The sequence below is a fragment of the Amycolatopsis nalaikhensis genome, from assembly GCF_030264295.1.
Taxonomy (GTDB): domain Bacteria; phylum Actinomycetota; class Actinomycetes; order Mycobacteriales; family Pseudonocardiaceae; genus Amycolatopsis; species Amycolatopsis nalaikhensis.
In genome coordinates this window covers 4,593,163-4,648,265 of the sequence record NZ_CP127173.1, presented here as the reverse complement: position 1 = coordinate 4,648,265, position 55,103 = coordinate 4,593,163, and the positions used below count along the sequence as shown (strand labels likewise).

General features: G+C 71.4%; 56 protein-coding genes and 2 pseudogenes (2 of these 58 only partly in view). 31 read left to right on the top strand and 27 right to left on the bottom strand.

The window, feature by feature from the left end; translation table 11 throughout:
- On the top strand, positions 1 to 149 hold the end of the coding sequence (locus tag QP939_RS22960; RefSeq protein WP_285458874.1) for a hypothetical protein. 349 nt of this gene lie to the left of the window's left edge; the window shows 149 of its 498 coding nt (coding positions 350–498); the start codon falls outside the window, past its left edge; its stop codon occupies positions 147 to 149.
- On the opposite strand, the gene QP939_RS22955 is transcribed toward QP939_RS22960, so the two are convergent.
- Positions 146 to 709, bottom strand: a complete 564-nt coding sequence (locus QP939_RS22955; protein ID WP_285458873.1) for a TetR/AcrR family transcriptional regulator — start codon at positions 707 to 709, stop codon at positions 146 to 148. The two genes, QP939_RS22960 and QP939_RS22955, sit on opposite strands and share 4 nt — an antisense overlap.
- A gap of 81 nt (positions 710 to 790) precedes the next feature.
- On the opposite strand from QP939_RS22955, the gene QP939_RS22950 reads away from it, so the two are divergent.
- Positions 791 to 1,528 carry an SDR family oxidoreductase gene (locus QP939_RS22950; RefSeq protein WP_285458872.1) on the top strand — a complete coding sequence of 246 codons (738 nt, stop codon included), beginning with the start codon at positions 791 to 793 and terminating at the stop codon, positions 1,526 to 1,528.
- On the opposite strand, the gene QP939_RS22945 is transcribed toward QP939_RS22950, so the two are convergent.
- Positions 1,525 to 2,154, bottom strand: a complete 630-nt coding sequence (locus QP939_RS22945; RefSeq protein WP_285458871.1) for a TetR/AcrR family transcriptional regulator — start codon at positions 2,152 to 2,154, stop codon at positions 1,525 to 1,527. The genes QP939_RS22950 and QP939_RS22945 overlap by 4 nt on opposite strands.
- A 70-nt stretch (positions 2,155 to 2,224) precedes the next feature.
- Between QP939_RS22945 and QP939_RS22940 the strand changes: the two genes are divergently transcribed.
- Both QP939_RS22940 and QP939_RS22935 read left to right on the top strand, forming a co-directional pair.
- A complete protein-coding gene (locus QP939_RS22940; RefSeq protein WP_285458870.1) occupies positions 2,225 to 3,127 on the top strand; it encodes an AurF N-oxygenase family protein in 903 nt (300 codons plus the stop codon).
- Entirely contained in the window at positions 3,118 to 3,336 is a 219-nt protein-coding gene (locus tag QP939_RS22935) for a hypothetical protein (protein WP_285458869.1), read from the top strand. Before QP939_RS22940 ends, QP939_RS22935 begins: the two co-directional genes overlap by 10 nt.
- Here the strand turns inward: QP939_RS22935 and metX are convergent.
- Entirely contained in the window at positions 3,333 to 4,442 is a 1,110-nt protein-coding gene (gene metX, locus QP939_RS22930) for a homoserine O-acetyltransferase MetX (RefSeq protein WP_285458868.1), read from the bottom strand. The genes QP939_RS22935 and metX overlap by 4 nt on opposite strands.
- Complete coding sequence (locus QP939_RS22925; RefSeq protein WP_285458867.1) at positions 4,439 to 5,746, bottom strand: bifunctional o-acetylhomoserine/o-acetylserine sulfhydrylase; 1,308 nt, start codon at positions 5,744 to 5,746, stop codon at positions 4,439 to 4,441. Before QP939_RS22925 ends, metX begins: the two co-directional genes overlap by 4 nt.
- Positions 5,747 to 5,909: 163 nt before the next feature.
- Here QP939_RS22925 and rdmE point away from each other — a divergent pair, with 163 nt between their 5' ends.
- A complete protein-coding gene (gene rdmE / locus QP939_RS22920; RefSeq protein ID WP_285458866.1) occupies positions 5,910 to 7,448 on the top strand; it encodes an aklavinone 12-hydroxylase RdmE in 1,539 nt (512 codons plus the stop codon).
- Here the strand turns inward: rdmE and QP939_RS22915 are convergent.
- Entirely contained in the window at positions 7,445 to 7,831 is a 387-nt protein-coding gene (locus QP939_RS22915) for a VOC family protein (protein ID WP_285458865.1), read from the bottom strand. The genes rdmE and QP939_RS22915 overlap by 4 nt on opposite strands.
- Positions 7,832 to 7,889: 58 nt before the next feature.
- On the opposite strand from QP939_RS22915, the gene QP939_RS22910 reads away from it, so the two are divergent.
- Together QP939_RS22910 and QP939_RS22905 are read left to right on the top strand one after the other, a co-directional pair.
- A complete protein-coding gene (locus tag QP939_RS22910; RefSeq protein ID WP_285458864.1) occupies positions 7,890 to 8,228 on the top strand; it encodes a PadR family transcriptional regulator in 339 nt (112 codons plus the stop codon).
- Complete coding sequence (locus tag QP939_RS22905; RefSeq protein ID WP_285458863.1) at positions 8,225 to 8,662, top strand: VOC family protein; 438 nt, start codon at positions 8,225 to 8,227, stop codon at positions 8,660 to 8,662. Before QP939_RS22910 ends, QP939_RS22905 begins: the two co-directional genes overlap by 4 nt.
- Positions 8,663 to 8,664: 2 nt before the next feature.
- On the opposite strand, the gene QP939_RS22900 is transcribed toward QP939_RS22905, so the two are convergent.
- Positions 8,665 to 9,078: a hypothetical protein gene (locus QP939_RS22900; protein WP_285458862.1), complete on the bottom strand. Its 414-nt coding sequence runs from the start codon at positions 9,076 to 9,078 to the stop codon at positions 8,665 to 8,667.
- 349 nt (positions 9,079 to 9,427) lie between these two features.
- Positions 9,428 to 9,682, bottom strand: coding sequence for a hypothetical protein (locus QP939_RS22895; protein ID WP_285458861.1), 255 nt, complete (start codon positions 9,680 to 9,682; stop codon positions 9,428 to 9,430).
- A 164-nt stretch (positions 9,683 to 9,846) separates the two neighbouring features.
- Here QP939_RS22895 and QP939_RS51845 point away from each other — a divergent pair.
- From QP939_RS51845 to QP939_RS22885, 3 genes and pseudogenes are all read left to right on the top strand, one after another.
- Positions 9,847 to 10,032 (top strand): annotated as a pseudogene (locus tag QP939_RS51845) (roadblock/LC7 domain-containing protein); the annotation flags it as partial.
- A gap of 333 nt (positions 10,033 to 10,365) precedes the next feature.
- A pseudogene (locus tag QP939_RS22890) lies at positions 10,366 to 11,921 on the top strand (PucR family transcriptional regulator).
- 162 nt (positions 11,922 to 12,083) lie between these two features.
- Positions 12,084 to 12,995, top strand: coding sequence for a zinc metalloprotease (locus QP939_RS22885; protein WP_285458860.1), 912 nt, complete (start codon positions 12,084 to 12,086; stop codon positions 12,993 to 12,995).
- A gap of 61 nt (positions 12,996 to 13,056) precedes the next feature.
- Here the strand turns inward: QP939_RS22885 and QP939_RS22880 are convergent, their stop codons facing one another.
- Positions 13,057 to 13,992 carry a zinc-binding dehydrogenase gene (locus QP939_RS22880; protein ID WP_285458859.1) on the bottom strand — a complete coding sequence of 312 codons (936 nt, stop codon included), beginning with the start codon at positions 13,990 to 13,992 and terminating at the stop codon, positions 13,057 to 13,059.
- Between the two features lie 172 nt (positions 13,993 to 14,164).
- On the opposite strand from QP939_RS22880, the gene ald reads away from it, so the two are divergent.
- Positions 14,165 to 15,280, top strand: a complete 1,116-nt coding sequence (gene ald / locus QP939_RS22875) for an alanine dehydrogenase (protein WP_285458858.1) — start codon at positions 14,165 to 14,167, stop codon at positions 15,278 to 15,280.
- Here ald and QP939_RS22870 read toward each other — a convergent pair.
- From QP939_RS22870 to QP939_RS22860, 3 genes are all read right to left on the bottom strand, one after another.
- Positions 15,192 to 16,394 (bottom strand): acyltransferase family protein, encoded by a 1,203-nt coding sequence (locus QP939_RS22870; RefSeq protein ID WP_285458857.1) that lies wholly within the window; start codon positions 16,392 to 16,394, stop codon positions 15,192 to 15,194. The genes ald and QP939_RS22870 overlap by 89 nt on opposite strands.
- Positions 16,395 to 16,439: 45 nt before the next feature.
- Positions 16,440 to 17,714, bottom strand: coding sequence for an ATP-binding protein (locus QP939_RS22865; RefSeq protein WP_285458856.1), 1,275 nt, complete (start codon positions 17,712 to 17,714; stop codon positions 16,440 to 16,442).
- Between the two features lie 70 nt (positions 17,715 to 17,784).
- Positions 17,785 to 18,462, bottom strand: a complete 678-nt coding sequence (locus QP939_RS22860) for a response regulator transcription factor (protein WP_285458855.1) — start codon at positions 18,460 to 18,462, stop codon at positions 17,785 to 17,787.
- Positions 18,463 to 18,968: 506 nt separating this feature from the next.
- Here QP939_RS22860 and QP939_RS22855 point away from each other — a divergent pair.
- From QP939_RS22855 to QP939_RS22840, 4 genes are all read left to right on the top strand, one after another.
- Positions 18,969 to 20,018, top strand: a complete 1,050-nt coding sequence (locus QP939_RS22855) for an ABC transporter ATP-binding protein (protein ID WP_285458854.1) — start codon at positions 18,969 to 18,971, stop codon at positions 20,016 to 20,018.
- Positions 20,018 to 20,899 (top strand): ABC transporter permease subunit, encoded by an 882-nt coding sequence (locus QP939_RS22850; protein ID WP_285458853.1) that lies wholly within the window; start codon positions 20,018 to 20,020, stop codon positions 20,897 to 20,899. Before QP939_RS22855 ends, QP939_RS22850 begins: the two co-directional genes overlap by 1 nt.
- A gap of 89 nt (positions 20,900 to 20,988) precedes the next feature.
- Entirely contained in the window at positions 20,989 to 24,741 is a 3,753-nt protein-coding gene (locus QP939_RS22845; RefSeq protein ID WP_285459823.1) for an ABC transporter ATP-binding protein, read from the top strand.
- Between the two features lie 449 nt (positions 24,742 to 25,190).
- Positions 25,191 to 25,697, top strand: a complete 507-nt coding sequence (locus QP939_RS22840; RefSeq protein WP_285458852.1) for a DUF4291 family protein — start codon at positions 25,191 to 25,193, stop codon at positions 25,695 to 25,697.
- On the opposite strand, the gene QP939_RS22835 is transcribed toward QP939_RS22840, so the two are convergent.
- Positions 25,694 to 25,966 carry a hypothetical protein gene (locus QP939_RS22835; protein WP_285458851.1) on the bottom strand — a complete coding sequence of 91 codons (273 nt, stop codon included), beginning with the start codon at positions 25,964 to 25,966 and terminating at the stop codon, positions 25,694 to 25,696. The genes QP939_RS22840 and QP939_RS22835 overlap by 4 nt on opposite strands.
- Before the next feature lie 258 nt (positions 25,967 to 26,224).
- Between QP939_RS22835 and QP939_RS22830 the strand changes: the two genes are divergently transcribed.
- Positions 26,225 to 29,923, top strand: a complete 3,699-nt coding sequence (locus QP939_RS22830) for a multifunctional oxoglutarate decarboxylase/oxoglutarate dehydrogenase thiamine pyrophosphate-binding subunit/dihydrolipoyllysine-residue succinyltransferase subunit (RefSeq protein ID WP_285458850.1) — start codon at positions 26,225 to 26,227, stop codon at positions 29,921 to 29,923.
- A 56-nt stretch (positions 29,924 to 29,979) separates the two neighbouring features.
- Here the strand turns inward: QP939_RS22830 and QP939_RS22825 are convergent, their stop codons facing one another.
- Complete coding sequence (locus QP939_RS22825; RefSeq protein ID WP_285458849.1) at positions 29,980 to 30,681, bottom strand: flagellar basal body-associated FliL family protein; 702 nt, start codon at positions 30,679 to 30,681, stop codon at positions 29,980 to 29,982.
- A gap of 55 nt (positions 30,682 to 30,736) precedes the next feature.
- Positions 30,737 to 32,278 (bottom strand): S8 family peptidase, encoded by a 1,542-nt coding sequence (locus tag QP939_RS22820; protein WP_285458848.1) that lies wholly within the window; start codon positions 32,276 to 32,278, stop codon positions 30,737 to 30,739.
- A gap of 230 nt (positions 32,279 to 32,508) precedes the next feature.
- On the opposite strand from QP939_RS22820, the gene QP939_RS22815 reads away from it, so the two are divergent.
- Together QP939_RS22815 and QP939_RS22810 are read left to right on the top strand one after the other, a co-directional pair.
- Complete coding sequence (locus QP939_RS22815; protein ID WP_285458847.1) at positions 32,509 to 33,027, top strand: GNAT family N-acetyltransferase; 519 nt, start codon at positions 32,509 to 32,511, stop codon at positions 33,025 to 33,027.
- A gap of 12 nt (positions 33,028 to 33,039) precedes the next feature.
- Positions 33,040 to 34,008 (top strand): LLM class flavin-dependent oxidoreductase, encoded by a 969-nt coding sequence (locus QP939_RS22810; RefSeq protein WP_285458846.1) that lies wholly within the window; start codon positions 33,040 to 33,042, stop codon positions 34,006 to 34,008.
- Positions 34,009 to 34,184: 176 nt separating this feature from the next.
- On the opposite strand, the gene QP939_RS22805 is transcribed toward QP939_RS22810, so the two are convergent.
- The 4 genes from QP939_RS22805 to QP939_RS22790 are packed head-to-tail and all read right to left on the bottom strand — an operon-like array spanning position 34,185 to position 37,484.
- Positions 34,185 to 35,057 (bottom strand): ABC transporter substrate-binding protein, encoded by an 873-nt coding sequence (locus QP939_RS22805; RefSeq protein WP_285458845.1) that lies wholly within the window; start codon positions 35,055 to 35,057, stop codon positions 34,185 to 34,187.
- Entirely contained in the window at positions 35,054 to 35,737 is a 684-nt protein-coding gene (locus QP939_RS22800; protein WP_285458844.1) for an ABC transporter permease, read from the bottom strand. Before QP939_RS22800 ends, QP939_RS22805 begins: the two co-directional genes overlap by 4 nt.
- Positions 35,734 to 36,402 carry an ABC transporter permease gene (locus QP939_RS22795; protein WP_285458843.1) on the bottom strand — a complete coding sequence of 223 codons (669 nt, stop codon included), beginning with the start codon at positions 36,400 to 36,402 and terminating at the stop codon, positions 35,734 to 35,736. The genes QP939_RS22800 and QP939_RS22795 overlap by 4 nt, the downstream gene beginning before the upstream one ends.
- Complete coding sequence (locus QP939_RS22790; RefSeq protein WP_285458842.1) at positions 36,399 to 37,484, bottom strand: ABC transporter ATP-binding protein; 1,086 nt, start codon at positions 37,482 to 37,484, stop codon at positions 36,399 to 36,401. The genes QP939_RS22795 and QP939_RS22790 overlap by 4 nt, the downstream gene beginning before the upstream one ends.
- A 92-nt stretch (positions 37,485 to 37,576) precedes the next feature.
- Here QP939_RS22790 and QP939_RS22785 point away from each other — a divergent pair, with 92 nt between their 5' ends.
- Positions 37,577 to 38,989 carry a bis-aminopropyl spermidine synthase family protein gene (locus tag QP939_RS22785; RefSeq protein ID WP_285458841.1) on the top strand — a complete coding sequence of 471 codons (1,413 nt, stop codon included), beginning with the start codon at positions 37,577 to 37,579 and terminating at the stop codon, positions 38,987 to 38,989.
- An 85-nt stretch (positions 38,990 to 39,074) separates the two neighbouring features.
- Here QP939_RS22785 and QP939_RS22780 read toward each other — a convergent pair whose 3' ends face one another.
- The gene (locus tag QP939_RS22780) at positions 39,075 to 40,256 is read right to left on the bottom strand and encodes an NAD(P)-dependent malic enzyme (RefSeq protein ID WP_285458840.1); all 1,182 of its coding nucleotides are present in this window, start codon (positions 40,254 to 40,256) and stop codon (positions 39,075 to 39,077) included.
- 360 nt (positions 40,257 to 40,616) lie between these two features.
- Between QP939_RS22780 and QP939_RS22775 the strand changes: the two genes are divergently transcribed.
- The 3 genes from QP939_RS22775 to QP939_RS22765 are packed head-to-tail and all read left to right on the top strand — an operon-like array spanning position 40,617 to position 42,125.
- Positions 40,617 to 41,222 (top strand): dTDP-4-dehydrorhamnose 3,5-epimerase family protein, encoded by a 606-nt coding sequence (locus tag QP939_RS22775; RefSeq protein WP_285458839.1) that lies wholly within the window; start codon positions 40,617 to 40,619, stop codon positions 41,220 to 41,222.
- A 58-nt stretch (positions 41,223 to 41,280) separates the two neighbouring features.
- Positions 41,281 to 41,694: an SRPBCC family protein gene (locus QP939_RS22770; RefSeq protein ID WP_285458838.1), complete on the top strand. Its 414-nt coding sequence runs from the start codon at positions 41,281 to 41,283 to the stop codon at positions 41,692 to 41,694.
- Positions 41,691 to 42,125 carry a MarR family winged helix-turn-helix transcriptional regulator gene (locus QP939_RS22765; protein ID WP_285458837.1) on the top strand — a complete coding sequence of 145 codons (435 nt, stop codon included), beginning with the start codon at positions 41,691 to 41,693 and terminating at the stop codon, positions 42,123 to 42,125. The genes QP939_RS22770 and QP939_RS22765 overlap by 4 nt, the downstream gene beginning before the upstream one ends.
- Here the strand turns inward: QP939_RS22765 and QP939_RS22760 are convergent.
- Positions 42,115 to 43,725 (bottom strand): GMC oxidoreductase, encoded by a 1,611-nt coding sequence (locus tag QP939_RS22760; protein ID WP_285458836.1) that lies wholly within the window; start codon positions 43,723 to 43,725, stop codon positions 42,115 to 42,117. The genes QP939_RS22765 and QP939_RS22760 overlap by 11 nt on opposite strands.
- 136 nt (positions 43,726 to 43,861) lie before the next feature.
- Here QP939_RS22760 and QP939_RS22755 point away from each other — a divergent pair, with 136 nt between their 5' ends.
- Complete coding sequence (locus tag QP939_RS22755; RefSeq protein WP_285458835.1) at positions 43,862 to 44,518, top strand: hypothetical protein; 657 nt, start codon at positions 43,862 to 43,864, stop codon at positions 44,516 to 44,518.
- On the opposite strand, the gene QP939_RS22750 is transcribed toward QP939_RS22755, so the two are convergent.
- Positions 44,515 to 44,988: a hotdog fold domain-containing protein gene (locus tag QP939_RS22750; RefSeq protein WP_285458834.1), complete on the bottom strand. Its 474-nt coding sequence runs from the start codon at positions 44,986 to 44,988 to the stop codon at positions 44,515 to 44,517. The two genes, QP939_RS22755 and QP939_RS22750, sit on opposite strands and share 4 nt — an antisense overlap.
- Positions 44,989 to 45,070: 82 nt before the next feature.
- On the opposite strand from QP939_RS22750, the gene QP939_RS22745 reads away from it, so the two are divergent.
- Together QP939_RS22745 and QP939_RS22740 are read left to right on the top strand one after the other, a co-directional pair.
- Positions 45,071 to 45,661 (top strand): acid phosphatase, encoded by a 591-nt coding sequence (locus QP939_RS22745; protein ID WP_285458833.1) that lies wholly within the window; start codon positions 45,071 to 45,073, stop codon positions 45,659 to 45,661.
- 1 nt (position 45,662) lies between these two features.
- Positions 45,663 to 46,145, top strand: a complete 483-nt coding sequence (locus tag QP939_RS22740; RefSeq protein ID WP_285458832.1) for a GNAT family N-acetyltransferase — start codon at positions 45,663 to 45,665, stop codon at positions 46,143 to 46,145.
- Between the two features lie 13 nt (positions 46,146 to 46,158).
- On the opposite strand, the gene QP939_RS22735 is transcribed toward QP939_RS22740, so the two are convergent.
- Positions 46,159 to 46,629, bottom strand: coding sequence for a hypothetical protein (locus tag QP939_RS22735; RefSeq protein ID WP_285458831.1), 471 nt, complete (start codon positions 46,627 to 46,629; stop codon positions 46,159 to 46,161).
- A gap of 311 nt (positions 46,630 to 46,940) precedes the next feature.
- Between QP939_RS22735 and QP939_RS22730 the strand changes: the two genes are divergently transcribed.
- Both QP939_RS22730 and QP939_RS22725 read left to right on the top strand, forming a co-directional pair.
- On the top strand, positions 46,941 to 47,924 hold the full coding sequence (locus tag QP939_RS22730; protein ID WP_285458830.1) for a diacylglycerol/lipid kinase family protein: 984 nt from the start codon (positions 46,941 to 46,943) through the stop codon (positions 47,922 to 47,924).
- 274 nt (positions 47,925 to 48,198) lie between these two features.
- Positions 48,199 to 48,453, top strand: a complete 255-nt coding sequence (locus QP939_RS22725) for a WhiB family transcriptional regulator (RefSeq protein ID WP_072481920.1) — start codon at positions 48,199 to 48,201, stop codon at positions 48,451 to 48,453.
- Positions 48,454 to 48,899: 446 nt separating this feature from the next.
- Here the strand turns inward: QP939_RS22725 and QP939_RS22720 are convergent, their stop codons facing one another.
- The gene (locus QP939_RS22720; RefSeq protein WP_285458829.1) at positions 48,900 to 50,420 is read right to left on the bottom strand and encodes a sensor histidine kinase; all 1,521 of its coding nucleotides are present in this window, start codon (positions 50,418 to 50,420) and stop codon (positions 48,900 to 48,902) included.
- A 74-nt stretch (positions 50,421 to 50,494) separates the two neighbouring features.
- On the opposite strand from QP939_RS22720, the gene QP939_RS52230 reads away from it, so the two are divergent.
- Entirely contained in the window at positions 50,495 to 50,569 is a 75-nt protein-coding gene (locus QP939_RS52230; protein WP_098515123.1) for a 50S ribosomal protein bL37, read from the top strand.
- 60 nt (positions 50,570 to 50,629) lie between these two features.
- On the opposite strand, the gene rsrA is transcribed toward QP939_RS52230, so the two are convergent.
- Positions 50,630 to 50,950: a mycothiol system anti-sigma-R factor gene (gene rsrA, locus QP939_RS22715; RefSeq protein WP_086842729.1), complete on the bottom strand. Its 321-nt coding sequence runs from the start codon at positions 50,948 to 50,950 to the stop codon at positions 50,630 to 50,632.
- Positions 50,947 to 51,573 (bottom strand): sigma-70 family RNA polymerase sigma factor, encoded by a 627-nt coding sequence (locus QP939_RS22710; protein ID WP_285458828.1) that lies wholly within the window; start codon positions 51,571 to 51,573, stop codon positions 50,947 to 50,949. The genes rsrA and QP939_RS22710 overlap by 4 nt, the downstream gene beginning before the upstream one ends.
- 193 nt (positions 51,574 to 51,766) lie before the next feature.
- Here QP939_RS22710 and ybaK point away from each other — a divergent pair, with 193 nt between their 5' ends.
- Entirely contained in the window at positions 51,767 to 52,243 is a 477-nt protein-coding gene (ybaK, locus tag QP939_RS22705; protein ID WP_285458827.1) for a Cys-tRNA(Pro) deacylase, read from the top strand.
- Here the strand turns inward: ybaK and QP939_RS22700 are convergent.
- Both QP939_RS22700 and QP939_RS22695 read right to left on the bottom strand, forming a co-directional pair.
- Positions 52,240 to 52,848, bottom strand: coding sequence for an alpha/beta hydrolase family protein (locus QP939_RS22700; protein ID WP_285458826.1), 609 nt, complete (start codon positions 52,846 to 52,848; stop codon positions 52,240 to 52,242). The two genes, ybaK and QP939_RS22700, sit on opposite strands and share 4 nt — an antisense overlap.
- Complete coding sequence (locus QP939_RS22695; RefSeq protein ID WP_285458825.1) at positions 52,845 to 53,603, bottom strand: SOS response-associated peptidase; 759 nt, start codon at positions 53,601 to 53,603, stop codon at positions 52,845 to 52,847. The genes QP939_RS22700 and QP939_RS22695 overlap by 4 nt, the downstream gene beginning before the upstream one ends.
- Before the next feature lie 114 nt (positions 53,604 to 53,717).
- Here QP939_RS22695 and rsgA point away from each other — a divergent pair, with 114 nt between their 5' ends.
- The gene (rsgA, locus tag QP939_RS22690) at positions 53,718 to 54,740 is read left to right on the top strand and encodes a ribosome small subunit-dependent GTPase A (protein ID WP_285458824.1); all 1,023 of its coding nucleotides are present in this window, start codon (positions 53,718 to 53,720) and stop codon (positions 54,738 to 54,740) included.
- Between the two features lie 102 nt (positions 54,741 to 54,842).
- A protein-coding gene (locus QP939_RS22685) for an SCO4651 family lipoprotein (RefSeq protein WP_285458823.1) crosses the window boundary here: on the top strand, positions 54,843 to 55,103 show its 5' end (the start). Its footprint extends 624 nt past the window's final position; 261 of the gene's 885 nt are visible here — the first part of the coding sequence; the start codon lies at positions 54,843 to 54,845; its stop codon lies beyond the right edge, outside the window.

The following is a 55,103-nucleotide window of genomic DNA, read 5'->3' as shown; positions in this document are numbered from 1 at the left end:
AGGTCGAGATCGCGCTGGCCAACGCGGCGCCGGACGAGGTCGACAGCCTGGTGCTGCAGGCGCTGCGCTGGACGATCCGGCTTTCGGTGGAGTGCCTGGACCGCGACCTGCCGGTGGCGGCCTGGATCTCGGAAGCGGTCTCGGACTAGGCCGGGCGGCGGAGGCCGTCCACGATCACGGCCACGATCCGCGGCGCCCGCGCGTTCCACTCGGCTCCGGGGATCCGCGACAACGCGCCCAGCAGCAGGATGACGTCGGCCGCGTCGACGCCGTCACGCACCTCGCCGACGGCTTTTCCGCGGTCCAGCAGCGTTTCCAGGGCTTCGTCGAGCCGGTGGTGCTGGCCGTCGTAGAGGTCGCGCCACGCGGGGACCTCGATCGCCGCCATCACCCCGCGCTTGACGCGCGCGTACTCGATCAGCCGGTGCAGCCAGCGGGTCAGCGCCTCGAGCGGCGAGTGCTCGGCGAGCAGCGGCGCGACCGTGTCGACCAACTGCGTCAGCTCGGCCCGGTACACCTCCGCCAGCAGGTGCTCGCGGGTCGGGAAGTGCCGGTAGAGGGTGCCCTGCCCGACCCCGGCGGCCTTGGCGACCCGGTGCAGTTTCAGGTCGTCGGCGTCGCCGTTGGACTCGCTCAGCTCGGCCCGCGCGGCCGCGACGATCCGGTCGCGGTTGGCGACCGCGTCCGCCCGGCGTTCTCGCTCCGCCACGGGTGCTCCCCTCTAAGTGGACAACTGTCCGGTACGGTGGAGGTGAACCGGACAGTTGTCACCTTAGAGCGGGAGCAGCTCATGAACACACTGGACAAGGTTGTCGCCATCACCGGGGCGAGCAGCGGGATCGGCGAGGCGACCGCGCTCGAGCTGGCCGGGCGCGGCGCGGCCGTGGTGCTCGGCGCCCGGCGCACCGACCGGCTCGACGCGCTGGTCAAGAAGATCCGCGGTGACGGCGGCCGCGCCGAGCTGCTCGAGGTGGACGTCACGCGGCGCGCCGACCTCCAGCGGCTGGTCGAGCTGGCCGTCGAGCGCTTCGGGCGCCTCGACGTCCTGGTGAGCAACGCCGGGATCGCCCGGATCGCCCCGGTGGGCGACCTCGACGTCGACGACTGGGACGCGATGATCGACGTCAACCTGCGCGGCGTGCTGCACGGCATCGCCGCCGCGCTGCCGGTGTTCCGGCGGCAGGGGCGCGGGCACTTCGTCACGACCGTGTCGACCTCGGGCCTCAAGATCGTGCCGACGCAGGCCGTTTACGCGGGGACGAAGAACGCCGTACGCACGCTGCTGGAGGCGTTGCGCCAGGAGTCGACCGACGGCGTCCTGCGCACGACGTCGATCTCGCCGGGGTTCGTGCGCACCGAGCTGGTCGACCACGTCGACGACCCCGCGCAGCGCGAGCAGGCCCAGCAGGCCATGGCGACCCTCGGCATCAGCCCCGAAGCCGTGGCGCGCGCCATCGCGTTCGCCGTCGAGCAGCCCGACGACGTCGAGATCGGCGACCTCACCATCCGGCCCACCCGGCAGGGCTAAGCCGGGCGCAGCGAGCGGACGATCGGCGTCAGGTACAGCTCGGCGAGGCGGCGCCGCTCGACGTCGTCGTCGACCGGGAGGACCGTCTCCGGGGTCAGGACCAGGCTCACGACGATGCGGATCAGCAGCTCCGCCATGCCGTCGACGTCCTCGGCGGGCAGGCTGAGCCGCCCGGCCGCGATCTCCGCGTGGAAGTGCGCCGCGATCCGGGCGCGCGCGGCGGTGAACAGGCCGCCGGCCCGGACGGTCAGCTGCGGCAGGATCAGCTCCGGCTCGGTGCGCAGCAGCCGGGTGAGCAGCCGGTGCCCGCGCAGGTACCCCAGGGAGAAGCTCAACCCCTCGATGAGCTTCTCCTCCGGGGTCGCCTGCGCTTCGACGACGGCGTCGACCTTCGTCAGGAACCGCTTCATCTCCCGCAGGACCAGCGCGTTCAGCAGCTGCTCCTTCTTCGGGAAGTACCGGTAGATCGTCACGCGCGACAGGCCGACGCGGCGTGCGACGTCGTCGACGGTGAACCGGCGCAGCCCGAAGTCCTCGGCCTGGTTCAGCGCCGCGCCCATGATCCGTTCCGCGGTCTCGTCACCGGGGAGGTCGGCTTCGAGCGCGTGCTTCAGCAGGTCCCGCATGAGGGCACTTTACAGCTTGACGAAGATTGTTTCATGCGTTCTCCTGTTACGGACACGGAGGAGGCGCGGCATGGGTGATCGCGAGGCCACGGCGGAACGGCTGCTCCGCTCCAGCGCCCGGCTCTCCTACGACCCCGACGTCGACGTCCACTGGGCCGCGCCGCTGAACGAGGACCAGTTCTTCATCCCGGAGAAGCTGGTTTCGCTGTACGGCACGCCGTTGTGGGACACGCTCACGCGCGAGCAGCGGATCGAGCTGTCGCGGCAGGAGCTGGTCAACACCGTCAGCGTCGGGATCTGGTTCGAGCTGATCCTCATGCAGATGCTGCTGCGCGCGTCGTACCGGCAGGACCCGACGACCCGGCACGTGCACTACGCGCTGACCGAGGTCGCCGACGAGTGCCGCCACTCCACGATGTTCGCGACGCTGATCGAGCGCGTCGGCGGGCGGCCCTACCGCAACAACCGCTGGCTGCAGCTGTCCGCGCAGGCGCTCCCGCTGATCCTGCACGGGCCCGCGATGTGGGTGGCGACGCTGATCGGCGAGGAGATCTTCGACGCGCTGCAGCGCGAGCACCTCGACGACGAGTCGGTGCAGCCGGTGGTGCGCGCGGTGATGCGGATCCACGTGACGGAAGAGGCCCGGCACGTGCGGTACGCGCGCGACGACCTGGTCCGGTCGCTGGCGGACGCGCCGTGGTGGCGCAAGGAGTTCGCGCGGGTCGTGGTGGCCGTCGGAGCGCTGCTGATGTCCCGCCTGCTCTCGCGGCCGCGGCAGTACCTGCGCGCGGGCATCGACCCGGGCGCGGCGGTGCGCGCGGCACGGACCAGCCCGCACCGGCGGGAGATGCTGTCCTTCGGCGCGCGCAAGCTGGTGCGGTTCCTGCGGGAGAACGACTTGATCGGCGGACCGAGCGCGGTGCTCTGGCGGCGCGCCGGCATGCTCGAGACGGAAGGGAAGTCATGGCGCTGAAGGACCTGCTCGCGGCGGGCACCGGCAGGCTCGCCGACCGGATCACCACGGTGGGCGACGAGGCGGGTGACCGCGCGGACGACGTCGCCTGGCGGGTGGCGAAGCTGTCCGACCGGGCCGCGGAACGGCTCGGCGACTACGCGGCGGACGCGTCGCGGCGGGTCGCGAACCGCTTGACACGCCTCGGGGAACGTGTCGCGGGTCGTTAGCCCAGCAGCTGCTTCACCAGCGCCGAGATCTGGTCGGTCTCGATGAGGAACGAGTCGTGGCCGTAGGGCGACGAAACCACCGACGGCTCCGGCGCCCCGGGGATCCCGGCCGCGATCTCCGCCGACTGGGAGAACGGGTACAGCCGGTCGCTGTCGACGCCGCCGATCACCGCGCGGGCCGTCACCCGGCCCAACGCCGCCGCCACCCCGCCGCGATCCCGGCCGACGTCGTGGGTGTTCATCGACTCCGTCAGCACCAGGTAGCTGTTCGCGTCGAACCGGCGCGCGAGCTTCTCGGCGTGGTGGTCCAAATAGGACTCGACGGCGAACCGCCCGCCCCGCAACGGGTCTTCGTCGCCCTGGTACGTCCGCCCGAACCGTTGGGCCAGCTCCGGCTCGCTGCGGTAGGTGACGTGCGCGATCCGCCGTGCGATGCCGAGGCCGCGGTGCGGTCCCTCCGCGGCCGAGTAGTAGTCACCACCGTGGAAGAACGGGTCCGACCGGATCGCGTGCAGCTGCGGGGACGCCCACGCGATCTGCTCGGCCGACGCCCGCGCCGTCGAGGCCAGCACCAGCACCGACGCCACCCGCGCGGGCAGCGAAACCGCCCACTCCAGCGCCCGCATCCCGCCCATCGACCCGCCGACGACGGCCGCCCAGCGGTCGATGCCCAACGCGTCGGCCAGCACCGCCTCGGCCGCCACCTGGTCCCGCACCGTCACCACCGGGAACCGGCTGCCCCACGGCGTCCCGTCCGGGTCGGGTGAAGACGGTCCCGTCGAACCCTGGCACCCGCCGAGCACGTTCGGCACCACGACGAAGAACTCGCTGGTGTCCAAGGCTTTCCCGGGCCCGATCAGCCCGTCCCACCAGCCCGCGCTCGGGTGCCCCGGCTCGGCGGGCCCGGCCGCGTGGCTGTCGCCGGTCAGCGCGTGCTCGACGAGGACCGCGTTGGACGCGTCGGAGTTCAGCGTGCCCCACGTTTCGTACGCGAGCGAAAACGCGGGCAGCACGCCACCGGCCTCCAGCGCCAGCGCGCCGGGGCCGGCGACGAACTTCCGGCGGCCCGGCGGGTCGCCGACCCGCCAGGCGCCGGTCACGGTCACAGTTCCGCCTTCGCCGCCCGGAATCCAGCCTCCAGGTCGGCCTTGAGGTCCTCGATCCCCTCCAGCCCGACGGCCAGCCGCACCAGGCCCGGCGTGACGCCGCTGGAGAGCTGCTCCTCGGGCGTCAGCTGGCTGTGCGTGGTGGACGCCGGGTGCACGATCAGGCTGCGGACGTCGCCGATGTTCACCAGCTGGCTGTGCAGCTCGGTGCCGTCGACGAACTTGCGGCCCGCCTCGACGCCGCCGCGCAGGTCGAACGACAGGACCGCGCCCGCGCCGCGCGGCAGGTACTTCTGCGCGTTGCGGTGGTGCGGGCTCGACGGCAGGCCCGCGTAGTACACCTTCTCGACCTCGTCGCGCTGCTCCAGCCACTCGGCCAGCGCCTGCGCGTTCGACACGTGCCGCTCGATGCGCAGCGACAGCGTCTCGATGCCCTGCAGGATCAGGAAGCTGTTCAACGGCGCGATCGCCGCGCCTGTGTCGCGCAGGATCTGGACGCGCGCCTTCGCCGCGTACGCGCCGGGGCCGAGCGCCTCCCAGTACTTCAGGCCGTGGTAGCTCGGGTCGGGCTCGGTGAAGCCCGGGAACCGGCCGCTGGCGCCGAAGTCGAACGTGCCGCCGTCGACCAGCAGCCCGGCCACCGTGGTGCCGTGGCCGCCGAGGTACTTCGTCGCCGAGTGCACGACGACGTCGGCGCCGTGCTCGATCGGGCGCACCAGGTACGGCGTCGGCACGGTGTTGTCGACGACGAGCGGGACCCCGGCCTCGTGCGCGACGTCGGCGACGCCCCGGATGTCGAGGACGTTGCTGCCCGGGTTGGCCAGCGCCTCGGCGAAGAACAGCTTCGTGTTCGGCCGGACGGCGGCGCGCCACTGCTCGAGGTCGTCCTGGTCGTCGATGAACGTGACCTCGACGCCGAGCTTCGGCAGCGTGTAGTGGAAGAGATTGTAGGTGCCGCCGTAGAGCGACGGGCTCGAGACGAAGTGATCGCCCGCGCCCGCGAGGTTGAGGATCGCCGCCGTGGTCGCCGCCGAGCCGGAGGCGAACGCCAGCGCCGCGACGCCGCCTTCGAGCGCGGCGATCCGCTGCTCGAGCACGTCCTGGGTCGGGTTCATGATCCGCGTGTAGATGTTGCCGGGCTCGGCGAGGCTGAACAGGTCGGCGCCGTGCTGGCTGTCGCGGAAGACGTACGAGGTCGTCTGGTAGATCGGCGTCGCGCGGGCCCCGGTGGCCGGGTCCGGCGCGGCGCCCGCGTGGATCTGCCTGGTCTCGAAGGACCACGCCGAGGTGTCGTCCGCGCTCATCGGTTTTCTCCTTGCGGCTCAAGGGGGTTGCCGCCGCCGAACCTACGGCCGTCCGGCCGGGTCCCCAACCGCTCCCACGAGCTGAGACCCGGACCTCTTGCCAATCAAATCTCTCTGCGTCTAAGATATCTACCAAGGGAGATTCACAGGCATGGAGGTAGTCATGACGGAGCGGGTGCGGGTCCTGGTCGTGGGGGCCGGGCTGGGCGGGTTGTCGGCGTCACTGTTCCTGGCGCGGGAAGGAGTGGACGTACTGACGGTCGAGCGGCACGCCGGGACGTCGATCCACTCCCGGGCCGCCGGCCAGAACTGGCGCACGATGGAGCTGTTCCACTGGGCCGGGATCGACGAAGAAGTGCTGGCGGCGAGCCCGCGGGCGGCACAGGGGCTGCGGATCACCGTCGCGACCAGCCTGGCCGGCCGCGTCCTGCACCGGCTCGTCGAGGACGGCAGCGAGTTCGACGTGTCCGCGTCGACGACGCTGCCCGCCGGGATGGCCGGCCAGGACGTCGTCGAGCCGATCCTGCTGGCGCACGCGGAAAAGGCGGGCGCGCGCGTCCGGTTCCGGACCGAGCTGACCGACCTGGTGCAGGACGACGACGGAGTCACCGCGACCGTGCGGCACCGCGACTCCGGCGAGGAGACGGTGGTGCGCGCCGACTACGTCATCGCGGCCGACGGCGGGCGCAGCGGCATCCGGCAGCGGCTCGGCATCGGCACCACCGGGATGGACGCGCTGAGCCACTGCCTCGGCGTCGTGTTCGACGCCGACCTCGGCGACCGCGTCCAGGCGGGCGTGACCGACCTGTTCTACCTGCAGCACCCGGAGTTCACCGCCGGGCTGGTCAACACCGACGTGCCGAACCGGTACGTCTTCGCGCCGGACTACTTCCCGGAGAAGGGCGAAAGCCCGGCCGACTTCGGCCACGACCGGCTGGTCTCGATGATCCGCGCCGCCACCGACCTGCCGGACCTCGAGCCGGAGATCGTCTGGACGGGCTCGTGGGAGATCGCCGCGCGCCTGGCCGACCGGTTCCGCTCCGGGCGGGTCTTCCTGGTCGGCGACGCCGCGAAGGTGACGCCGCCGACGGGCGGCCAGGGCGGCAACACGGCGGTCGGCGACGGCGCGGACATCGCGTGGAAGCTGGCGGCGGTGCTGCGCGGCGACGCGGGTGAGGCGCTGCTGGACACCTACGAAGCGGAGCGGCGGCCGATCGCGCGGATGGTCATCGACACCTCGCTGCACAACATGAAGCAGCGGATGCACCCGGACCTCGACGTCTCCGGGCTCACCGAACCGGTGGACATGCTCGACGGCATCCTCGGGTTCCGCTACCGCTCGACGGCGGTGCTGTCCGAGGAGCCGGACGACGGCGCCCGCGTGGAGGACGTGCACGCGCCGACCGGGCGGCCCGGGTTCCGGGCGCCGGGCCTCGCGTCCACGGTGGACCTGCTCGGCCGCTCGTGGGTGCTGCTGTGCGCGGGCGACGGCACGGCGTGGCAGGCGGCCGCCGCGGAGGCCGACATCCGCGTCGACTGCCACGTCGTCGACGACAGCGCTTTCCCGTCGCGGTACGGCCTTTCGACCGGCGGCGCGTCGCTCGTGCGACCGGACGGCATCGTCGCGTGGCGGGCGAAGGAGCCGGTCGAGGACCCGGTGGGCGAGCTGCGGCGAGTGCTGACGTCGGTCCTTTCGCGCTAGTCGCGTTGCTGCAGGGCGAAGCGGTTCCCCTCGGAGTCGGTGAACATCGACCACCAGCCCCACGGCTGCTTCTCCGGCTTCGCGGGGAACTCCACGCCCTTCGCCGAAAGCTCTTCGTAGGTCTTCTCGACGTCGTCGGCGTAGAAGAAGAAGCTCGACGTCGGCAGCTGGCCGCTGTCGCCGAACCGGCGGCGGTCCTCGGGTGACTCGCTGAGCACGAGGATCGTCCCGTTCGGCGCGGTGACCTCGACCCAGCGCCGGCCCTGGTCGTCGTAGGGCACGTCCGTCGTCACCGTGAACCCGACGGTCTCGGTCCAGAACGCCTTGGCCCGCGCCTGGTCTTCGACGCCGACGACGACCTTGCTGACGCCTTGGACGGCCATGACTCCACCTCTCTATATCCACCATGGATATAACCAGGGCGGAGTGTATGCTCCCGGCATGGCCGACGGCAACCCGCTGACCCCGGCGGCGTTCCAGGTGCTGCTGGCCCTGGCCGCCGGGCCGGACGGACGCGCGCACGGCTACGGGATCATGGGGTTCGTCGCCGAGGTCACCGGCGGCGCCGTCCAGCTCGGCCCCGGCACGCTCTACCGGACGCTGACCCGCCTGGCCGCCGACGGCCTCGCCGAAGAGCTCCCCGGCGAGGACTCCCGCCGCCGCTACTACCGCATCACCCCGGCCGGCCGCGCGGCCGCCGCCCGCGAAGCCGCCTTGCTGCGACGGCTCGTCGCGGCCGCCGACGCGGCGGACCTCGAAGCCCGCCGGGAATCGGCGTGAGCCGCCCGCTCGGGCTGGTGCCGCACCTGTTCGTCCGCGACGCCGACCGCGCGCTTTCCTTCTACACCAAGGCGTTCGGCGCGGTCGAGCTGTTCCGGACGGTGCTGCCGGACGGCCGGGTGCTGTTCGTCGAGCTGGCGGTCGGCGACGCGCGACTGCTGGTCAGCCAGGAGATCCCGGCACTGGACGCGCTGGCACCGGTCACGATCGGCGGCTCGCCGGTGCTGCTCACGCTGGAGACGACCGACCCGGACGACCTCGCCCGCCGCGCGGTCTTCGCGGGCGCGACGGTCGAGGCACCGGTGACGGAGATGTTCTTCGGCGAGCGCTACGGCCGCGTCGTCGATCCCGACGGGCACCGCTGGGCGTTGACGACCAAGCGCGAGCAGTTCACGCCGGAGGACATCGACGCCCGCAAGCCCCACGACGTCTGACGTCACCCGGCGGACCGGCGGCGCCGGCCGGCGTAGTGTTCGTGCAGCTCGCGGACGTGCGCCGCCCAGAACAGCTGCCTGCCCCCGCGCGTGCGTGGCACCAGGAATCCCTTCGCGACCGCCATCCGGCAGAACCACGGGCCGCCGTCCTCGACACCCGGGTGCCGCACCACCGCCCCGAGCAGCCGCTCGCCGGATTCGGCGTACGCGGCTTCGGAAATCCGTTCCAGCAGGTACGCCATCGACGCCCGGCCGTTGCCGGAGGCGAAGTCGAACCGGGCGCACCCCGTGCGCCGGATCAGCGCCGCGGCGAACTCGCCGTAGGACGTGGTGCGGTCCAGCACCGCCCGGGCGACCAGAATCTCCCTCCCGGCGGCGATCATCTTTTCCCATTCCCGCTCGTCACGACCGTGCATCGCATTCACCTCACGTTTTCCAGCGCGCGTGGGCCGAGAGGATGCCACAAGATCCAAATCGGACTGAACCGGCCCGGTCTTCCGGTGCGGCAAGGAAAATTCGCCGCACCGGGTCTGCTCGGCAAGGATTTTCGCCATTGCGAAATTCGGGGGAAAAGGCTGGGGCGGCGGAGCGGGATGCCATAGAGTCGGCGGCCTCCCGAACAGCGAAAGCGATCTTCACCGGGACGCGTACCCATTTCCGGAAACCGCCAGGGAGCACGGTGAACGGTAGCCAGTCGCGGTCTTCGCCGGACTTCCTCGCCTGGGCGCTGGGCACCTGCCGCGCCGACCGGATCACCGGCTCGCTCTACCTCGCCGGCCGTCCCGGCGGAGTGCTCCACCTGCGAGAAGACGCGGTCGACAGCTCGGGTGCGCCCGGGCTCGGCACCCTGCTGCAGCGGTCCGGCCGGATCACCGACGCGGACTGGTCGGCGGTCCTGCGCGCGGACGGCTCGACCCCGGACGGCGAGCTGCTCACCGGGGCCGGGATCGGCGGCACGGAACTGCGGCTGGTCGCGACGATGGCCGCCCAGGACGGCGCGTTCGCCATCGCGGCGGGCACGATCAATCACCGCCGCGGACGACCGCCGCTGAGCACGGGACATCGAGTTCCTGTTGGGGCGCAACGTCTTCCCGGTGACCGTCGAGATGTCGCGCATGGTCGGCGACGGCCTGCTCGCGGTGGTTTCCGGTGCCGCGGGGTGACCGACACCCTGGTGGCCGGGGGTGGACGGCCTGCTCATCGTGGCCGAAGCGCGGATCGACCCCGAGGGCGTCTCCGCGCTCGCGGCCGCGCACCTCGGCCTCGCGCACACCACGGCCGCCGCGGCCGGCCAAGGCGCGTTCCGCCAGGCGGTGGTCCACAGCAGCGGCGGCTACCTGGCCGTCTACTCGGTCGACCGGCCGGCGCTCATGGTCGTCCTCGGCGACGAAGGCCTCAACCTGACCCACCTGTTCATCCGCGACAACCGAAACGCGGAGGTGGTGGCGGTGGTGGTCTGCCCGAAGTCGGTGAACATCGGCATGCTCTCGCGGCGGCCCGCCGAGTGGTCAAGAGCCAGGAGCTCTGACCCCGAGATCGCCTGCCGGGGCGGCGAGTGTCCGCCCGCCGTCGCCCCGGCAGGCCCCTACCGGCGGCCGAGCACCAGGCCGAAGCCGGTGGGCTGGCCAAGCCGGACTCGACGATCCGCGCGTGTCCCCTCACCTCCACGAGCCGCCGACCGGGTTCTCGGCGAGAATGGCCCCGTGGTTTCCGTGCGCAGCGTGGTCGACCGGGTGGGACCGACGCTGCTCCACGCGCTCCAGGTGCCCGACGACTCCCCCGCGGTCGCCGACGTCGTGATCGCCGAACCCGGGGGCGCCGTCACCCTCGCCGCCGGGGATCTCGTGCTCGGGGTCGCCACCACCGGGCCCGAAGACGCCGCCCGGCTGGTCGCGCACAGCGCCGAGCAGGGCGCCGCCGCTGTGCTGCTCAAGCCGCCGCTCGCCGCGAAACCCGCCGTCAAGCGGGCCGCCAAGACCCACGGCATCGCGCTCGTCCAGGTGCACGCCGCGACGTCGTGGGCGCAGCTCGTCTGGCTGCTGCGGACCGTCCTCGACGCGCTCGCCGACGAGTCCGAAGACCTCGATCCCGGCTCCGGCGACCTGTTCCGGCTGGCCGACGCCGTCGCGTCCGTTGTGGACGCTCCGGTGACCATCGAGGACACCAACTCGCGCGTGCTCGCCTACTCCGCGCGCCAGGACCTCACCGACCCCGCGCGCGTCGCCACCATCATGGGCCGCCGGATCCCGGACGACGTGCTCGCGCGCTTCCGGTCGCGCGGGGTGTTCCGCGAGCTCTCGCGCGGGCGGCAGACGATCTTCGTGCCCGCCCAGCGCGACGGCACCCTGCCGCGGCTGATCGTGCCGATCCGGATGGGCGGGGAACTGCTCGGCTCGATGTGGGCGGTCGTCGCCGGGCCCGTCTCCGACGAACGCGCGGCCGCCTTCGCCGACGCCGCTCCCGTCGTCGCGCTGCACTTGCTGAGGCGGCGCGCGCACACCGACGCGCAGCGCCGCGCGTCGGCCGAACTGCTGCGCACCGTGCTCGAAGGCCGGGCCAACCCGCGGAAGGCGATGGCCGAGCTCGACCTCTCCGACGAGCCGCACCGCGTGGTCGTCATCGAGGTCACCGGCGGCGACGGCCGCGACGCCGAGGGCCTGCGGCTCGCGCTGCTCGAACGGATCTCCCAGGGCATCGGCAGCCGTCCGGTGGCGACCGAGCTGGGCGGGCTGCTCTACGCCGTGGTCCCGGACCGGCCCGGTCCCGGCGGCTGGGCCGAGCTGCGGCACGCGATCGCCGCGCAACCGGCGTCCCGGCGCGGCGGCGCCCCGCGAGCGGCGGCCGGCGCGCCCGGCGAGATCGGCGACCTGTCGGCGTCGCGCGCCCAGGCCGACGAAGCGCTCGGCCTGCTGCGCGCCGAGCTCCTCGACGAGCGCGTGATCGCGTTCGACGAAGCCTGGACGGCGTTGACGCTGCACCGCGGCGCGACGGCGGCGATCGCGGCGAAGGTCGCGGAGTCGGCCCGCTCGGCGCCCTGCGCGCGCACGACGAATCGGGCAAGGCCGGCTACGTCGAGACGCTCTACGAGTGGCTGCGGCACCCGGGCGACCCGCGCGCGGCGGCGCGGGAGCTGCGGATCCACCCCAACACCCTGCGCTACCGGATGCGGAAGCTCCTCGAGTTGGTGCCGCTGGACCTCGACGACCCCGACGTCCGGCTGGCCCTGCTCACCCAGCTGGTGGCCTTGCGCTGGAGCTGACTGCTCCGTTCGGCCCAACGTCGGACTTATGCGTTACTCCGCATGGATCGCGCCGATCGTTCGGATTGTCTTTTCCAGCCGAAAGGTGGTGGATTCCGGCGATTCCCTGGCGCAGGTTCTCTGCACCACCCGGAGTGGCCGGGTCGTCGCGGAGGAGTGTCCATGAGCAGTTCCGAGCGGGTTCGCAGAGCCGTCAAGCTGGGTGCGGTGTCCGCGCTCTCCCTGGTCGCCCTGGTCGTGCCCGGCACCACCGCCGGCAGCGCCGTCGCGGCGCCGTCCGGTGACTGCTTCACCCCGACCCAGTCCGCGGACCGCAGCAAGGACGGCCACGCCGACAGCCTGTCGCCCGCCGAAGCCGCCCGCGTCGAGGCGGACATGCAGAGCAAGCTCTCGGGCAAGCCCACGACGTCGGCGCTGAACGCGGTGTCGATCCCGGTCTACTTCCACGTGATCACGAGCGGTTCGGCGGGCAACCTGCCGTCGGCGACGATCAGCAAGCAGATCTCGGTGCTCAACAGCGCGTACGCGTCCAGCGGCTTCAGCTTCACGCTGGTGAGCACGGACTACACGAACAACTCGACCTGGTACAACGGCATCACCGACGGCACCTCGGCCGAGCGCAACATGAAGAACGCGCTGCACAAGGGCGGCGCGAACGCGCTGAACATCTACACGGCCAACCTCGGCGACGACTTGCTGGGCTGGGCGACGTTCCCGTGGAACTACAAGTCCAAGCCGAAGATGGACGGCGTCGTGATCCTCGACGAGTCGCTCCCGGGCCGCTCGGCGACGAACTACAACGAGGGCGACACGGCCACCCACGAAGTCGGCCACTGGATGGGCCTGTACCACACGTTCCAGGGCGGCTGCTCCGGTTCGGGCGACTACGTGTCGGACACCCCCGCCGAAGCGACGGCGACGTCCGGCTGCCCGACGAACAAGGACACCTGCACGTCGACGGGCAAGGACCCGGTGCACAACTTCATGGACTACAGCTACGACAGCTGCATGTACGAGTTCACCCCGGGCCAGGCCACGCGGATGAACAGCTCCTGGTCGGCCTACCGCGCCTGACCTCCGTCCATGAGGGGCCCCTTCACGGCTTTTGAGTCCGTGAAGGGGCCCCTCATGGCGTTCACGCGACCAGCAGGGTTTTGCCGATCGTGGTGCGGGACTCGATCGCCGCGTGGGCGTCCGCCGCCTTCTCCAGCGGGAAGCGCTGCCCGATCACCGGGACCAGGCGGCCCACCGCCGCTTCGGACAACGCCGATTCCGTGAACGCCCGCATCTCCGCCGGACTTCCGATCGACCGCACCAGCGAGACACCGCGGGCCGCCGCGTCCTCTTCGGACACTTCCGTCCACGAACCACCCGCCAGGCCGTACACCGCCATGCGGCCGCCGCGCCGCAGCAGCCCGAACGCCGCCGTGCCGATCTCGCCGCCCACGCCGTCGAAGACCACGTCCACCTCGCCGACCGAAGACGTCCAGTCCGGCTCGCGGTAGTCGACGGCGAGGTCGGCACCGAGCGCGCGGACCCGCTCGAGCTTCCCGCCCGCCGCGCCGACCACTGACGCCCCCGCCGCCTTCGCCAGCTGCACCAGCAGGCTCCCGACACCGCCCGCCGCCGCCTCGACCAGGACCCGCTCGCCCGGCCGGACCGCCGTGGCGTGGATCAGGCCGGTCGCCGTCCGGCCGTCCGCGAGCACGGCCACCGCCGCGTCGAGGGCCAGTCCTTCGGGCACCGGGAACACCGCCGCCGCGTCGACCGCGACGCGCTCGGCGTACCCGCCGGACCCACCGGTCGACGTCACCACCCGCTGCCCGGCCAGTCCCGGGTCCACGCCCGGGCCGACGACGCTGATCACGCCGCCGACGCCGTTGCCGGGGATCAGCGGCGGCGACGCGCGGAACGGCCCCGGCGCGCCCGCCCGGAACTGCGTCTCGACGAAGGTGGTGTTCGCGAACGCCACCTCCACCAGCACCTGACCGGGCCCCGGGACCGGGTCCGGCGCCTCCCCCGGGACCAGCACTTCCGGCCCGCCGAACTCTCTCAACCACACCGCTCGCATGCGCTCACGCTGCAACCTCCAGCAAGATCGAGGTCAAGGCCTTTGTCCGCAGCGAACCACGAATGCCGAAAAGAACTGTCCGCGCAGCACGATGACACCGCCGTCCGGGTGGTTCACCGTGAGTGGCAACACCGCCCCGATTCCGGACGCGGACCGACCCAGGAGGCCGACCGTGCGTATCGCCGTTCCCCGTGAGATCAAGAAGCACGAATACCGGGTCGCGCTGACCCCGGCCGGGGTCCACGAGCTGGTCGGCCGCGGGCACGACGTCTTCGTCGAGACCGGCGCCGGCGTCGGCTCGTCCATCACCGACGAGGAGTACGTCGCCGCCGGCGCGAAGATCCTCGCCACCGCCGACGAGACGTGGGCCGAGGGCGAGCTCGTCCTCAAGGTCAAGGAGCCGATCGCCGAGGAGTACCCCCGGCTGCGGGCCGACCAGGTCCTCTTCACCTACCTGCACATCGCCGCCGACCGGCCGCTGACCGACGCGCTGCTGGCCGCCGGCACCACCGCGATCGCCTACGAGACCGTGCAGACCGCGAACGGCGCGCTGCCGCTGCTCGCCCCGATGTCCGAGGTCGCGGGCCGGCTGGCCCCGCAGGTCGGCGCGTTCTCCCTGATGAAGCCGAGCGGCGGGCGCGGTGTCCTGCCCGGCGGCATCCCCGGCGTCCACCCGGCGCGTGTCGTCGTCATCGGCGGCGGCGTCGCAGGCCTCAACGCCGCCCGCGTCGCGCTGGGCCTCGGCTCGGACGTCGAGATCCTGGACACCAACGTCGACCGCCTCCGCCAGATCGACAACGACTTCGGCGGCCGCATCCGCACGGTGACGTCGAACCGCCTGTCGGTCGAGGAGTCCGTGCTGCAGGCCGACCTCGTCATCGGCGCGGTGCTCGTGCCGGGTGCGAAGGCACCGAAGCTGGTCTCGAACGACCTCGTCGCGCGCATGAAGCCGGGCAGCGTGCTCGTCGACATCGCGATCGACCAGGGCGGCTGCTTCGCCGACTCGCGGCCGACCACGCACGACGAGCCGACCTACACCGTGCACGAGTCCGTCTTCTACTGCGTCGCGAACATGCCGGGCGCGGTGCCGCGGACGTCGACCTACGGCCTCACGAACGTCACGCTGCCGTACGCGGTCCAGCTGGCCGAGCACGGCTGGAAGGCCGCGCTGCAGGCCGACGCCGCGCTGGCGAAGGGCCTCAACACGCACGCGGGCGCCCTGACCAACGGCCCGGTCGCGGTCGCGCACGACCTGCCCCACACGCCGCTGGACACCGTCCTCGCCTGACCTCACTCCACCCGAGCGGGTCCCGGTCGCGTCGCGGCCGGGGCCCGTTCTCTTTGCGCCGGCTCCGGCCGAACGCGATCGCGGGCAGCTCGACCCACCGCCGCAGCGCGCAGGCGAAGAGCAGCGCGACGGCGGACGTCGCGACGGCCTTGCCCAGCCCGGTCGGCAGCAGCAGGCCGGTCACGCCCGCCGCGCCCGTCTGCGCGAGGTAGAGCGCGTAGGACCGGTCGCCGATGAACGTCAGCACGCGGCTCGAAAGCAGCCGCCGCACCGGCCCCGCCGAGATCGCCGCCACGAGCAGCAACGCCGACCCCACGGCGTAGACCGGCACGACGAACTGCCAGTGCCCGCCGAACGCCTGCCCCAATGGCTTCACCGAGAACTGCAGCACGCAGAACCCGAGCGCGACGCCCACCGCGGCGGCCGGGCTGGTCAGCGGGCGCAGCACGGCGAACCCGCGCGGGTGGTGCAGCACGAGCGCGAGCAGGCAGCCGACGACGAGCGAGCCGTAGTGCACGGACAGGCTCGCCCACTGCTGCGAAGGCGCCAGCGGCAGGACGCCCAGCACGACGCCGAGCGCGCCCGCGCCGATCAGCAGGCGCAGCGCGGTCCTGCCGGTCTTCGCGAACGACGTCAGCACGAGCAGTGCCGGCCAAACCAGGTAGAACTTCTCCTCCACGCCCAGCGACCACGACGTCGGGTACGGCGTGTTGTAGTCGACGACTTCGTTGAAGAAGGTCAGGTAGAACGGCATCGCGTCGGCCAGGCGGCTGCTCTCGTAGGCCCCGGCGAGCGTGACCGCCAGCGCCGTCAGGCCGAGCAACAGGAAGTACACCGGCATGATCCGGAAGGTCCGCCGGAGGTAGAAGGCGCGGAGCGAGATCCGGCCGGTGCTTTCCTCTTCGCGCAGCGCCAGCGTCGTGATGAGGAAGCCGGACAGCACGAAGAACAGCTGGACGGCGATCCAGCCCTGCAGCCGGTCCACGACCGGACCGCCGTAGTGGAAGAACACGACGGCCAGCGCGGCGAGCGCGCGCAGGCCGGTCAAGCCGGGGAACCACGAGGACGCCCGGTATTCGGCGTGGCTCAGCGGCCGCCATGGGGAAACGATCATGGCCGGAGCTTCGGGCGCGGTCGCTGAACCGGACCTGAAGCGGGCTTAAGACGTCTTCAGCTCCGGGAGCCGGACGACGAACCGGCTCCCGCGTTCGACCACGGCCGTGCCGCCGTGGGCGCGGGCGATGTCGGCGACGATGGCCAGGCCCAGCCCGGAGCCGCCCTCGTCGCGGGCGCGGGCGTCGTCGAGGCGGACGAACCGGTCGAAGACGCGCTCGCGGTCCGCTTCGGGGATGCCGGGCCCGTCGTCCTCGACCGCCAGCACGGCCCAGCCGTCCACAACGGACACCTCGACGACGACCCTGGACACGGCGTGCCGCCGCGCGTTGTCCACGAGGTTGCGGACGAGCCGTTCGAGCCGCGACCGGTGACCGCGCACGACGGGCGTCCCACCGACCACGACTTCCGCCCGGCCCGCCGCGACGGCCTCGGCCACTTCGGACAGCGGCACGGCTTCGAGGTGGTCCGGTCCGGCGTGGTCCAGCTTGCCGAGCAGCACGAGGTCGGCGACGAGGTCCTGCAGCCGGGTGACGTCGAGCAGGGCGTTTTCGCAGGCGTGGCGCCAGTCGAGCCGGTCGGGATGGGCGAGCAGGACCTCAAGCTGCGTGCGCAGGGAGGCGAGCGGCGTGCGCAGCTCGTGCGAGGCGTCGGAGGTGAACCGGCTCTGCCGCGTGACGGCTTCGTCGAGCCGTTCGAGCATGGTGTTCATGGTCCCGGCGAGGCGCGCGATCTCGTCGCGGCCGCGCGGGTCCGGCACGCGGCGGCTCAGGTCGTGCGCGCCGATCTCGGCGACCTCGGCGCGGATGGCCTCGACCGGGCGCAGCGACCGCCGGACGGCGAGCCACGCGATGACGCTGATGAGCAGCGCGACCACGGGAACGCCCGCGAAGAGGACGGTCCGCGCGGAATCGACCGCCGCCTGGCCTTCGGGGTCGAGCTGCACGCCCGCGAACACGTCGTAGCGGCTGTCGCCGCTGTCGGCGTGCACGACGTGCAGGACGAGGTCGTCGTCGAGCCCGCGCAGCTCCGGCCCACAGCCGACGGACGCCTGCGCGGACCGGTCGTACTGGTAGGGCCGCAACGTGATCTCGGTGTCGTACGCGGCGAGCGTCGCTTCGCGCAGGACCGGGCAAGAGGCGACCGACGTGCCGTTCCGGTCTTTGACCTCGTAGATCGAGTCGCGGACGAGCAGGGCGAGGTCGGCGGGCCGGGCGCCCGTGTTCAGGAGCTGCACGATGGCGTCGGCGTGGGCATCGGCGAGCTGGGCGGCGGTGTTCTCGAGACGGCTCTGCGCCTGGAGCACGAACCAAACGGACACGCAACCGAGCGCCACGGCGGAAGCGGCGAAGGCCGTCACCGCGACGCGAAACCGGGTGGAGCGCCGGAGGTCAGGCACCCGCCGTCACCACGTGGTAGCCCGCGCCGCGGACGGTCCGGATGGTCTCGACGCCGAAGGGGACGTCGATCTTCCGGCGCAACGCGCTGACGTGCACTTCGACCAGGTTGGCGGTCGCGGAGGCGGCGAAGTCCCAGAGGTTGTCGAGCAGCTCGGCCTTGGTGACGACCTGCCCCGGCCGTTGCAGGAGGTAGGCGAGGAGGGCGAACTCCTTGCCGGTGAGGGCGATGTCGGCGGTCCCGCGCCGGCAGGTCCGGGCGGCCAGGTCGAGCTCGAGGTCCCCCAGCTTGAGGACCCCCGGCCGGGTGGCCCCGCCGCGGCGGATGAGCGCGCGCAGCCGAGAGAGGAGGACGCCGTAGGAGAAGGGCTTGGGGAGGAAGTCGTCGGCACCGGTGTCGAGGGCCTCGATCTCGTCGTCCTCGCCGTCCTTGGCGGTGAGCATGAGGATGGGGGTGCGGTCGCCCTGGTCCCGCAGCCGGCGGCAGACGCGGTAGCCGTTCAGCCCGGGCAGCATGATGTCGAGGATGATGGCGGAGTAGGGGTGTTCCCCGGCGTGCCAGAGGGCATCCCGCCCGTTGTGCGCGACGTCGACGGCATAGCCCTCGGCACTGAGCCCGGCTCGCAGGGCTTCGGCCAGCCGCCGTTCATCCTCGACGAGCAAGATCCGCATCGCGCCACGATGCCACAGCCACCCCCGCCGCCACCCGAGCAGCGCCGACCGCGAGCCACGGCCAAGTCGCCCGGAGGCAACGGCGAACCGGACCACGCTGGAAGGGGCACCGGAGGCACCGTGGGGGTCCGGGGGCTCGGCCCCCGGGCAGGACGATGAAGTCGAGCGAGAGGGCGAAGCCCGAGAGCGGAGACGAAAGGGCGACCCGCTCAACCAGCCTGGGGGTCACTGGGAGCGGGTCGCCGAGTACTAGCTTAGAGGCCTTCCGCGGACTTTGCTCCACTGGGGCCACAAGTCACTCGAATTCTTTACCGAGTTGATCGCCGCGCGATGCACCCGCGACCGGCGAACCCCAGGTCAGCGCCCTTTCCCCACCGCCGAGGTCCGCGACGGCCGGTAGCGGAACGTGACGAAAGTCGCTCCCCGCGGGTTCGCGCGTTCCGTGCGCGCGACCGGCGCGGGTAGGGCAGGATGACGCCGCATCAGCGGGAACGTTAGGGGACGGTATGCACGACGGCAGTGGCCGGATTGTGGTGCAGAACCTGAGCAAGCAGTTCGGCGCAGTGAACGCGGTGCAGAACCTCAGCTTCACGGTCGAACCGGGTTCGGTGACGGGCTTCCTGGGCCCGAACGGCGCCGGGAAGACGACGACCTTGCGCATGCTGCTCGGGCTGGTGACGCCGACGTCGGGTTCGGCGACGATCAACGGGCGGCCGCACTCGCAGCTGGGAAACCCGGCGCGGGTGGTCGGCTCGGTGCTGGAGAACGAGGGCTTCCACCCGGGCCGCACGGCCCGCAACCACCTCCGCGTCTACGCGGCGGCCATCGGCGTGCCGGACCGGCGCGCCGACGAGGTGCTCGGCCTGGTCGGCCTGGGCAGCGCCGCGGACCGGAAGGCGGGCGGCTTCTCGCTCGGCATGCGGCAGCGGCTCGCGCTCGCGACGGCGTTGCTCGGTGACCCGCAGGTGCTGGTGCTGGACGAGCCGACGAACGGCCTCGACCCCGAAGGCATCCTGTGGCTGCGGAACTTCCTGCGGTCCTACGCGCGCGAGCAGGGCCGGACGGTGCTCGTGTCGAGCCACCTGCTGAACGAGGTCGAGCAGCTGATCGACCAGGTCGTCATCATCAGCCAGGGCGTCACGCGGTACTACGGCCCGCTGGAGCAGCTGCGCAAGAGCCAGCAGTCGCGGGTGCTGGTGCAGCCGGCGGACCCGTCGGCGCTCGTGAAGGCGTTGCAGGACAACGGCATCACCGGCGTCTCCCCGACCCCGGACGGCCGGGTCGCGGTCGCCGGGTCGACCGTCCAGCAGATCGGCGACATCGCCGCGAAGGCCGGGATCGCCGTCTACGGCATGCAGGAGGACCACGCCGACCTCGAGCGGATGTTCTTCCAGCTCACCCAGGGCCAGTACACCGGCGCGCCGGGTTACCCGGCCCAGGGCTACCCGCCGCAGCCGCAGTACCAAGGGCCGCCGCAGCAGTACCAGCAGCAGTACCAGCAGGGCCCGCCGTCGGGTCCGCAGCAGCACCAGGGCTGGGGAGGTCCGCAGCAGTGATGGGCAACCTGATCAAGGCGGAGTTCCGCAAGACGCTCTCGCTGCACACGTGGTGGGTGCTGCTCATCCCGCTGGTGCTGGTGGCGTTCTGGCTGACGTTCGTCTGGGGCAAGATCACCAACGACTTCGCCGACTTCATCGGCTCGAGCGACGCCCGCGAGGTCGCGGGCGCGGTCGGCCTGGACGCGAGCAAGCTGCCGGTCGGGCTGCTGGCGTTCGCGCACGGGGTCAACATCGCGCAGCTCATCCCCGGCCTGTTCGGGGTGTTCGCGCTGGCCGGTGAATACCGCAGCAAGACGATCACGACGACGTTCCTGACCGCGCCGAACCGGATCACCGCGTTGACCGCGAAGATGCTCACGTACGTGGCGTGGGGCGCGATCTACGGCGTCGTCAGCTTCGGCGTCTCGGCGGTCGCGGTGATGGCGTCGGTCGATTCCGGCCGCTGGCCGAGTGCGGGCCAGTGGCTGGCCGCGCTCGGCGGGACGATCCTGGCCGCGGTGCTGGTCACGCTGTTCGGCATCGGGTTCGGCGCGGTGCTGCGCAGCGTGCCGCTGGCGGTGGTGCTGTTCCTGGTGTGGTTCCTGATCATCGAGAACGTCCTGGTGATCGCCCTCTGGGGCCCCGCCGACGTCCTCGGCGGCATCCTGCCGAACGGCACCGCGAACGGGATCGTCGGCGGCATCGCGGCGGACGCGTTCGGGATCAACACGCTCAACCTGCCCGGCGGCGTCGACCACTGGTCGCAGCTGGGCCTGCAGCTCGCGGCGGGCGCGCCCGGCGTGATCTCGTGGTGGGCGTCGGCGCTGATCTTCTTCGCGTGGACGATGCTGTTCTTCGGCCTCGGCTGGGCGGGCAACCAGAAGCGCGACATCACGTAGTTTCACCCGTCCGTGAAGGCCGCCTCGGGCTCTCCGAGGCGGCCTTCTCGGCGTTCGCGGAAATATTCTGTCGGTGGTGGCGCTTAGTGTTGCAACGTGACCACCGCTCCGCCCCGCCCCCGTCAAGAGCTCCACCCGCCGAGACCGCCGGGTGGGTCCGCAGGCTGTCCGCCGCGGCGTGGGAGCACCGCGCGCTCGTCGTGCTGTCGCTGCTCGCCGCCGTGTTCAGCGTCGGCGTGCAGGCCGCCAGCCCGCTGCTGGTGCGCTCGGCGGTCGACAACGCGGTGGCCGGGCACACCGGCGGGCTGACCGGGATCGCCGTCTTCCTCGTCGCGTTGCAGCTGGTCGCGTTCGGCACCGCGTTCCTGCGGCGGTACCTCGGCGGGAAGCTCGCCCTCGACGTCCAGCACGACCTGCGCCAGCGCGTCTTCAACGCGGTCTCGCGGCTGGACGGCGGCAAGCAGGACGCGCTGCGCACCGGCCAGGTCGTCTCGCGCGCGATCTCCGACCTGCAGCTGGTCGTCGGGATCCTCATGCAGATCCCGCTGTCGTTCGGTTCGGTGATCTTCGCGGTGCTGTCGTTCGCGGCGATGCTGTGGATGTCGCCGGTGCTGACGCTGATCGCGCTGGTCGTCACGCCCGCGGTCGGCATCGTCATCGCCCGCAGCCGCAAGCGCCTCTTCCCGGCGACGTGGTCGGCGCAGCAGCGCGCGGCCGACGTCGCGCAGCAGGTCGAGGAGACCGTCACCGGCGTCCGCGTGGTCAAGGGCTTCGGCCAGGAAGCGCGGGAGGTCTCGAAGCTCGAAGGGACCGCGCGCAAGCTGTTCGCGGAGCGGCTTCGCGCGGCGAAGCTGTCGGCGGTGCCGACGGCGACCACAGCGGCACTGCCCGCCGCGGGCCAGGTCGCGGTGCTCGGCATCGGCGGTGTCCTCGCGCTGAACGGCTCCATCACGCTCGGCACCTTCCTCGCCTTCGCGACGTACCTCGCGACCCTGATCGGCCCGGCCCGCATGCTGTCCGGCCTGGTAGTGCAGGCCCAGCTGACCCGTGCCGGCGCCGAGCGCGTGTACGAGCTGATCGACGCGCAGCCCGAGGTCGTCGACTCCCCCGGCGCGCGGCCGCTGCCGTCCGGGCCGCTGGGCGTCGAACTGGACGGCGTCCGGTTCGGCTACACCCGCAGCGAACCGGTGCTGGACGGGCTTTCGGTCACCGCGAACCCGGGCGAGACCCTCGCGCTGGTCGGTACCGCGGGCTCCGGGAAGTCCACGATCTCCCTGCTGCTACCCCGGTTCTACGACGTGCACGCGGGCGCGGTGCGCGTCGGCGGCCTCGACGTGCGGGACGTGCCGCTGCGGCAGCTGCGCCAGGCGATCGGCGTCGTGTTCGAAGAAGCGTTCTTGTTCTCCTCGTCGATCCGGGACAACATCGCCTACGGGCGCCCGGACGCGAGCGAGGAGGAGATCGTCGCGGCCGCCCGCGCGGCGGAGGCGGACGAGTTCATCCGCGCCCTGCCGGACGGCTACGACACGCTGGTCGGCGAGCGCGGGCTGACGCTGTCGGGCGGCCAGCGGCAGCGGCTCGGCCTGGCCAGGGCCCTGATCACCGACCCGCGGATCCTGATCCTCGACGACGCGACGTCGGCCATCGACACGGTCACCGAGGCGGCGATCCACGAGACGCTGCGCTCGGTCACCGCGAGCCGCACGACGCTGCTGATCGCGCACCGGCGTTCGACGCTGGCGCTGGCCGACCGGATCGCGGTGCTCGACGAAGGCCGAGTCGTCGACGTCGGCACCGAAGCCGAGCTGATGGCGCGGTGTCCCCTGTTCCGCGAGCTGGTCGCGGGCCCGGGTGACGACGTCGAGGAGAAGCACCGCTGCGAAGGCCTCGACTGCGGGCAGGACGGGATCACGCCGTCGCTGTGGCCGCGGGACGAGAGCCGCGACGAGGTCGACGACCTGGCCGACGCCGCGCGCCGCCGCAGCGGCGACGTGAACAGCAGCGGGTTCGTCGGCGGGGGCGGCGGCCTCGACGTGCCGCCGACCCCGGAGCTGATCGAGGGCGTGCGGAAGCTCCCGGCGGCCGTCGACGAGCCACGACTGTCCGATGTGGACGTCACCGCGCCCGAACCGCGGTTCCGGCTGGCGCGGCTGCTGCGCCCGGTCCGCTGGCCGCTCGCGCTGGTGATCGGACTGGTGGCGGCGGACGCGCTGGCGTCGATCGCGCTGCCGGGGCTCTACCAGTTCGGCGTCGACCACGGTGTCCGCGCCGGGGTGGAGTGGATGATCTGGCTCGCCGCCGGGATCGGCGCGGCGGTGATCGCGGCCGACTGGCTGGTGGTGTTCGCGCAGACGCGCCTGACGTCCCGGGTGGGCGAGACGGTGCTGTACGAGCTGCGCGTCCGCAGCTACGCGCACCTGCAGCGGCTCGGGCTGGACTACTACGAGCGCGAGCTGTCCGGGAAGATCATGACCCGGATGACGACGGACGTCGACGCGCTGTCGACGTTCCTGCAGACGGGCCTCGCCACGGCGGTGGTCAGCGCGCTGACACTGGCCGGGATCACGGCGGCGCTGCTGGTCACCGACGCGGGTCTGGCGCTGTTCGCGCTGGCGATGGTGCCGGTGCTGGCGGTGGCGACGGTGATCTTCCGGCGCTCGGCGTCGAAGGCGTACAACGAGGCGCGCGAGCGGGTCAGCGTCGTGAACGCGGACATGCAGGAGAACGTGAGCGGTCTGCGGGTCGCGCAGGCGTACACGCGCGAAGACCGTTCCGCGGAGGCGTTCGCCTCACGCAGCGACGAGTACCGGCGCTCGCGGTTGCGGGCGCAGCGGTACGTCGCGACGTACTTCCCGCTGGTGGCGCTGCTGTCCGACCTGGCGACGACGACGGTCCTGGTGGCGGGCGCGAACCGCGTGTCGGCGGGCACGCTGTCGGCCGGGGTGCTGCTGGCGTTCCTGCTGTACCTGCAGCAGTTCTTCTCGCCGATCCAGCAGCTGTCGTCGGTGTTCGACGGCTACCAGCAGGCCCGCGTCGGCTTGAACCGCATCGGTGACCTGCTGCGGACGCCGACGTCGGTCCCGGCGGCGGAGAACGCGGTCGCGGTGCCTTCGCGGCTGCGCGGCGAGGTCTCGTTCAAGGAGGTCGACTTCTCCTATACGGGCGCCGAGACGCCGGCGCTGGAGCAGTTCTCACTGGACGTCGCGGCCGGGGAGACGATCGCACTGGTGGGCGCGACAGGAGCCGGGAAGTCGACGGCGGTGAAGCTGGTGGCGCGCTACTACGACGTGACGGGCGGCGAGGTCCGCATCGACGGAACGGACGTGCGCGAGTACGAGCTGGCCGGGCTGCGGCGCAGGATGGGTGTGGTGCCACAGGAGGCGCACTTGTTCTCGGGAACGGTGGCGGACAACGTCCGCTACGGCCGCCCATCGGCCTCCGACGCGGAGGTGGAGGCGGCGGTCCGCGCGGTGGGAGCGTTCGACGGAGTGGCGGCGCTGCCGTCGGGCTTCCTGCAACCGGTGGGCGAGCGCGGCCGGTCGCTGTCGGCGGGCCAGCGCCAGCTGGTGGCATTGGCGAGGGCGGAGCTGGTGGACCCGGACGTATTGCTGCTGGACGAGGCAACGGCGGCACTGGACCCGTCAACGGAGGCGGCGGTCCTCCGGGCGACGGAGACGGTGGCCCGCCGCCGAACAACGTTCGTGGTGGCCCACCGCCTGGCAACGGCGGCCCGGGCGGACCGCATCGTGGTCCTGGACCACGGCCGCATAGTGGAGACGGGGACGCACGAGGAGCTGTTGGCGGCGGGCGGTCATTACGCCCGCCTCTGGGCCCTGGGCTGAGGTTCCGGGGCCGGGGCCGGGGCCGGGGCCGGGGCCGGGGCCGGGGCCGGGGCGATGTTGGCCCGCCGCCACCCCGCGGCAAATCGCGTTACCGGCCGCCAGACTGAGCCGAGTGCCGAGGCCGGAGCTTGCCCCGCCCCGCCACAGCCGCGACCCGCACCACCTGCCGCCGGACCGAGCCGAGCGCCGAGGCCGGACCCATCCCCGGCACCGCGGCACCAGCACCACCCGCCGCCGGAGAGGCCGAGTGCCGAGCCTCGCCACCCCGCCCGCCTCAGCCGCACCCGCCAAACCCGCCCCCCCGCGCAGCCACCGCGCGTCCCGCCGGGCCGACCACAGACCATCCCCCACCTCCGCGGAGCCAACCGAACGCCGCACCCCTCCACCCCGCGCGGCTGAACTCCGAAAGTTCGTGGCCCGCCGTCCGCCGCGCTGGGACCATGGCGGGCATGTTCGAAGAGAAGCGGGTCCCCGACCGGCAGGTGCGCGCGGCGCAGACGGAGACGACCGTCCGGGTCTACCAGTCGTGCCCGCCCGCCGTCGCCGACGTCGCGCTCGAGAAGCAGGCCCTCGAGCAAGGCCGGCCACTGGCGCTCGTGCCGTCGTTCCGCCTCGCGGCCCACCTCAGCGGCTACGGCAGTGAGCCCGGCCACGAGCGCATCCTGGCGGTCGACCTCACCCGCGCAGGCTTCGAGGGGGCCCTGGCCCACGCGCACATCGAGTGGGCCCCGGAGCGAGATCTCGACCACACGCCGCTGAACTTCCAGGCGATCCGGCTCTCCCTGCGCGGCGAAGCCGTCGACGAGTGGATCACCGCCATCACCGATGTCACCCCGGTCATGCGGGACATCTCCGGCCTCCTGGCCACCGACCAGCTGCACAAGGCGGTCAAGCTCGTCCCGCACGAGCCGCCCTACCCGCTCAGTGAGGACCTCGCGAAAGCCGTCGGCGCCTAAGGCAGCGTTCGCCACTTCAGCGATCCCAGCCCCGCCGCCTCGACGTCCGGCCGCGACGCCCAGCGGACCGTGCCCGGGCGGACGTGTACCCCGGCGCCGACCAGCCAGTCCGGCTCCTCCGGCTCGACCCACTCCATCTCCTCGAAGTCGGCGAGCGTCGGCCACACCGCCGCGCACGAGTCGCACCGCAGCACGACCGCTCCCGACTCCGTCACCAGCGGCCTGACCAGGCCCTGGTCCCAGAACGAAGGACATTCGACCAGCCACATTCGGCCAGTGGAGCCCGTCGCGGTGAACGGCCTCACACCGGCGGACGAACCGAAGGGCAAGAGCCCGCGAATCCTGTACCGGGTCCAGCGCTTAAGGTTCCCTTAGCACATCTTGATCGAGTCAGTGACCGATCCCCTAGTGCGCCAGGCCTCACACAGGCCGGTTCCATCACATCGCGGTCACCGAGGGGGTTAGCCTGGTAGGCGCATCAGCGGATTCATGATCGAGATCGAGACGGATAGAGGCGAGCCCAAGCCGTGTCCAGCAGCAGCCCTGCGTCACAGTTCGGCCCCAACGAGTGGCTGGTCGAAGAGATGTACGACCAGTTCCTCGCCGACCCTTCCTCAGTCGATGCCGCATGGCACGACTTCTTCGCGGACTTCAAGCCGACGCAGAACGCGCAGGCCAAGGCGGACAACGCCCGGCAGCAGGCCGAAGCCAAGCCGGCCACCAACGGCCAGGCGGCGCAGCCCTCGCCGAAGGCCGTGCAGAACGCGGAGTCGGCCGCCAAGCAGGCGGCCCCGGCGAAGACGGCCCCCGCGAAGGCGGCGCCCGCGAAGGCGGCACCGAAGCCCGCGGCCAAGGCCGAGCCGAAGGCCGACGCGAAGAAGGAAGAGCCGGAGTCGAAGCAGCTGCGCGGTGCCGCGGCCGCCATCGCCAAGAACATGGACGCCTCGCTGAGCGTCCCCACCGCGACCAGCGTGCGCGCGGTCCCGGCGAAGCTGATGGCGGACAACCGCATCGTCATCAACAACCACCTCAAGCGCACCCGCGGCGGCAAGATCTCCTTCACGCACCTCATCGGCTACGCCATGGTGCGGGCGCTGAAGAGCTTCCCGAACATGAACCGGCACTACCAGCTGATCGACGGGAAGCCGTTCGCGGTCACGCCGGAGCACGTCAACTTCGGGCTCGCGATCGACATGAAGGGCAAGGACGGCTCGCGCAACCTCGTCGTCGCCTCGATCAAGGGCGTCGAAGACATGACGTTCCTGCAGTTCTGGCAGGCGTACGAGGAGATCGTCAAGAAGGCCCGCAACAACAAGCTGACGGCCGACGACTTCTCCGGCACCACGATCTCGCTGACCAACCCGGGCGGCATCGGCACCAACCACTCGGTGCCGCGCCTGCAGGCCGGCCAGGGCGCCATCATCGGCGTCGGCGCCATGCAGTACCCGGCCGCCTTCGAGGGCACCAGCGAGAAGACCCTGGTCGACCTCGGCATCAGCAAGATCATGACGCTGACCTCGACCTACGACCACCGCATCATCCAGGGCGCGGAGTCGGGCGAGTTCCTCAAGCGCATCCACGAGCTGCTGCTCGGCGAGGACGGCTTCTACGACGACGTCTTCACCAGCCTGCGCCTGCCGTACGAGCCGATCCGCTGGGTCGCCGACATCCCGGACGGCCCGGTCGACAAGACCGCCCGCGTCATCGAGCTGATCGACGCGTTCCGGATGCGCGGCCACCTGATGGCCGACACCGACCCGCTGAACTACCGCCAGCGCAGCCACGCCGACCTGGATGTCCTCTCCCACGGCCTGACGCTCTGGGACCTCGACCGCGAGTTCCCGGTCGGCGGCTTCGCCGGCCAGGAGCGGATGAAGCTGCGCGACATCCTGGGCGTGCTGCGCAACTCCTACTGCCGCACGGTCGGCATCGAGTACACCCACATCCTCGACCCCGAGGAGCGCCGCTGGATCCAGGAGCGCGTCGAGATCCCGCACGAGAAGCCGGACCCCGCGGTCCAGAAGTACGTGCTCTCGAAGCTGAACGCCGCCGAGGCGTTCGAGACGTTCCTGCAGACCAAGTACGTCGGCCAGAAGCGGTTCTCCCTCGAGGGCGGCGAGACGGCGATCCCGCTGCTCGACACCATCCTCGACAAGGCCGCCGAGCACGAGCTCGACGAGGTCGTCATCGGCATGCCGCACCGCGGCCGGCTGAACGTGCTGGCCAACATCGTCGGCAAGCCGATCAGCCAGATCTTCCAGGAGTTCGAGGGCAACCTCGACCCGGGCCAGGCGCACGGCTCCGGTGACGTGAAGTACCACCTCGGCGCCGAGGGCAAGTACTTCCGGATGTTCGGCGACGGCGAGACGAAGGTGTCGCTGACCGCGAACCCGTCCCACCTGGAGACCGTCGACCCGGTGCTCGAGGGCATCGTCCGCGCCAAGCAGGACATCCTCGACAAGGGCGGCGAGGGCTACACCGTCCTGCCGGTCCTGATGCACGGCGACGCGGCCTTCGCGGGCCAGGGCGTCGTGGCCGAGACGCTGAACCTGGCCCTGCTGCGCGGCTACCGCACCGGCGGCACCGTGCACGTCATCGTCAACAACCAGGTCGGCTTCACGACCGCGCCGGAGCACTCGCGCTCCTCGCAGTACGCCACCGACGTCGCGAAGATGATCGGCTCGCCGATCTTCCACGTGAACGGCGACGACCCCGAAGCCGCGCACTGGGTGGCCAAGCTGGCCGTCGAGTACCGGCAGGCGTTCCACAAGGACGTCGTCATCGACCTCATCTGCTACCGCCGCCGCGGGCACAACGAGGGCGACGACCCGTCGATGACGCAGCCGGCGATGTACGACATCATCGACACGAAGCGCTCGGTCCGGAAGACCTACACCGAGTCGCTGATCGGCCGCGGCGACATCTCCGTCGAGGAGGCCGAGGCCGCGCTCCGCGACTTCTCGAGCCAGCTGGAGCACGTCTTCAACGAGGTCCGCGAGCTGGAGAAGCACCCGGCGAAGGCCAGCCCGTCGGTCGAGGAAGAGCAGCCGATGCCGGCCAAGGTGCCGACCGCGGTCTCCAACGAGGTCATCGAGCACATCGGTGACGCGTTCGTGAACGTCCCCGAGGGCTTCACCCCGCACCCGCGCGTCAAGCCGGTCATGGAGCGCCGCCACAAGATGTCGCGCGAAGGCGACATCGACTGGGCGTTCGGCGAGCTGCTGGCCTTCGGGTCGCTGGCCATGGAGGGCCGGCTGGTCCGGCTGTCCGGCCAGGACTCCCGGCGCGGCACGTTCACCCAGCGGCACTCGGTCTTCATCGACCGCAAGACCGGCCAGGAGTACGCGCCGCTGCAGAACCTGGCCGACGGCCAGGGCCGCGTGATGATCTACGACTCGGCGCTGTCGGAGTACGCGGCCGTCGGCTTCGAGTACGGCTACTCGGTGGCCAACCCCGAGTCGCTGGTCATGTGGGAAGCGCAGTTCGGTGACTTCGTCAACGGCGCGCAGACCGTCATCGACGAGTACATCTCCTCGGGCGAGGCCAAGTGGGGCCAGCGCTCGGACGTCGTGCTGCTGCTGCCGCACGGCCACGAGGGCCAGGGCCCGGACCACACGTCCGGCCGCATCGAGCGGTTCCTCTCGCTGTGCGCGGAGGGCTCGATGACGGTGGCGGTCCCGTCGACCCCGGCGAACTACTTCCACCTGCTGCGCCGGCACGCCCTCGACGGCATCCAGCGCCCGCTGATCGTCTTCACGCCGAAGTCGATGCTGCGCAACAAGGCCGCGACGTCGGCGGTGGAGGACTTCACCGGCGAGAGCCGCTTCATGTCCGTCATCGACGACACGACGCCGGACCCGGCGAACATCCGCAAGGTGCTGCTGACCTCCGGGAAGCTGTACTGGGAGCTGGTGGCCGAGCGGGCGAAGCGCGAGGCGCACGACGTCGCGATCGTGCGGATCGAGCAGTACTACCCGCTGCCGAAGAAGAAGCTGGTGGCGGCGCTCGAGCGCTACACCAACGCTTCGCAGGTCGCGTGGGTCCAGGAGGAGCCGGAGAACCAGGGCGCGTGGCCGTTCTTCGGGCTCAACCTGCCGCGGAAGTTCCCGGAGCTGCTCTCGAACCTGCAGGTCGTCTCGCGCCGTCCGATGGCGGCGCCGTCGGCGGGCTCGTCGAAGGTGCACGAGGTCGAGCAGAAGGCGCTGATCGCGAAGGCGTTCGACTGATCGCTTGACAGCCTTTGAAGGCCCCCGCGCTTCCGGTGCGGGGGCCTTCACCGCGTTCAGCCCAAGGACGAGGAAGCGGACTCGGCCAGGTTGTGGGCGTTGCGGCGGCAGCGGGCGATGTCCCGGTCCGTCTCGTCGGCCGCCGAGACGATCACGATGACGTCGACGTTCCCCTGGTAGAACCGCACCCCGCACTGCAGGGTCCGGCCGCTGTCGAAGTCGACGTCGGCCGCCTTCGTCGCCTTTCCGATGCCCGCGGTGATCGGCTTCGCGCCGTCCTCGACCGCGTTTTCGTAGCCCGCCGCGGCGTAGCGGGTGCCCGCGCCCGAGCCCTTCTGCTTCGACTCCGACAGGTACATCGTCACCGTGCCCGACGACGAGCCCGGCTTCATCCAGGAGCAGCTCAGCTGGGTCATCTCGAGCTGGTCGTCCGAGCCGCCCGCGGGTTCCGGGGCGTCGTCGCGGGTCAGCGGCGGCAGGTTCTTCATCCGGCTGCCGACCTCGCTGCACCGCGGCAGCGTCGTGTACTTGTCCGGCTCGCCCGCCGGTGACGTCGTGGTCGGCGCGGCCGTCGTCCGCTTGTCACCGGACGTCAGCAGGAAGAACGCGCCGACGCCCACCCCGGCCAGCACCAGGAACCCGGCCACCACCAGCACGATCACCAGCACCGTCTTCCCGCCGGACTTCGGCGGCGGGTAGCCGGGGTACTGCTGCTGGGGATACGGCTGCTGGTAGGGGTACTGGGGTCCTGGCTGCACGAATCGGACACTAGGCCATTCGCGCTGCCGGGGCGGGCAAATCAGCGCAAACCACTCAGACGGTCAGCGACCAGGTGTCGATGCGCCCGGTGTCGATCGAGGCGACGTCCTGGACCCGCAGCTTCCAGGTGCCGTTCGCGGCCTCACCCGACACGTTCGCGCTGTAGGTCGTGTTGATGTCGTTGCTCGAGTCGCTGCTGGAGTTCTTCAGCCGGTAGGCCGAGCCGTCCGGCGCGACCAGGTCGATCACCAGGTCGCCGACGTAGGTGTGGACGATGTGGACCTCCACGGCCGTCGTCGCGGACGCGTTGCGGTTGCAGCCGGAGACGCTGACGGAGTTCGTCACGGCGGCGCCGTTGTCGGGGATGGCGACGTCGGTGCCGTTGGTGACGGTGCCGCAGGTCGGCGGCGGCGGGGTCGTGCCGGTGCCGGTGTAGAGCAGGACGTTCGGCGAGCCGGACCCGGCGTTGGTCACCTTGCCGGTGGTGCCGTTCGCGACGAGCGCGTCGCGGACCTGCTGCGGCGTCGCGCCCGGGTTCGCGGCCAGGTAGAGCGCCGCCGCGCCGACGACGTGCGGGGTCGCCATCGACGTGCCGCTGATCGTGTTGGTGGCGGTGCTGCTGCCGATCCACGACGACGTGATGCTGCTGCCCGGCGCGAAGATGTCGAGGCAGGAGCCGATGTTGGAGTAGCTGGCGCGGGCGTCGGTGGACGTCGTCGCGCCGACGGTGATGCCCGCCGCGACGCGGCCCGGGGAGCCGTTGCACGCGTTGGCGCCGTTGTCGTTGCCCGCCGCGAGGCCGTAGGTGATGCCGGCGTTGATCGAGCGCTGCACGGCGGAGTCGAGCGTGCTCGAGGCGCCGCCGCCGAGGCTCATGTTCGCGACGGCGGGCTTGATCGCGTTCGCCGTCACCCAGTCGACGCCGGAGATGACGCCCGCGGTGGTGCCGGAGCCGCTGCAGTTGAGCACGCGGACCGCGACCAGCTTGACCTCCTTGGCCAGGCCGTACTGCGAGCCGCCGATGGTGCCGGCGACGTGCGTGCCGTGGCCCTGGCAGTCGGTGGCGTTGCTGTCGTTGTCGACGAAGTCGTAGCCCGACGTCGCGCGGCCGCCGAAGGTGCTGTGGGTGAGGTTGATGCCGGTGTCGATCACGTACGCGTGCACGTTCGACGCCGTGGTGCTGTAGCTGTACTTCTGGTCGAGCGGCAGGTTCCGCTGGTCGACCCGGTCCAGGCCCCACGACGGCGGGTTGAGCTGGTCGGCGGTCGCGTGCACGACCTTGTTCTGTTCCACATAGGACACCGCGGGATCGGCCGCGATGCGCTTCGCCTGCGTCTCGGACATCGTGCCGGTGAAGCCGCGCAAGGCCGCGGCGAAGGTTCTCGCGACCGTGCCACCGTGGCGGCTCGTGACGCTCTTCGCCGCGCTCTCGACGGCCGTGCCGTCCTTGAACACGACGATGTAGCTGTCCTTCACGGCGTCGGCGCCGCCGGCCCCGACGATGGTTCCCTCGCTGGCCGTCGCGACGGCGTTGCCGCCCAACGCCGTCAACGCCGAAACGGCGGCGACGACGCCGAGCTTGCTCAACAGGCGCATGGTTCGTCCCTTCTGGGCAGGGTCGACCGGGCGGCGCGGGCCGCCTGGTCGCCAGGGGTGGACGTGAAGCGCGTTCACGTGGAACGTGAGCGGAACTGTAGGTCGCGGTCGCCCCAGATCGGTAGATCGTCCAGTTTGCCCAGTTCAGGAACCACTCGAACGGTCCCCTACCAAAGTCGGCCCGCGAAAACGATTTCCGCTCGGGGCTGGTTCGCGGCAAGGTGGCGGGCATGCTGATCCGCCGCGAAACCCCCGCCGACCAGGCCACGATCCACGCGCTCCACAGCGACGCGTTCCGGCGCGAGGAGGGTGTGACGCCAGTCGAGGCCCCGTTGGTGGACGAGCTGCGCGCCGACGGCGACTTGATCGACGCGCTGTCGCTGGTGGCGTTGCGCGGCGGCGAGACGGTCGGGCACGTGTGCTGCAGCCGGGCACGCATCGGCGAAGACGCGACGGCGTCGGTCGGCCTCGGCCCGCTCGGCGTGCGGCCGGACCACCAGACGAGCGGCGTCGGTTCGGCGTTGATGCACGCGGTGCTCGGCGCGGCGGACGCGCTCGGGTACGGCTTGGTCGTCCTGCTGGGTTCGCCGGACTACTACGCGCGGTTCGGTTTCGTCGCGGCGTCGACGCTCTCGATCGCGTCGCCGGACCCGAGCTGGGGCAAGTACTTCCAGGCGCGGACCCTCACCGGGTACAAACCCACCCAGACGGGCGCGTTCGCCTACGCGCCGGCGTTCTCCCGGATCTGAAGGAGCCTTCGCATGTACGCACCGAGCTCGTCCGTGGGTGTCCGGATCAACCGCGAGCAGCCGCCAAGCCGGCTGGTCGAGCTGGCGCGCCAGGCCGAAGCCGCCGGGCTCGACGAGGTGTGGCTGGTCGAGGACTGCTTCTGGGCGGCGGGGATAGCGACGGTCGCGACGGCGCTGGCGGTGACGTCGACGATCAAGGTGGGCATCGGCGTCCTCCCGGCGGTGGCCCGCAACCCGGCGATCGCGGCGATGGAGCTGGCGGCGCTGGCCGAGCTGCACCCGGGCAGGCTGATCGCGGGGTTCGGCCACGGGGTGCCGTCGTGGATGCGCCAGATCGGCGCGTACCCGGCGTCCCCGCTGGCGGCGCTGGAGGAGACGCTGGTGGCGGTCCGCAGGCTGCTGGCGGGCGACCGGGTGTCGGTGGCCGGACGGCACGTGTCGCTGGAGGAGGTCGAGCTGGTGTTCCCGCCGTCGACGGTGCCCCCGGTGGTGGCGGGGGTCCGACGACCGAAGTCCCTGGCGGTGGCGGGAGCGTCGGCGGACGGGACGATCTTGGCGGAGCCGTCCCCGCCGGAGTACGTGCGGACGGCGTTGGACGGCATCGCGGCCGGCAATCCGCCGGGGCACCACGCAATGGTGACGTACAACTGGCTGGCTCTGGGGGATCGAGAGCGAGCCCGGCGCACGGTGGCGGAGTCGTTGACGCCAGGGGCGCGGGTGCAGGTCGAGGGGCTGCCGTTCGCCGCGGAGCTGCTGGAGCTGGTGGATTCGGCGTCCACTGTGGACGAGCTGGCGGCCGGGTTGCGGCCGGAGTGGATCGACCGGCTGGCGATCTGCGGGGAGCTGGATCAGTGCGTGGCGGGGGTTCGAGCGTTGCATGAGGCCGGGAGCGGGTCGGTGGTGTTGCTGCCGTTGCCGGAGGAGCCGCCAGAGCGAGGCATCGAGGACGCGGGCCGAGTAGCGGCGGCCCTACGCGGCTGAGCCACTGGCGGCTTCGAAGCGCCCCAATGTGGCCTTCGGTGCGTGAGACGCAACCAAGGCGGCCTTCGGTGCGTCTCACGCAACCAAGGCCGCCTTGGGGCGCTCGGAGCCGCCGGGGAAAGGAGTTCGCCCAGTCACTTCCGCGTCGGCCTCGGCGTGCGCCTGGCCGTCGACCACTAGGTCCGCGCCAGGAAGTCCTCGGCTATGTCGAGGGGGTTCCGCTTCTGCTCGGTGAACTCGACGTTGAGCTGCGTCAGCCGCGAAGTCGTCAACGCGGCCGAAACGCGGTTCAACGCCGCCACCTCGGCAGGCGACAACGTTCCCCGCGCCACCAGCGGCACGATGTTCTGCGCCGGGAACATGTTCTTGTCGTCGACCAGCGGCACGAACCCGTTCGCCGCGATCGTCGACGACGTGCTGAACAGGTCCGCCACCTGGACGTCGCCCGACTTCAGCGCCGCCACCGTCACCGGGCCGCCCGTGTCCGTCGTGCGGATCTCCTTGAACTCGCAGCCGTACAACTGCTTGATCTTGTCCTTCCAGCGGCTGCTCCACTGGCCCGGCCCGCCGAACACCAGCTCACGACAGCGCCGCCCGAGGTCGGAGAACGTCTTCACGCCGCTGGACGCGAGCTGCGGGCCGACCACCAGGAGGTCCTTGTCCTCCGCCGGAGCCTGGTCCAGCACCTCGAACCCCGCCGGGAGCTTCCGGCGCAGCTGCGCGTAGACGTCCTGCGACGTCGTCGCCGTCGTGTCCTTGTCGAAGTACCGCAACAGGTTCCCGCTGTAGTCCGGCACCACCGACAGCGACTTGTCCTGCAACGCCTTGACGACGACCTCGCGGCTGCCGACCGGCGGCCGCACCGTCACGTTCGACGCCCCCGCCTGCCGCAGCGCGCCCGCGTAGATCTGGGCCAGCAGCAGGCTTTCCCCGACGTCGGACGCGCCGATGATGATGTCGCCGGAAGCACCACCCTCACCGCCGCCAGCCAGCGGGTTTCCGCAGCCCGCCGCCAGCACCAAAGCAACCAGCACGACCAGCCGTTTCATGCCGTCACCTTCTTCACGGCCGCCGCGAGCCGGACGCCCCGCGGGACCAAAGCTCGGTTGAGCAACGCGAACAGCAGATCCAGGACGATGGCGAGCAACGTCGTCAGCAACGCGCCCGCGATCACCTCGGCATAGTCCAAAATGGCCAGTCCGTCGAGCAGGAACCGGCCCAGGCCACCGAGTCCGACGTACGCCGCCACCGCGGCCGTCGCGACGAGCTGGAGCACGGCGTTGCGGATGCCGCCGAGCACGAGCGGCAGCGAGATCGGCACCTCGACCTTCCACAGCCGCTGCCAGCCGGTCATCCCGACGCCCTCCGCGGCGTCGACCACGCCGTGGTCGGTCGCCTGCAGCCCGGCGTACGTGCCGGCCAGCACCGGCGGCACCGCCAGCACGACGAGCCCGATGATCGTCGAAGTGACGCTTTCGGTGAAGAGCAGGAACAGGAACGTCACGAGCCCCAGCGTCGGCAGCGCGCGGATCACGTTGCCCGCTCCCACCAGCGCGACGCCACCGCGTCCCGTGTGGCCTACGAACAGTCCTAACGGGACGGCGATGACCAACGCGATCACCAGCGAAAGCGCCGTGTAGCCGAGGTGCTCCAGCAGCCGCCGCGGGATGCCGTCCGGCCCCGACCAGTGCGCCGGGTCGCCGAACCAGTGGACGAGGTCGGTGATCACGAGGCTCCCACCCGGGTCCACGGCGTCAGCAGGTTCCGGCAGCCGATCAGGACCAGGTCCACGACCAGCGCCAGCACCAGCGTCAGCACGATGCCGACGACGATCGGCGAGAAGTACTCGCGCTGGAAGCCGTCGGTGAACAGCACGCCGAGGCCGCCGGTGCCGATCAGGGCGCCCACGCTGACCAGGCTGATGTTGCTCACCGACGCCACCCGCACGCCCGCCGCGAGCACCGGCACCGACAGCGGCAGCTCGACGGCGAAGAAGCGCCGCACCGGCTTGTACCCGACGGCTGTGGCGGCGGCGATCACCGGCGGCGGCACCGCGTCCAGTGCGTCGAGCACGGGCCGGACCAGCAGCGCCGTCGTGTAGATCGTCAGCGCGACGACGACGTTGACGCTGTCCAGGATCTTCGACCCGATCAGGCCGGGGATGACGACGAACAGCGCGAGCGACGGGATCGTGTAGAGCAGGTTCGCGAGCACCATGAGCACCTGCCTCGCGGGCTGCCAGCGGCAGCCGAGCCAGCCCGCGGCGATCGCCAGCACGATGCCGAGCACCAGCGGGAGCAGCGCGAGGTAGACGTGGTCACCCAGGTCACCGAGGATCTGGCCGCGGTTGTTCGCGCTGCCGAGGTACCGCCCGAGCTCGTCGAAGAAGCTCATGACGCCTGGGGCGTCGCCTCGATCACGTCCAGGACCTGTCTCGCGACGACGGCGCCGAGCACCCGGTGTTCGTCGTCGACGACGACGCCGAGGCTGGCGGGCGACGAGAGGGCCGCGTCCAGCGCGCCGCGGATCGGCGTGCCGCGGATCCACAGCGAACCACCGGCCACGAGGTCGTCCTCGCTCAGCGGACCGTCCACTGTGGAGTTCGGCGACAGCCAGCCGCGGGGTTGCTTGTCCGCGTTGACCGCGAGCCGCCAGCCGTCGCCTGTGGACACCGACGCGCCGATCTCGACCAGCTCCAGCTCCTTGATCTCCACGCCGTCGGCGGAGAGGAAGGACAGCCCGCGGTAGCCGCGGTCACGGCCGACGAACGACGCCACGAAGTCGTCGACCGGGTGGCGCAGGACGTCGGCCGGCGTGCCGTACTGGGCGAGCACGCCGCCGACGCGCATCACCGCGACCTTGTCGCCGAGCCGGACGGCCTCGTCGATGTCGTGCGTGACGAACACGATCGTCTTGCCCAGCTGCGACTGCAGCCGCAGCAGCTCGTCCTGCAGGCCCTCACGCACCACCGGGTCGACCGCGGAGAACGGCTCGTCCATCAGCAGCACCGGCGAGTCCGCGGCGAGCGCGCGGGCGACGCCGACGCGCTGCTGCTGGCCGCCCGAGAGCTGGGCCGGGTACCGCTTGCCGAGCTCGACCGGCAGGCCGATGATCTCCAGCAGCTCGGCCGCGCGCTTGCGGGCCTTCGCCTTGTCCCAGCCGGAAAGCAGCGGCACGGTGGCGATGTTGTCCAGCACCGTCCGATGTGGAAAGAGGCCGGCGTGCTGGATGACGTAGCCGATGCCGCGGCGCAGCAGCGCCGGGTCGCCCTCGGCGACGTCCTTGCCGTCGAGCAGCACCTGCCCGGCGGTCGGCTCCACCATCCGGTTGATCATCCGCAGCGACGTCGTCTTGCCGCAGCCGGACGGGCCGACGAACACGGTGATCGTGCCGTCCTCGACCGTCAGGTTCAGCTTGTCGACGGCGACCGTCCCATCCGGATACTGCTTGGTCACGTCGCGGAATTCGATGGTCACTGCCACTCCCCATGTCCCGGTGCCACCGACCGTAGCCGAGTACGCGGTGGTTGGCACGCTGTTCCGGCAGGTGGCCACTAGGCTGAATGCCCGTGAGCGCCCTCGACGACGTCCTCGCCGCGCACGGCGTCGGCGTCCGCCCGCTGTACCGCGTCATCGACCTGCTGCGCACCGGTGACCACGACCTCGGCGAGCTGGTGCGGCTGTCGACGGCGCCGCGCCGCAGCGTGGAGGACGTCCTGAATGCCCTCGGCGACGACCTCGACCGCAGCGGCGACCGGCTGCGGATCGCCCCCGGTGTCGCGGCGTCGTACCTGCAGTACAGCGCGCCGCGCTACGCCGACCCGCTGGACGAAGCCGTCGCGGGGCACGAGCTGCTGCCGAAGGTCGCCGAATGGGTCGCCGAGGTGCCGGCGCCACTGGCCGCGCTCGACCACGTCCAGGCCACGCCGGAAACCGTGCTGCGCCGCGCGCTGTGGCTGGACGCGCAGTACGACCTCGCCTCGGCCCGGGTGCTGTTCCTCGGCGATCACGACCTGACGTCGCTGGCGGTGCGGGCGGTCTGCCCGGCGGCGGCGCTGACGGTCGTCGACCTCGACGAGCGCGTCCTGGCGTACCTGGACGACCGCGGCGAGCGCGAGATCGCCACCGCGCACGCGGACCTGCGCGTCGGCCTGCCGCCCGCGTTCAACGGCGGCTTCGACCTGGTGTTCAGCGACCCGCCGTACACGCCGGAGGGCATGGGCCTGTTCGCGGCGCGCGGGGTGCAGGCGCTGCGGAACCCGACCGAGGGACGGCTGCTGCTGGCCTACGGCTACAGCCCCCGCCACCCGGCGCTGGGCGCACAGGTCCAGCGGTCGCTGGCCACGCTCGGGCTGACGTTCCAGGCGATCCTGCCGGGCTTCAACCGCTACTTCGGGGCACAGGCGATCGGCAGCGCGGCCGACCTGTACGTCTGCCAGCCGACGGCGAAGGCCAAGAAGGTCCGCGGCGGCGGCAAGGCGATCTACACGCACGGGCCGCAGTCGGTCGAGGCCGCCGGGACGAAACCGGCGGTGCTGGAGAAGCTGAAGGAGATCGCCGCCGCGGGCGGGCTCGCGCTGGAGTCGCGGCCGGTGGACTGGTCGATCTCCGGCCCCGAGGGCGACGCCGTCGCGATGGACCTCTCGGCCGACCCGGGCCCGTGGCTGCTGCGGACGCTCCTGGGCACGAACGCCCGGCGCCTAGCGCTACTCGTGCCGAACGCCCACCCGGACCTGGCGGACGAGCGGTCGCAGACGGCCCTTTCGAAGCTCATCCGCGGCAAATACACGCTCCGGTACCTGCGGAGCACGCCGGACAACCGGCACGCGGTGGTCGTCGCGGACGCGGTGGAGCACCAGGACGAGGTCCTGACCCGCGCCCACGCACGTCTGGCGAACGTCTCCCTGGACGTCCCGGAAGACCTGACGAACCTGCGCCTGGTCGACGTCCCCCGCCACCGCCTCCCCGCCCTCCTACCCTGACACGCCCCCGAGCTTTCACGTGAAAGCTCGGCTTTGCAGCACAAAGCGGCACTTTCATAGGGAAAGTGCCGCTTTGGCGCTCGGGTCAGTCGGTGACGCCGTCGGCTTCCGCCGCCTTGGCCACCGCCGCCGCGACCTCGGGCGCGACGCGCGGGTCGAGCGGGCTGGGGACGATGCGGTCCGGGCCCAGGTCGTCCATCGCCACCGAGACGATCGCCTCGGCCGCCGCCAGCTTCATGCCCTCGGTGATCGCCCGGGCGCCGGAGTCCAGCGCGCCGCGGAACACGCCGGGGAACGCCAGCACGTTGTTGATCTGGTTCGGGAAGTCGCTGCGGCCGGTGGCCACGATCGACGCGTACCGGGCGGCCACGTCCGGGTGAACTTCCGGGTCCGGGTTGGACAGCGCGAACACGATGCCGCCGCCGGCCATGCGGCCCAGCAGCGTCTCGTCGATCGTCGCGCCGGACAGGCCGAGGAACACGTCCGCGCCCTCGAGCGCCTCGGCGAGGCCACCGCGCAGACCCGCCTTGTTCGTCGTCGCGGCCAGCCGCTCCTTGACCGGGTTCAAGCCGTCACGCCCGGAGTGGATGATGCCCCGCGAGTCGAGGACGGTGACGTCGCCGATGCCCGCCTCCTGCAGGATCCGCGCGCAGGCGACGCCGGCCGCGCCCGCGCCGGAGACGACGACGCGCTGGTCGGCGATCGCGCGGTCGAGCACCAGGTTGGCGCCGCGCAGCGCGGCCAGCGTGACGATCGCCGTGCCGTGCTGGTCGTCGTGCATGACCGGGCAGTCGAGGGCTTCCTTGAGCTTGTCCTCCAGCTCGAAGCACCGCGGCGCGGAGATGTCCTCGAGGTTGACCGCGCCGAACGACGGCCGCAGCCGCACCAGCGTCTCGACGATCTCGTCGACGTCGGTCGTGTCCAGCACCAGCGGGATCGAGTCCAGCCCGCCGAAGGTCTTGAAGAGCACCGACTTGCCCTCCATGACCGGCAGCGACGCGCTCGCGCCGATGTCGCCGAGGCCGAGCACCGCCGTCCCGTCGCTGACCACGACGACCAGGCGGTCCGCCCACGTGTACCGCTTGGCCTTGGCCGCGTCTTCGGCGATCGCGCGGCTCACCTTCGCCACCCCGGGGGTGTAGGCGATCGAAAGGTCACGCGGGCTCGAGATGGGGCGGGTGGCCGCCACCGAGAGCTTGCCGCCCTCGTGCCCGGTGAAGATCTCTTCGTCGGTGACCGGCGCGACGGCACCGGTGGGGTCGCTCATGGGGTTTCCTGTCGTCGTTTCCGTCTTTCCTTCAGTAGGAATGACGGAACTCGCGGTTCGAACGTGTGTCACTGGAATTTCTCCTGGGCCAGCGAGCGGGGGACCACGGCAGCAGGGGAAACCGTGGTGTTGTCCTCCGGCACGGCAGCCCAGCGCGGTAGCGCCGGCCTGTCGGCGAGGCGTCACGTCGGCCATCGGTGCCGTGGGTCTGGCGATGGCCGCGGACGCGGCGGTCCAGCCATTGTGACAGGTCCCCGTGCGCCGGGGACCCCTCGGTGCGGTTGATGTCACACCGGCGCCCTTTTCCGGCAATTCCCAAGACGTCTGTCCGGTTTTCTTGGCGCCGGATAAGGTGACGCCATGCAATTCCGCCGGCTGCGCATCCCGGACGCCTACGAGTTCTTCCCCCGCGCGTTCCCCGACGACCGGGGCCTGTTCGTCGCCCCGTTCCAGGAGGAGGCCTTCCGCTCGGCGGCCGGCCACCCGCTGCGGCTCGGCCAGTCGAACCACAGCGTGTCCCGGCGCGGCACGATCCGCGGCATCCACTTCGCCGACACCCCGCCCGGACAGGCGAAGTACGTCTACTGCCCGCGCGGCTCGCTGCTCGACGTCGTGGTCGACCTCCGCGTCGGCTCGCCGACGTTCGGCACCTGGGACGCCGTCAAGCTCGACTCGAGCGAGTACCACGCCGTGTACGTCGCCGAGGGGCTCGGCCACGGCTTCATCGCCCTCGAAGACGACACCGTGATGGCGTACCTGTGCTCCGAGCCGTACAACCCGACGGGCGAGCACGGGATCACCCCGCTCGACCCGGCGCTCGACCTGCCGTGGCCCGCGGACCTCGAGCCGCTGCTGTCGGACAAGGACCGCGCCGCCCCGACGCTCGCCGAGGCGCGTGAGCAGGGCCTGCTCCCCGCGTACGACGACTGCGTCGCCTACTACGACAAGCTCCGCTCGGCCCACTGAGCCACCCCGGCCACCCGGCCGCTTGCCCATTTAGTAAGCGTGCATATAGTCTGCCCGCATGACACTTTACGAGTACGAACACAGCGAGACCTCGACCGCACCCGCCGCCGCGATCTGGCCGCTCTGGGCCGACACGGACCGCTGGCCGGAGTGGGACGCGGGCGTCCGGTCGGTCGTCCTCGACGGCCCGTTCGCCGTCGGCACCGGCGGCACGATGACGATGGACGGCATGCCGCCGATCCCGTTCACCCTCACCGAGGTCACCGAGGGACGGAGCTTCACCGACGAGACCCGCCTGCCGGACGCGCACCTGCGGTTCGAGCACGTCCTGACCGACGTCGAGGGCGGCACGCGGATCACCTACCGCGTCACGATCGACGGCCCCGACGGCTTCGGCGAGCAGGTCACTTCGGACACCCCGGACGCCATGCGCGCGCTCGCACGCCTGGCTGAGGCACCATCGCGGGTATGACCACCCCGGCGTCCCGCCTGCCCGGCCCCGAACGCAGCCCCGGCTTCCTGCTGTGGCGCGTGACACTGGCCTGGCAGCGGGCGATGCGTGCCGCGCTGGCCCCGCACGACCTCACGCACGTCCAGTTCGTGCTGCTGACGACGACGTGGTGGCTCACCCGCTCCGGCGAGCCACCCACCCAGCGGCAGCTCGCCGAGCAGGCGGGCACCGACACGATGATGACCAGCCAGGTCGTCCGCAAGCTCGCCGAACGCGGCCTGCTGGACCGCGCCGACGACCCGGCGGACGCCCGCGCGAAGCGCCTGGAAGTCACCCCCGCGGGCCTGGACCTGGTCGCGAAGGCGCTCAAGGACGTCGAGGCCGCCGACGCGTCCTTCTTCGCGGACGTCGGCGACGGCTTCGTCGATTCCCTGGCGAAGCTCAGCCCTTGAGGTCTTCGGCGATGACGCGCTCGATGTTGCGCTCGGCCAGCGCGGTGATCGTCACGAACGGGTTGACGCCGGTGCTGCCGGGGATGAGCGAACCGTCGGTGACGTAGAGATTCCGGTAGCCCTGCACGCGGCCGTAGTCGTCGGTCGCTTCGCCGAGCACGAGCCCGCCCAGCGGGTGGTAGGTGAAGCGGTTTTCGAACGGCCGGGTGTCGCCGAAGAGGTCGTAGCGGTAGATCGTCTTGTTCGCCCGGTTGATCTTGTCGAACAGCGCCTTCGCGGCGTCGATCGACGGCTGCCCCTGCGACGCCGTCCACCGCAGCTTCGCCGAGTCGCTCGCGGCGTCGTAGGTGAAGTGCCCGCGTTCGGGGTTCTTGGTGATCGCCAGGTAGAGGCTCAGCCACGTCTCGACGCCGGCGGGCACCGGCGCGATCTCCGCGAACGCCGGGTGCACCGGGTCGGCCCAGTTGTCGATGCCGAGCGCGGGCATGCCGGACTGCAGGCTGCCGGTGGTGTCCCAGACGTGGTTCGCGCGCCCGAGCATGACGTTGCCGTTGGTGCCCCAGCCGCGGCCGACGGCGTCGCTCAGCTCCGGCAGCCGTCCGGTCTCCCGCGCGCGCAGCAGCAGTTCGGTTGAGCCGAGGCTGCCCGCGCCGAGGAACAGGTGCTTCGTCGTGACGTGCCGGGTCCCGAGGACGGTCCCGTGCTCGTCGATCTCGCGCACCACCAGCGTGTACGTGCCGTCGGGCTGGTGGATGACCTCGCGGGCCTCGTGCAGCGCCTTGATGGTCACGTGGCCGGTGCCGAGCGCGGCGGCGAGGTAAGTCCGGTCCAGCGAGCGCTTGCCGTGGTTGTTGCCGTAGATGACCTCGGACGCGTCGGCCGAGCGCGGGACCGTGCCCGCCTCCTCGCGCCGCAGGTAGTCCATGTCGTACACGCTGGGCACGAACACCGTGCCGAACCCGGCCTTGCGCGCGGCTTTCCGCGAGACGCGGGCGTACTGGTACGAGCGGCACGTCTCGAACCACGCCGGGTCGACGACGTTCACGCCGAGCTGGGCTCGGGCGCGCGGGAAGTACTCGCCGTACATCTCGTCGGCGTCCACCCGCGGCAGGATCTCCTCGAAGTAGGACCGCTTCGGCGTCACCGCCATCGCGCCGTTGACCAGCGACCCGCCGCCGACACCGCGGCCGAGGTACACCGCCATGTCGCCGTGGTTCACCCGGTCGAGGACGCCGGCGTAGCGCTTGATGTCGCGGTTGGCGAGGTCGAGCCAGAGGAACGACGCGAGCGGCGCCTCGGTGCGGTCCTTGAACCACATGGCCCGCTCGTCCGGGGAGAGCATCGGGCAGAAGACCTTGCCGTCGGCGCCCGGCGTGCTCCACAGCCTGCCCATCTCGAGCATCAGCGTCGGGATCCCGGCCTCGCCGAGCCGCAACGCCGTCACGGCGGCGCCGTAGCCGGTGCCGATCACCACCGCCGGCGCGAACTCGGGCAGCGTCGCGGCGGCCGCGGGCCGCGTCGAGACCGTGGTGAGCCCGAGGGCGGCGGCGGAGTTCAGGGCGGCGAGGCCGAGGAAGCGGCGGCGGGAGAAGGCAGACATGCGCCCGAGCATGCCCGAGTTGAGTGAACGGTGTTAACTAACTATAACGCGTTTCACCCAGTCGAGGGAAATTTCGGGTCTCCCCTGGGGGCGATCCCGGATGTCCCCGCCGCCCGGCCCGAGCAGGCTGACGACCATGAAAATCCTCGCACTGGCCGCGGCCGGGGTCGCCGCGGCCGCACTGGCCCTCACGCCGGGCACGGCCGCCGCCGACGAGTTGCCGACGTTCGACTTCACCGGCTGCCCGGCCCCGCCGCCGGCCGCCGACCCGGGCACCTGGCGCTGCGAAGCCTTTGTTTCGCAAGGAAAACTGACGATCGACGGCCACGAGATCCCGCTCGGGGAAATGCGGCTGACGTTCAGCGAGGGCAAGGTCGACGGCCAGTACGCGCAGGTGTTCGGCTCGCTGCGGCACGCACCGGTGCGCGTCCCGGGCCTGGCGGGCACGACGCTCCAGCTGCGCTACGGCGGCCATTCGGACTTCCAGAGCAACGACGAACGGCGCGGCGAGCTGGACGTCTACGCCGTGCTGCGACACCCGTTGCTGCGCGGGGACTGCCGGATCGGCGTGCTGCACACCGTGGTCCACGACGACCCGGCGATCCCGCCGACGGTCCTCTCGAAGAACCCGACGACCGTCCACTTCGGTGTCGTGGACCCGGATCTGGCCGTGCCGTCGACGACCGGGTGCGGGCCACTGGGCAAGCTCGTCGACCGGAAGCTCGGGCTGCCGTCGCCGTCCGGCGAGAACACGTTCCACCAGGAGACGTACGTCCAGTACAAGCCGCTCTAGCGCTTCTTCGGCGTCACCCAGATGGTGATGGTCCCGGTGACCACGGGCTTGCCGCTCGTGTCCGAAATGGTCACCGGGACGGGAAGCTCGAAACCCTCGTCGCCGAACTCCGGCAGCTCGGGCAACGCCGCGACCGCGCGCAGGCCCGTCTCGGCCTTGGCGACGTACTGGACGGTCATGCCCTTCGGCAGCCAGCGGTGCGTCGCCGGGACCGTCGCCTCGGCGAGCATGCCCATCGCGATCTCGGCGAGGTTGCAGGCCGCGATCGCGTGGAACGTCTTGATGTGGTTGTAAACACCCCACCACTTCGGCGCGGTCACCTCGCAGTGGCCGGGCCGCAGCTCGCGCACCGAGGGCAGCACCGTGCGGAAGTACGGCACGCGCACGCACATCGCGGCGCTGAACAGCTGTTTCCCGCCCGGTTTCCCGGCCAGCTTGTGCCACAGCGCGAAGGTCGGCGTCTCGGACATGGGTTCTCCTCGAACTAAGCTACCGGTCAGTAGCTAAGCAGACGGTCAGCCGCCGCGCAAACCGCCGGATATATTCGGCGGCGTGGCTCATCGGCTCTTCCTCCTCCGGCACGGCCAGACCGAATGGTCGCTGAACGGGCGGCACACCGGCCGCACGGACATCCCGCTGACCCCGGCCGGGGAAGGCCAGGCCCTCGCCGCGGGCGGCACGCTCCGGAGCCTCGTCGGCGGGCCGTCGCTGGTGGTGTCGAGTCCGCGCGCCCGCGCCCTGCGGACGGCCGCGCTGGCCGGCCTGCGCGTCGACGAGGTCACGGAGGACCTCGCCGAGTGGGACTACGGCGACTATGAAGGCGTGACCACGCCGAAGATCCGGGAAACCGTGCCGGGGTGGACGGTCTGGACGCACCCGGTCCCCGGCGGCGAAAGCGCGTCGGAGGTCGAGGCGCGCGCCGACAAGGTGCTGGAGCGCGCCCGCCGCGACATCGAAGCCGGTGACGTGATCCTGGTCGGGCACGGGCACTTCAGCCGGGTGCTGGTGGCCCGCTGGCTCGGCCTGCCCGCCACCGCCGGTGTCCACTTCGGACTGGACGCGGCCGGCATCGCGGTGCTCGGCGACGAACGCGGCGAGCCGCAGATCGAACACCTCAACCTGCCGCCCGCACTGGAGGACTGACGTGCCCGACGACCGCATCCGCCGCATCCGGCCCGACGACGTCGAGGCCGCGGTCGGCCTGGCGTACGCGCTGGCGGAGTTCGAGCGCGCGCCCGACGAGTGCCACCTGACGGTGGAGCAGCTGCACACGGCGTTGTTCGGCGACGCGCCCAAGCTGTTCGGGCACGTGGCCGAAGTGGACGGTGAGATCGTCGGCTTCGCCGTGTGGTTCCTCAACTTCTCGACCTGGCGCGGCGTGCACGGGATCTACCTGGAGGACCTGTTCGTGCTGCCGGAGCACCGCGGTTCGGGCCTCGGCAAGGCCCTGCTGGCGGCACTGGCGGCGGAGTGCGTCGAGAACGGCTACGCGCGGCTGGAGTGGTCGGTGCTGGACTGGAACCCGGCGACGGAGTTCTACAAGGCCCTCGGCGCGGTCCCGATGGACGAGTGGACGGTCAACCGCCTCACTGACGCCCCGCTGCGAGCGCTGGCCGCCCAGGCCTGACTCACCTTGCGGCTCAGTCCTCTTCGTGACCCTCGCGCTCGGCGCGGCGGCCCGCGAGGCCGCCGCGTTCGGCCGCCTCCGTCTCGGTTTCGCCCTCGCGCAGGCCCAGCGCCCAGGCGCGGGACGGGCGGCGGAACAGCAGCACCAGCGCGGCGATCCCGAACAGCGCGACCGGCACCCCGAACGCCGGCTCGCCCGACGGCCCGAGCAGGTACCAGCCGAGCCCGATCACGATCAGCGCGATCACCACGCCCGGCGAGCGCGCCCACGTCTGGCCCAGGACGAGCCCGGCCGACGCGGCCAGGAACGCCAGCGCCACGACGATGAACGTGCCCGACTCGACGAAGACGTTGTTGCCCGGCTGCGCGGGCGAGCCCAGCCCCTTCACCAGCACGACCACCCCGAACACCAGCAGGGCGAGCGACGGCACCGCGGTGACCGCGCCGGCCAGCCGGACCTCACGGGGAGCGGGCGAGAGCTTCACTGCGACGGCCTTCCGGGGTCCTTTGCGGGAGCACAGTGGACTCCACCAGGGCGGGTCACCGTGCGTGAGCTGATTCGATCGTATGCCACCCGGTCGGCCGTTTTCGCGGGACCGCCCCGGCGTCGAAAATCCAAGTGTCGTCGATGAGCGGGCGGTCGGCCCGGGTGCACTCGTCACGACGAGCGGACACTCGCACGCGAAGGAGGGCCGCCCGGCACAGGGTCTCGGAGATGCGGTTTTCCAGGGTTGCGCCCGTCACCATGGGCCGCCGGAAGGTTCTCGGGCCGCCGGAAGTCACCTACCCTGCGGTGGTGCGCGCAATCCTCGTCGTGAACCCCCAGGCCACCTCGACCACCGCCGGTGGCCGGGACGTCCTGGCGCACGCGCTCGCCAGCCAGGTCAAGCTCGACGTGGTCGAAACGGACTACCGCGGCCACGCGATGGCCGTCGCGCGCTCGGCGGCGCGGGACGGGATCGACCTCGTCGTGGCCCACGGCGGCGACGGCACGGTCAACGAGGTCGTCAACGGCCTGCTGGCCGACGCGGTGACATCCGCGGCTCCGCCGCGGGCCGGGGGCTCCGCCACCCGGATCCCCAGAGGTGGAGGCGATCCGGCACAGGTCGGGCCGGTCCCCGCGCTCGGCGTCGTGCCCGGCGGTTCGGCCAACGTGTTCGCGCGCGCCCTCGGCATCTCCCACGACCCCGTCGAGGCCACCCACCAGCTGCTCCACGCGCTGGAGAACGACCGCTCGCGCCGGGTCGGGCTCGGCCTGGCCGACGGCCACTGGTTCACCTTCAACGCCGGCCTCGGCTGGGACGCCGACGTCGTCGGCCGCGTGGCGAAGCGCCGCGGCAAGCAGACGACCGCGGGCCTCTACCTGCGAGCCGCTGTCCGCTCCTACTTCCGGCCGCCACTGGGCCGCCCGGCCCTGACGATCCGCGTCCCGGGCGAGGAACCCGCCGAGGCGCTGACCGCTTTCGTGTCGAACACGGATCCGTGGAGCTACCTGGGCGAGCGCGCGGTCCACCTCAACCCGGGTTGCTCGTTCGAGACGGGACTGGGCTTGTTCGCGCTGAACGGTCTGGGGTTGCCCACCGTGTTCAAGCATGTACGCCACGCTTTGGCTACGAAGAGCAACCAGCGCGGCCGACGTCTCGTTCGTCACGACGACCTGCCGATGATCCGCATCGACGCAGCTGAACCGGTAAACTTCCAGGTGGACGGCGACCTCGTCGGCCAGCGGACGCGTGTGGAGTTTTTCAGTGTCCCGAATGCACTCACGGTAATCGTGTGACGACGGGACCCCTGATCGCCTGCGGCAAAGTGCAATCTGCCGTTCGTCGACGCAGAAGCTCCACTCAGCGCATCAGCCTTCCCTTCGGAGGGTCGTTTCGGAGAGAAACCGCAGGTCAGAGGCGTCGCTCGCCCGGGTGACCTGACTCACCGATCTTCCGGAAACCCTTGTCGAAAGCGGTGCTTCGTGAAAGCATTCACAAGCACCCGAGAACACGACCGCCATTGACGACTGTGGCGCGGCCCTGCCGCGCCGTATGAAGGAGCTCACGAACATGGACTGGCGCCACGACGCGGCCTGCCGAGACGAGGACCCCGAGCTGTTCTTCCCCGTGGGAACCAGCGGTCCTGCTCTGTCGCAGGTAGCGCAGGCGAAGGCCGTGTGCCACCGCTGCACCGTCGCTTCCGACTGCTTGGCCTGGGCTCTGGCCAGCGGGCAGGACGCCGGCGTGTGGGGCGGCATGAGCGAAGACGAGCGACGCGCGCTCAAGCGCCGCCGTACGCACATCGGCACGCGTACCAACGCCTGAGTTTTACTGCTTGCCCCACCCGAACCGCACAGGAAATTCTCCCGGCGGGTACTGCTGTGCCCACGCCGTCTGGGGCGATACCTACCCGGTTCGAGCTTAACAAGCGAGGCGAAACCACCTGGCAACGGGTGCGGTGAACCCTCACGCAGGACGTCAAGTCCTACCGCGAAGCGCTGAACGGCCCGGCACCTCTGCACCAGGTGCCGGGCCTTCATCGTGTCTTCCTCCCGCGCTGCACGTTCGCCGAAGCGGATATGCCCGGCGATGATCACCGCGAAACGCGGAGCCCTGGTGCCGCCTCGAAAGAGGGATGCGCGGCGAGCGGCCCGAACCCACCGCGCCTCAAGCGCCCCAATGTGGCCTTGGTTGCGTCTGACGCACCCAAGGCGGCCTTCGTTGCGTCTGACGCACCGAAGGCCACCTTGGGGCGCTTGGGTCCGGACCTGTCAGAGGCGGCGCGAGAGCGGGATCCGCAGCGCGGCTTCCGTGCCCGTCACCCGGGTCGACGACTCCTCGACCCGCACCTTCCGCAGCGACAGCGACCCGCGCAGCTCGGACTCCACCAGCGTCCGCACGATCTGCAGCCCCAGCCCGTCCGAGCGCTCCAGCGAGAACCCCGACGGCAAGCCACGCCCGTTGTCGCGGATCACGACGTCCAGCCAGCGCGCCGAACGCTCCACGATCAGCTCGACCTTGCCCGACCGGCCCGCCGGGAACGCGTGCTCGATGGCGTTCTGCACCAGCTCGGCCAGCACCATCACCAGCGGCGTCGCGATCTCCGCGACCACCACCCCGAACGAGCCCGTGCGCTTCAGCCCGACCTGCGACTCCGCCGTGGCGACCTCGCCGACCATCGGCAGCACGTTGTCGAGCAGCTTGTCGAGGTCGACGCGCTCGTCCACCGAGATGGACAGTGCCTCGTGCACCAGCGCGATCGACGTCACCCGGCGGACCGACTCGGCCAGCGCGAGCCGCGCCTCCTCCGACGTCGTCCGGCGGGACTGCAGGCGCAGCAGCGCCGCCACCGTCTGCAGGTTGTTCTTCACCCGGTGGTGGATCTCACGGATCGTCGCGTCCTTCGACAGCAGCGCGCGGTCGCGCCGCTTGACCTCGGTGACGTCGCGGACCAGCACCAACGCGCCCGCCGCCTGCCCGGCCGGCCGCAGCGGCAACGCTCGGAACAGCACAACCGCGCCGCGCCGGGAGTCGGCCTCCGTGCGGCTCGACGGCTTCCCGTCGAGGGCTTCGATGATCCGGTGGGACACCTCGGTCGCGTCGAACGGATCGCGGATCAGCGAGCGCGTCAGCGGCGCCAGGCGCGTCCCGACCAGGTCGGACTCGTGCCCCATCCGGTGGTAGGCGGACAGGCCGTTCGGGCTGGCGAACACCACCGTGCCGCTCGAGTCGAGCCGGATCAGGCCGTCCCCGACCCGCGGTGACGTGTGCGTGTCCGTCGCGTTCGTGCCGTTCGGCGGGAACGTCCCGTCGACGATCATCTGGCAGAGGTCGCCGGCGCTGCCCAGGTACGCGATCTCCAACGGCGAAGGCACGCGCGGCGCGGCCAGGTTCGTCTCGCGACTCAGCACGGCGATGACCTCGTCGTGGAACCGCACCGGGATCGCCTCGCGGCGCATCGGCAGGTCGCGGTACCAGTGCGGGTCCTCCTCGCGGCAGATCCGCACCTCGCGCATGGCCTTCGCCAGCTGCGGGTGCTCCTGCACGGTGAACCGGGTGCCGACGACGTCCTCGGGGTGCGCGGTGGGCGCCGTCGTCGGCCGCGCGTGCGCGACGCAGACGAAGTCACCGCCGTCGGGCTGCAGTTCCTCGCTCACCGGGACCCAGAGCAGGAAGTCCGCGAAGGACAGGTCGGCCAGCAGCTGCCACTCGGCGACGACGGTCTGCAGGTGGTCGGCCGCTTCCCCGGGCAGGCCGGTGTTGTCGGCGAGCAGTTCGGCGAGCGTGGACACGCACCCCATCCAACCAGAACGGGACGTCATGACACACTTGAGAGGTTGACCAGCTTCGCCGACGAGGAGTGAACATGTCGAAGCGCGCCCGCAAGCGTCGCGACCGGAAGAAGAACGGCGCGAACCACGGCAAGAAGCCCAACGCCTGAGCGTTCGGCATGCCGAAGGCCCCCACACCGAGGTGCGGGGGCCTTCGTCGTGCTCGGGCGCTACTCGGAGCGCTGCTCGAGGGTGATCTCGGTGCGTTCGACCGTGACACCGCCGCGGCTGGCGACGGTCTGGCGGATCGACGCGCGCAGCCTGCTCTTCAGCTCCGCCGGGGCGTGGTCACCGCCGCACTTGCGGGCCAGCAGCTGCTTGATGTGCTCGTCGATGCCGTACTCCTCGAGGCACGGCGGGCAGTCCTCGATGTGGGCGCGCAGCGCGGCGTCCCGCTCGGGGCTGCACTCGCGGTCGAGGAGCAGGTAGATGTCGGCGAGCGCCTCTTCGCACCGGACCTTGTCGGACGCGCCCTCGCACATGTCGTTCATCGCCCCGCCACCTCTTCCTTGGCGCCGCGGATGAAGCCGCGTTCACGGGCGACGTCGGCGAGGAGGTCGCGCAGCTGGGCGCGGCCGCGGTGCAGGCGGGACATCACGGTGCCGATGGGGGTGTCCATGATCTCGGCGATCTCCTTGTACGCGAAGCCCTCGACATCCGCCAGGTAGACGGCCAGCCGGAACTCCTCGGGCAGCTTCTGCAGGGCGGCCTTGACGTCGGTGTCGGGCAGGTTGTCCATCGCCTCGACCTCGGCCGAACGCAGCCCGCTGGAGGTGTGGCTCTCCGCCTTGGCGATCTGCCAGTCGGTGATCTCCTCGGTGGGCTGCTGCACGGGCTGCCGCTGCCGCTTGCGGTAGCCGTTGATGTAGGTGTTGGTGAGGATGCGGTACATCCACGCCTTGAGGTTCGTGCCCGCCTTGAAGGAGGCGAAGGCCGCGTACGCCTTCAGGTAGGTCTCCTGGACCAGGTCCTCGGCATCGGCGGGGTTGCGGGTCATCCGCATCGCGGCCGAGTACAGCTGGTCGAGCAGCGGCATGGCGTCCCGCTCGAAGCGCTCGGCGCGCTCGGCCTCGGTCGCCTCATCGGCCGCTGCTGGGTTCTGCGTGCTCGGCAAACCGTTCCCTTCCCGCTCGGCGTCGATGCGCGTGCGCGCATACGGCAGGCCCGAGTTTACGCGGGGGCCGGGCACGCCGGGGTTCGCCGGTGCCTCAGGGCGTCGACGGCTGCGAGAGCGTGTGGTGGCGAGCGTTGTGGTCACGCCCCGTACAACCGATCGGGTGCTGAAGGCATTCCCTAGACTTCGCCGCATGGCTGGCAAGGGCACCCCGGCGACGGCGGTCTTGGCGAAGCAGAAAGTGCCGCACACGCTGCACGCGTACGACCACGACCCGCGCGCGGAGTCGTACGGCCTGGAGGCCGTGGAGGCGCTGGGCCTGGACCGGGCGAGGGTGTTCAAGACGCTGGTGGCCGAGGTCGACGGCCGGTTGACGGTCGGGGTGGTCCCGGTCACCGGCCAGCTGGACCTGAAGGGCCTGGCGGCGGCGTCCGGCGGCAAGAAGGCGAAGATGGCCGACCCGGCGGCGGCCCAGCGCGCGACGGGGTACGTCCTGGGCGGGATCTCGCCGCTGGGGCACCGGAGCCGGTTGCCGGTGGTGATCGACGCGTCCGCGGAGAAGTTCGAGACGGTGTTCTGCTCGGCCGGGCGGCGCGGGCTGGAGGTCGAGCTGGCGCCCGCCGACCTGATCCGGCTCACCGGCGCCGTGGTGGCCCCGATCGCCGCTTAGGCCAGCGGCCGCAGCACCCGCGAAAGCCACTCGGTCGCCGCCCGCGAGACGGTCTCCAGGTCCTTCCCCAGGTTGTGGTCCCCGTCGACGATCACCAGCTCGTGGTGCGGCCCCGGCTTGGGTCGCCCGAACGGGTCGCGCTCCCCCTGGACCACCAGCACCGGCACCTCGACCGCGTCCAGCTCCGGCTGGCGCGTCTTCTCCGGACGGCCCGGCGGGTGCTCCGGGAACGCCAGGCACAGCACCGCCACCGCCTGGCCCGCCGCCGCCGTCCGGCACGCCACTCGCGCACCCGACGAGCGGCCGCCGAACACGAACGGCAGCCCGTCGAACCGGCCCGCGAGGTCGTCGGCGATCGTCAGCCACGCCGCGTCCAGCTGGTTCGCCGGGGCCGGCGCGCGACGGCCCGCCACCTTGTACGGCTGCTCGACCAGCGCCACGTGCACCCCGGCCGCCTGGGCCGCGCGCGTCACCGCCACCAGGTCCTTCGCCCCGAGCCCGCCGCCCGCGCCGTGGCCCAGCATCAGCACCGCTTCGCCCTCTTCGGCGCAGTGCAGGTACACCCGGGCCGGGCCGTACGCGGTGTCGATCTTGAGCGCGGTCATGACTTCGGCACGTCGAACAGGGCGCCTTCGTGCGCCGGGTCGACCCGCTCCAGCAGCTCCGGCCCGTTGTTGCGGACGTTGTTGACCAGCGTCGAGATCGGCCGCAGCTCCAGCGACGCCACGATGTCGTCCGGCGTCGGCACCAGCAGGTCGGTGACGTCTTCGCGGTCCGGGTCGAGCCACCCGTCCCAGTGCGAGCGCGGCACGATCAGCGGCATCCGGTGGTGGATGTCGGTGAGCTGCCCGGAGGCGTCGGTGGTGATGATCGAGAACGTGATCAGCGGCGCCGCGTTGTCGTCGTCCTTCGGCCGCCAGCTTTCCCAGATCCCGCCGAACGCGATCGACGAGCCGTCCGGTTCCGTCATGTAGAACGGCTCCTTCTCCTTGCCCGTGCGGCGCCACTCGAACCAGCCGTCGGCGGGCACCAGGCAGCGGCGGGACGTCAGCGCGCGGCGGAACGCCGGCTTCTCGGCGGCCGTCTCGGCGCGGGTGTTGATCATCCGCGAGCCGACCGACGGGTCCTTCGCCCAGAACGGCACCAGGCCCCACTTCATCATCCGCAGCGAGCGCTCGGCGGGCTCGTCCTCGAGGACCTGGCCGTCTTCGTCACGCGGGTGCCGCTGCACGACCGTCACGACGTTCTTCGTCGGCGCGACGTTGTGGTCGGCGCGCGCGTGCCCCTCGGTGAGGTCGATCGCGTCGAACTCCTCGATCAGCTTCGCCGGGTCCTTCGTGGCGGCGTAGCGGCCGCACATGAGTGCCTCCTCGCAAGCGGGAAACGTCCGGGACGCCATCGTTACACGCAGGCCAGGGCCGTGGCGAGCGGCATGGGATCATTCGGGGGCACGGCGCACGGGAGGAGGACACCTTTGGCGCGCAACGACTGGAGCAGGCTGGACGAGTCCGACGTCCGCGTGCGCCCCGGCAAGGGCAGCCGTCCGCGCAGCAAGCGCCGTCCCGAGCACGCCGACGCCGTGACCGCCATGGTCATCGGCAAGGACCGCGGCCGCTGGACCTGCGCGATCGACGCCGACCCCGACCGGGTGATCACCGCGATGCGGGCCCGCGAGATGGGCCGGACGCCGGTCGTCGTCGGCGACCGGGTCGGGATCGTCGGCGACGTCTCCGGCAAGCCGGACACCCTCGCGCGGATCGTCCGGGTCGACGAGCGCACCAGCTCGCTGCTGCGCACGGCCGACGACACCGATCCGTACGAGCGGCTCGTCGTCGCCAACGCCGAGCGCCTGCTGATCGTCACCGCGCTCGCCGACCCGCCGCCGCGCACCGGGTTCATCGACCGCTGCCTGGTCGCCTGCTACGCGGGCGGCGTCGAGCCGGTGCTGTGCCTGACGAAAGCCGACCTGGCCAGCCCGGACGAACTGCTCGCGGGCTACGCGGGCCTCGACGTTCCGGCGATCGTGACCCGCTACGACGAAGAACCCGACGGCCTCGCCGAAATGCTGAAGGACCGCGTGACGGCACTGGTCGGCCACTCTGGTGTCGGCAAGTCGACATTGGTCAACCGGCTGGTGCCGGACGCCGCGCTCGCCACCGGCGTGGTGAGCGCGGTCGGCAAGGGGCGCCACACGTCCGTCGCGGCGGTGGCGCTGCCGCTGCCGGACGGCGGCTGGGTGATCGACACGCCGGGCGTGCGGTCGTTCGGGCTGGCGCACGTCACCGCGGACGACATCGTCGACGCCTTCGAGGAGTTCGCCGAAGCCGCCGAGGAGTGCCCGTCCGGCTGCGGGCACCTCGGCCCGCCGGAGGACCCGGACTGCGCGCTCGACGACGTCGTCATCGAAGGCAAGGCCAGCCCCGAGCGGCTCGCGTCGCTGCGGCGCCTGCTGGCCTCCCGGGGCGGTCATGACGTGACGCGCACCACGGACGCCTGAGGCAACCGGGAACCTACGCCGGATCGTCACCGTCACATCGGTAACCATTCGCCCGTTCGGGCGATATCCCGAGCGGAAGATCCGATCCTGAGGGGAAATTCGATGCGCAAGACCACCCTGGTCGCCGCGGGCGCCGCGCTGGTGCTCACGCTGACGGCGTGCAGCGGCAACACCACGGGCACCGCGGCCCCGGCCGGCGAGTCCCAGGCTTCCGGCAGCAGCGGCCTCGCCTCGCCGTTCACCGACGCGGTCCAGCTGGCGTCGGCGTCGAAGCAGGGCACCGAGAAGTCCAAGTCGGCGAAGTTCTCCATGGAGGGCTCCGTCGCCGGCCAGACGCTGAGCGTGAACGGCGTGATGGCGTTC

Bases quoted from the DNA above. Each gene is read 5' to 3' on its own strand.
- QP939_RS22950 (WP_285458872.1), top strand. From the start codon at position 791: ATGAACACACTGGACAAGGTTGTCGCCATCACCGGGGCGAGCAGCGGG.
- QP939_RS22945 (WP_285458871.1), bottom strand. From the start codon at position 2,154: ATGCGGGACCTGCTGAAGCACGCGCTCGAAGCCGACCTCCCCGGTGAC.
- QP939_RS22940 (WP_285458870.1), top strand. From the start codon at position 2,225: ATGGGTGATCGCGAGGCCACGGCGGAACGGCTGCTCCGCTCCAGCGCC.
- QP939_RS22935 (WP_285458869.1), top strand. From the start codon at position 3,118: ATGGCGCTGAAGGACCTGCTCGCGGCGGGCACCGGCAGGCTCGCCGAC.
- QP939_RS22925 (WP_285458867.1), bottom strand. From the start codon at position 5,746: ATGAGCGCGGACGACACCTCGGCGTGGTCCTTCGAGACCAGGCAGATC.
- rdmE (WP_285458866.1), top strand. From the start codon at position 5,910: ATGACGGAGCGGGTGCGGGTCCTGGTCGTGGGGGCCGGGCTGGGCGGG.
- QP939_RS22915 (WP_285458865.1), bottom strand. From the start codon at position 7,831: ATGGCCGTCCAAGGCGTCAGCAAGGTCGTCGTCGGCGTCGAAGACCAG.
- QP939_RS22910 (WP_285458864.1), top strand. From the start codon at position 7,890: ATGGCCGACGGCAACCCGCTGACCCCGGCGGCGTTCCAGGTGCTGCTG.
- QP939_RS22900 (WP_285458862.1), bottom strand. From the start codon at position 9,078: ATGCACGGTCGTGACGAGCGGGAATGGGAAAAGATGATCGCCGCCGGG.
- QP939_RS22885 (WP_285458860.1), top strand. From the start codon at position 12,084: ATGAGCAGTTCCGAGCGGGTTCGCAGAGCCGTCAAGCTGGGTGCGGTG.
- QP939_RS22880 (WP_285458859.1), bottom strand. From the start codon at position 13,992: ATGCGAGCGGTGTGGTTGAGAGAGTTCGGCGGGCCGGAAGTGCTGGTC.
- QP939_RS22870 (WP_285458857.1), bottom strand. From the start codon at position 16,394: ATGATCGTTTCCCCATGGCGGCCGCTGAGCCACGCCGAATACCGGGCG.
- QP939_RS22860 (WP_285458855.1), bottom strand. From the start codon at position 18,462: ATGCGGATCTTGCTCGTCGAGGATGAACGGCGGCTGGCCGAAGCCCTG.
- QP939_RS22855 (WP_285458854.1), top strand. From the start codon at position 18,969: ATGCACGACGGCAGTGGCCGGATTGTGGTGCAGAACCTGAGCAAGCAG.
- QP939_RS22850 (WP_285458853.1), top strand. From the start codon at position 20,018: ATGGGCAACCTGATCAAGGCGGAGTTCCGCAAGACGCTCTCGCTGCAC.
- QP939_RS22840 (WP_285458852.1), top strand. From the start codon at position 25,191: ATGTTCGAAGAGAAGCGGGTCCCCGACCGGCAGGTGCGCGCGGCGCAG.
- QP939_RS22835 (WP_285458851.1), bottom strand. From the start codon at position 25,966: ATGTGGCTGGTCGAATGTCCTTCGTTCTGGGACCAGGGCCTGGTCAGG.
- QP939_RS22820 (WP_285458848.1), bottom strand. From the start codon at position 32,278: ATGCGCCTGTTGAGCAAGCTCGGCGTCGTCGCCGCCGTTTCGGCGTTG.
- QP939_RS22815 (WP_285458847.1), top strand. From the start codon at position 32,509: ATGCTGATCCGCCGCGAAACCCCCGCCGACCAGGCCACGATCCACGCG.
- QP939_RS22810 (WP_285458846.1), top strand. From the start codon at position 33,040: ATGTACGCACCGAGCTCGTCCGTGGGTGTCCGGATCAACCGCGAGCAG.
- QP939_RS22805 (WP_285458845.1), bottom strand. From the start codon at position 35,057: ATGAAACGGCTGGTCGTGCTGGTTGCTTTGGTGCTGGCGGCGGGCTGC.
- QP939_RS22795 (WP_285458843.1), bottom strand. From the start codon at position 36,402: ATGAGCTTCTTCGACGAGCTCGGGCGGTACCTCGGCAGCGCGAACAAC.
- QP939_RS22780 (WP_285458840.1), bottom strand. From the start codon at position 40,256: ATGAGCGACCCCACCGGTGCCGTCGCGCCGGTCACCGACGAAGAGATC.
- QP939_RS22775 (WP_285458839.1), top strand. From the start codon at position 40,617: ATGCAATTCCGCCGGCTGCGCATCCCGGACGCCTACGAGTTCTTCCCC.
- QP939_RS22770 (WP_285458838.1), top strand. From the start codon at position 41,281: ATGACACTTTACGAGTACGAACACAGCGAGACCTCGACCGCACCCGCC.
- QP939_RS22765 (WP_285458837.1), top strand. From the start codon at position 41,691: ATGACCACCCCGGCGTCCCGCCTGCCCGGCCCCGAACGCAGCCCCGGC.
- QP939_RS22760 (WP_285458836.1), bottom strand. From the start codon at position 43,725: ATGTCTGCCTTCTCCCGCCGCCGCTTCCTCGGCCTCGCCGCCCTGAAC.
- QP939_RS22755 (WP_285458835.1), top strand. From the start codon at position 43,862: ATGAAAATCCTCGCACTGGCCGCGGCCGGGGTCGCCGCGGCCGCACTG.
- QP939_RS22750 (WP_285458834.1), bottom strand. From the start codon at position 44,988: ATGTCCGAGACGCCGACCTTCGCGCTGTGGCACAAGCTGGCCGGGAAA.
- QP939_RS22725 (WP_072481920.1), top strand. From the start codon at position 48,199: ATGGACTGGCGCCACGACGCGGCCTGCCGAGACGAGGACCCCGAGCTG.
- rsrA (WP_086842729.1), bottom strand. From the start codon at position 50,950: ATGAACGACATGTGCGAGGGCGCGTCCGACAAGGTCCGGTGCGAAGAG.
- ybaK (WP_285458827.1), top strand. From the start codon at position 51,767: ATGGCTGGCAAGGGCACCCCGGCGACGGCGGTCTTGGCGAAGCAGAAA.
- QP939_RS22700 (WP_285458826.1), bottom strand. From the start codon at position 52,848: ATGACCGCGCTCAAGATCGACACCGCGTACGGCCCGGCCCGGGTGTAC.
- QP939_RS22695 (WP_285458825.1), bottom strand. From the start codon at position 53,603: ATGTGCGGCCGCTACGCCGCCACGAAGGACCCGGCGAAGCTGATCGAG.